48 protein-coding genes and 1 pseudogene (1 of these 49 cut by a window edge) are annotated in these 57,671 nt (G+C 72.0%); 24 read left to right on the top strand and 25 right to left on the bottom strand.

Annotated elements, in window-relative coordinates; all coding sequences use genetic code 11:
- A protein-coding gene (locus AC07DO_RS09955) for a hypothetical protein (RefSeq protein WP_479058254.1) crosses the window boundary here: on the top strand, positions 1–1,399 show its 3' portion. It extends 974 nt beyond the left edge of the window; only the last 1,399 of its 2,373 coding nucleotides appear in the window; its start codon lies off the left edge, out of view; the stop codon is at positions 1,397–1,399.
- On the opposite strand, the gene AC07DO_RS09950 is transcribed toward AC07DO_RS09955, so the two are convergent.
- The 3 genes from AC07DO_RS09950 to AC07DO_RS09940 form a co-directional block, all read right to left on the bottom strand.
- Positions 1,359–3,773: a right-handed parallel beta-helix repeat-containing protein gene (locus AC07DO_RS09950; RefSeq protein WP_479058253.1), complete on the bottom strand. Its 2,415-nt coding sequence runs from the start codon at positions 3,771–3,773 to the stop codon at positions 1,359–1,361. The two genes, AC07DO_RS09955 and AC07DO_RS09950, sit on opposite strands and share 41 nt — an antisense overlap.
- A 193-nt stretch (positions 3,774–3,966) precedes the next feature.
- Complete coding sequence (locus AC07DO_RS09945) at positions 3,967–4,572, bottom strand: Rv1733c family protein (RefSeq protein WP_479058251.1); 606 nt, start codon at positions 4,570–4,572, stop codon at positions 3,967–3,969.
- Positions 4,573–4,853: 281 nt separating this feature from the next.
- The gene (locus AC07DO_RS09940; protein WP_150220104.1) at positions 4,854–5,279 is read right to left on the bottom strand and encodes a DUF6643 family protein; all 426 of its coding nucleotides are present in this window, start codon (positions 5,277–5,279) and stop codon (positions 4,854–4,856) included.
- 269 nt (positions 5,280–5,548) lie between these two features.
- Between AC07DO_RS09940 and AC07DO_RS09935 the strand changes: the two genes are divergently transcribed.
- Positions 5,549–6,874 carry a TerD family protein gene (locus AC07DO_RS09935; RefSeq protein WP_479058586.1) on the top strand — a complete coding sequence of 442 codons (1,326 nt, stop codon included), beginning with the start codon at positions 5,549–5,551 and terminating at the stop codon, positions 6,872–6,874.
- Positions 6,875–6,878: 4 nt separating this feature from the next.
- Here the strand turns inward: AC07DO_RS09935 and AC07DO_RS09930 are convergent, their stop codons facing one another.
- The gene (locus tag AC07DO_RS09930) at positions 6,879–8,069 is read right to left on the bottom strand and encodes a glycosyltransferase (protein ID WP_479058249.1); all 1,191 of its coding nucleotides are present in this window, start codon (positions 8,067–8,069) and stop codon (positions 6,879–6,881) included.
- Between the two features lie 58 nt (positions 8,070–8,127).
- Here AC07DO_RS09930 and AC07DO_RS09925 point away from each other — a divergent pair, with 58 nt between their 5' ends.
- Both AC07DO_RS09925 and AC07DO_RS09920 read left to right on the top strand, forming a co-directional pair.
- On the top strand, positions 8,128–8,916 hold the full coding sequence (locus tag AC07DO_RS09925) for a glutamate racemase (RefSeq protein ID WP_479058247.1): 789 nt from the start codon (positions 8,128–8,130) through the stop codon (positions 8,914–8,916).
- Between the two features lie 61 nt (positions 8,917–8,977).
- A complete protein-coding gene (locus tag AC07DO_RS09920; RefSeq protein ID WP_479058245.1) occupies positions 8,978–9,526 on the top strand; it encodes a hypothetical protein in 549 nt (182 codons plus the stop codon).
- Positions 9,527–9,550: 24 nt separating this feature from the next.
- Here the strand turns inward: AC07DO_RS09920 and AC07DO_RS09915 are convergent, their stop codons facing one another.
- Positions 9,551–10,606 (bottom strand): O-antigen ligase family protein, encoded by a 1,056-nt coding sequence (locus AC07DO_RS09915; protein ID WP_479058243.1) that lies wholly within the window; start codon positions 10,604–10,606, stop codon positions 9,551–9,553.
- 210 nt (positions 10,607–10,816) lie between these two features.
- On the opposite strand from AC07DO_RS09915, the gene lnt reads away from it, so the two are divergent.
- The 5 genes from lnt (at position 10,817) to AC07DO_RS09890 (ending at position 17,557) form a co-directional block, all read left to right on the top strand.
- Entirely contained in the window at positions 10,817–12,430 is a 1,614-nt protein-coding gene (lnt, locus tag AC07DO_RS09910) for an apolipoprotein N-acyltransferase (protein WP_479058242.1), read from the top strand.
- A 103-nt stretch (positions 12,431–12,533) separates the two neighbouring features.
- Complete coding sequence (locus AC07DO_RS09905) at positions 12,534–13,007, top strand: NUDIX hydrolase (RefSeq protein WP_479058240.1); 474 nt, start codon at positions 12,534–12,536, stop codon at positions 13,005–13,007.
- 88 nt (positions 13,008–13,095) lie between these two features.
- Positions 13,096–14,283: a methyltransferase gene (locus AC07DO_RS09900; RefSeq protein WP_479058239.1), complete on the top strand. Its 1,188-nt coding sequence runs from the start codon at positions 13,096–13,098 to the stop codon at positions 14,281–14,283.
- A 263-nt stretch (positions 14,284–14,546) separates the two neighbouring features.
- On the top strand, positions 14,547–16,910 hold the full coding sequence (locus tag AC07DO_RS09895; RefSeq protein ID WP_479058238.1) for a phosphoketolase family protein: 2,364 nt from the start codon (positions 14,547–14,549) through the stop codon (positions 16,908–16,910).
- Positions 16,898–17,557: an alpha-ketoglutarate-dependent dioxygenase AlkB family protein gene (locus tag AC07DO_RS09890; protein WP_479058237.1), complete on the top strand. Its 660-nt coding sequence runs from the start codon at positions 16,898–16,900 to the stop codon at positions 17,555–17,557. The genes AC07DO_RS09895 and AC07DO_RS09890 overlap by 13 nt, the downstream gene beginning before the upstream one ends.
- A 3-nt stretch (positions 17,558–17,560) precedes the next feature.
- Here AC07DO_RS09890 and AC07DO_RS09885 read toward each other — a convergent pair whose 3' ends face one another.
- Positions 17,561–18,058 (bottom strand): methylated-DNA--[protein]-cysteine S-methyltransferase, encoded by a 498-nt coding sequence (locus AC07DO_RS09885; protein ID WP_479058235.1) that lies wholly within the window; start codon positions 18,056–18,058, stop codon positions 17,561–17,563.
- A gap of 205 nt (positions 18,059–18,263) precedes the next feature.
- On the opposite strand from AC07DO_RS09885, the gene AC07DO_RS09880 reads away from it, so the two are divergent.
- Positions 18,264–20,285, top strand: a complete 2,022-nt coding sequence (locus AC07DO_RS09880) for an oxidoreductase (protein WP_479058234.1) — start codon at positions 18,264–18,266, stop codon at positions 20,283–20,285.
- A 41-nt stretch (positions 20,286–20,326) separates the two neighbouring features.
- The gene (locus tag AC07DO_RS09875) at positions 20,327–20,860 is read left to right on the top strand and encodes a PadR family transcriptional regulator (protein WP_479058232.1); all 534 of its coding nucleotides are present in this window, start codon (positions 20,327–20,329) and stop codon (positions 20,858–20,860) included.
- A 5-nt stretch (positions 20,861–20,865) separates the two neighbouring features.
- Here AC07DO_RS09875 and AC07DO_RS09870 read toward each other — a convergent pair whose 3' ends face one another.
- From AC07DO_RS09870 to AC07DO_RS09855, 4 genes are all read right to left on the bottom strand, one after another.
- Positions 20,866–21,996 carry a Gfo/Idh/MocA family protein gene (locus AC07DO_RS09870; RefSeq protein WP_479058230.1) on the bottom strand — a complete coding sequence of 377 codons (1,131 nt, stop codon included), beginning with the start codon at positions 21,994–21,996 and terminating at the stop codon, positions 20,866–20,868.
- Positions 21,993–22,760, bottom strand: coding sequence for a sugar phosphate isomerase/epimerase family protein (locus AC07DO_RS09865; RefSeq protein WP_479058229.1), 768 nt, complete (start codon positions 22,758–22,760; stop codon positions 21,993–21,995). Before AC07DO_RS09865 ends, AC07DO_RS09870 begins: the two co-directional genes overlap by 4 nt.
- Positions 22,761–22,932: 172 nt before the next feature.
- Positions 22,933–23,436 (bottom strand): hypothetical protein, encoded by a 504-nt coding sequence (locus AC07DO_RS09860; protein ID WP_479058227.1) that lies wholly within the window; start codon positions 23,434–23,436, stop codon positions 22,933–22,935.
- A gap of 160 nt (positions 23,437–23,596) precedes the next feature.
- Positions 23,597–24,055 carry a nuclear transport factor 2 family protein gene (locus AC07DO_RS09855; protein WP_479058226.1) on the bottom strand — a complete coding sequence of 153 codons (459 nt, stop codon included), beginning with the start codon at positions 24,053–24,055 and terminating at the stop codon, positions 23,597–23,599.
- Positions 24,056–24,142: 87 nt separating this feature from the next.
- On the opposite strand from AC07DO_RS09855, the gene AC07DO_RS09850 reads away from it, so the two are divergent.
- A complete protein-coding gene (locus AC07DO_RS09850; RefSeq protein WP_479058225.1) occupies positions 24,143–24,721 on the top strand; it encodes a PadR family transcriptional regulator in 579 nt (192 codons plus the stop codon).
- A 45-nt stretch (positions 24,722–24,766) separates the two neighbouring features.
- Here AC07DO_RS09850 and AC07DO_RS09845 read toward each other — a convergent pair whose 3' ends face one another.
- Entirely contained in the window at positions 24,767–25,765 is a 999-nt protein-coding gene (locus AC07DO_RS09845; RefSeq protein ID WP_479058223.1) for a fibronectin type III domain-containing protein, read from the bottom strand.
- A 301-nt stretch (positions 25,766–26,066) separates the two neighbouring features.
- Here AC07DO_RS09845 and AC07DO_RS09840 point away from each other — a divergent pair, with 301 nt between their 5' ends.
- Positions 26,067–26,834 carry a glycoside hydrolase family 75 protein gene (locus AC07DO_RS09840; protein ID WP_479058222.1) on the top strand — a complete coding sequence of 256 codons (768 nt, stop codon included), beginning with the start codon at positions 26,067–26,069 and terminating at the stop codon, positions 26,832–26,834.
- A 100-nt stretch (positions 26,835–26,934) separates the two neighbouring features.
- Here the strand turns inward: AC07DO_RS09840 and AC07DO_RS09835 are convergent, their stop codons facing one another.
- The 3 genes from AC07DO_RS09835 to dhaK are packed head-to-tail and all read right to left on the bottom strand — an operon-like array spanning position 26,935 to position 29,025.
- Entirely contained in the window at positions 26,935–27,345 is a 411-nt protein-coding gene (locus tag AC07DO_RS09835; protein ID WP_479058221.1) for a PTS sugar transporter subunit IIA domain-containing protein, read from the bottom strand.
- Positions 27,338–27,976, bottom strand: coding sequence for a dihydroxyacetone kinase subunit DhaL (dhaL, locus tag AC07DO_RS09830; RefSeq protein WP_479058220.1), 639 nt, complete (start codon positions 27,974–27,976; stop codon positions 27,338–27,340). Before dhaL ends, AC07DO_RS09835 begins: the two co-directional genes overlap by 8 nt.
- A 56-nt stretch (positions 27,977–28,032) precedes the next feature.
- Complete coding sequence (dhaK, locus tag AC07DO_RS09825; RefSeq protein WP_479058218.1) at positions 28,033–29,025, bottom strand: dihydroxyacetone kinase subunit DhaK; 993 nt, start codon at positions 29,023–29,025, stop codon at positions 28,033–28,035.
- Between the two features lie 267 nt (positions 29,026–29,292).
- On the opposite strand from dhaK, the gene AC07DO_RS09820 reads away from it, so the two are divergent.
- The 3 genes from AC07DO_RS09820 (at position 29,293) to AC07DO_RS09810 (ending at position 31,844) form a co-directional block, all read left to right on the top strand.
- Positions 29,293–29,742: an SRPBCC family protein gene (locus AC07DO_RS09820; protein ID WP_479058216.1), complete on the top strand. Its 450-nt coding sequence runs from the start codon at positions 29,293–29,295 to the stop codon at positions 29,740–29,742.
- Between the two features lie 433 nt (positions 29,743–30,175).
- Positions 30,176–31,216, top strand: a complete 1,041-nt coding sequence (locus AC07DO_RS09815; protein ID WP_479058215.1) for a helix-turn-helix transcriptional regulator — start codon at positions 30,176–30,178, stop codon at positions 31,214–31,216.
- Between the two features lie 217 nt (positions 31,217–31,433).
- Positions 31,434–31,844: a peptidase inhibitor family I36 protein gene (locus tag AC07DO_RS09810; protein ID WP_479058214.1), complete on the top strand. Its 411-nt coding sequence runs from the start codon at positions 31,434–31,436 to the stop codon at positions 31,842–31,844.
- Positions 31,845–32,272: 428 nt separating this feature from the next.
- Here the strand turns inward: AC07DO_RS09810 and AC07DO_RS09805 are convergent.
- From AC07DO_RS09805 to AC07DO_RS09795, 3 genes and pseudogenes are all read right to left on the bottom strand, one after another.
- Positions 32,273–32,512: pseudogene (locus AC07DO_RS09805) on the bottom strand (hypothetical protein); the annotation flags it as partial.
- 409 nt (positions 32,513–32,921) lie between these two features.
- A complete protein-coding gene (locus AC07DO_RS09800; protein ID WP_479058213.1) occupies positions 32,922–34,937 on the bottom strand; it encodes a HEAT repeat domain-containing protein in 2,016 nt (671 codons plus the stop codon).
- Positions 34,938–35,615 (bottom strand): DUF7019 family protein, encoded by a 678-nt coding sequence (locus AC07DO_RS09795; protein ID WP_479058211.1) that lies wholly within the window; start codon positions 35,613–35,615, stop codon positions 34,938–34,940.
- Positions 35,616–36,289: 674 nt separating this feature from the next.
- Between AC07DO_RS09795 and htpG the strand changes: the two genes are divergently transcribed.
- Positions 36,290–38,119, top strand: coding sequence for a molecular chaperone HtpG (htpG, locus tag AC07DO_RS09790; RefSeq protein WP_479058209.1), 1,830 nt, complete (start codon positions 36,290–36,292; stop codon positions 38,117–38,119).
- A 117-nt stretch (positions 38,120–38,236) separates the two neighbouring features.
- Here htpG and gdhA read toward each other — a convergent pair whose 3' ends face one another.
- Together gdhA and AC07DO_RS09780 are read right to left on the bottom strand one after the other, a co-directional pair.
- Positions 38,237–39,604: an NADP-specific glutamate dehydrogenase gene (gene gdhA, locus AC07DO_RS09785; RefSeq protein WP_479058208.1), complete on the bottom strand. Its 1,368-nt coding sequence runs from the start codon at positions 39,602–39,604 to the stop codon at positions 38,237–38,239.
- An 81-nt stretch (positions 39,605–39,685) separates the two neighbouring features.
- Positions 39,686–40,651 (bottom strand): dihydrodipicolinate synthase family protein, encoded by a 966-nt coding sequence (locus AC07DO_RS09780; protein WP_479058206.1) that lies wholly within the window; start codon positions 40,649–40,651, stop codon positions 39,686–39,688.
- A gap of 71 nt (positions 40,652–40,722) precedes the next feature.
- Between AC07DO_RS09780 and AC07DO_RS09775 the strand changes: the two genes are divergently transcribed.
- Together AC07DO_RS09775 and AC07DO_RS09770 are read left to right on the top strand one after the other, a co-directional pair.
- A complete protein-coding gene (locus tag AC07DO_RS09775) occupies positions 40,723–41,676 on the top strand; it encodes a LysR family transcriptional regulator (RefSeq protein WP_479058204.1) in 954 nt (317 codons plus the stop codon).
- Positions 41,677–41,857: 181 nt separating this feature from the next.
- Complete coding sequence (locus AC07DO_RS09770; RefSeq protein ID WP_479058203.1) at positions 41,858–42,280, top strand: DUF6003 family protein; 423 nt, start codon at positions 41,858–41,860, stop codon at positions 42,278–42,280.
- 26 nt (positions 42,281–42,306) lie between these two features.
- Here the strand turns inward: AC07DO_RS09770 and AC07DO_RS09765 are convergent, their stop codons facing one another.
- From AC07DO_RS09765 to AC07DO_RS09745, 5 genes are all read right to left on the bottom strand, one after another.
- On the bottom strand, positions 42,307–45,501 hold the full coding sequence (locus AC07DO_RS09765) for an FG-GAP repeat domain-containing protein (protein WP_479058584.1): 3,195 nt from the start codon (positions 45,499–45,501) through the stop codon (positions 42,307–42,309).
- A 199-nt stretch (positions 45,502–45,700) separates the two neighbouring features.
- Positions 45,701–46,309: an RNA 2',3'-cyclic phosphodiesterase gene (gene thpR, locus AC07DO_RS09760; RefSeq protein ID WP_479058201.1), complete on the bottom strand. Its 609-nt coding sequence runs from the start codon at positions 46,307–46,309 to the stop codon at positions 45,701–45,703.
- A 64-nt stretch (positions 46,310–46,373) separates the two neighbouring features.
- Entirely contained in the window at positions 46,374–46,679 is a 306-nt protein-coding gene (locus AC07DO_RS09755) for a hypothetical protein (RefSeq protein ID WP_479058200.1), read from the bottom strand.
- 71 nt (positions 46,680–46,750) lie between these two features.
- Positions 46,751–47,167 (bottom strand): DUF742 domain-containing protein, encoded by a 417-nt coding sequence (locus tag AC07DO_RS09750; protein ID WP_479058198.1) that lies wholly within the window; start codon positions 47,165–47,167, stop codon positions 46,751–46,753.
- A gap of 39 nt (positions 47,168–47,206) precedes the next feature.
- Positions 47,207–48,313, bottom strand: coding sequence for a helix-turn-helix domain-containing protein (locus tag AC07DO_RS09745; protein WP_479058197.1), 1,107 nt, complete (start codon positions 48,311–48,313; stop codon positions 47,207–47,209).
- A 942-nt stretch (positions 48,314–49,255) separates the two neighbouring features.
- Here AC07DO_RS09745 and AC07DO_RS09740 point away from each other — a divergent pair.
- A complete protein-coding gene (locus tag AC07DO_RS09740) occupies positions 49,256–50,119 on the top strand; it encodes a methyltransferase domain-containing protein (RefSeq protein ID WP_479058196.1) in 864 nt (287 codons plus the stop codon).
- A gap of 60 nt (positions 50,120–50,179) precedes the next feature.
- The gene (locus AC07DO_RS09735) at positions 50,180–53,059 is read left to right on the top strand and encodes an ATP-binding protein (RefSeq protein ID WP_479058194.1); all 2,880 of its coding nucleotides are present in this window, start codon (positions 50,180–50,182) and stop codon (positions 53,057–53,059) included.
- A gap of 90 nt (positions 53,060–53,149) precedes the next feature.
- On the opposite strand, the gene AC07DO_RS09730 is transcribed toward AC07DO_RS09735, so the two are convergent.
- On the bottom strand, positions 53,150–53,599 hold the full coding sequence (locus AC07DO_RS09730; protein WP_479058193.1) for an iron chaperone: 450 nt from the start codon (positions 53,597–53,599) through the stop codon (positions 53,150–53,152).
- Positions 53,600–53,929: 330 nt separating this feature from the next.
- On the opposite strand from AC07DO_RS09730, the gene AC07DO_RS09725 reads away from it, so the two are divergent.
- The 3 genes from AC07DO_RS09725 (at position 53,930) to AC07DO_RS09715 (ending at position 57,554) form a co-directional block, all read left to right on the top strand.
- The gene (locus AC07DO_RS09725) at positions 53,930–54,331 is read left to right on the top strand and encodes a hypothetical protein (protein ID WP_479058192.1); all 402 of its coding nucleotides are present in this window, start codon (positions 53,930–53,932) and stop codon (positions 54,329–54,331) included.
- Positions 54,332–54,915: 584 nt separating this feature from the next.
- Positions 54,916–56,244: a PLP-dependent cysteine synthase family protein gene (locus tag AC07DO_RS09720; RefSeq protein ID WP_479058191.1), complete on the top strand. Its 1,329-nt coding sequence runs from the start codon at positions 54,916–54,918 to the stop codon at positions 56,242–56,244.
- Complete coding sequence (locus AC07DO_RS09715; protein WP_479058190.1) at positions 56,241–57,554, top strand: MDR family MFS transporter; 1,314 nt, start codon at positions 56,241–56,243, stop codon at positions 57,552–57,554. Before AC07DO_RS09720 ends, AC07DO_RS09715 begins: the two co-directional genes overlap by 4 nt.
- Positions 57,555–57,671: the final 117 nt, after the last annotated feature.

Genomic DNA, 57,671 nt, shown 5'->3' with positions numbered 1-57,671 from the left:
CGTCCTTCTGTACGCGGGCTGGTCGCGCCCGGCCTGGCGCTCCGAAGGCAGGCTGCCGGGCGACGCCACGTTCGGCGGCATCGCGCTTGTCCAGGGCGTCCTGATCCTCGGCCTCGCGGTCGTCGCCCACCTCCTGTACCGCACGTCACCCGACTCCAGGACCGCCATCCGCGGCTTCGGCGGGCCCGCCGTCGCCATGCTGTCCTGCGCGCTCGGCGGCGTCATGACCGGCGGCGGGGCGCAGCGCGTCTCCGACTGGCTCGACGGCAGCCAGGGCTCCATCGACGGGCCCGCGCTGGTGCTCACCTGGCAGGCCTCCGTCATCCCGCCGCTCCTCGTCGTCGTCGCGGTGCTGTGCGGCTGGTTCGGGTTCCGCACCGTCCAGCACAAGCGCCGGGAGATGGCGCGGCTGGCGGCCGACTACCCCGACGAGCGCAAGGACTCCACCCGCACCCGCCGCATCGCGGGCACACGCGCGCGTGCCGCCCTCACCGACCGCGCGCCCCTGCTCGTCGGCATCATCTCCGCCGTGACGCTGCTCCTTGGGGCGGCCGCGCTCACCGGCGCCTGGGTGACGGACGAAGTGCCTGCCAAGGCCGCGGACGGCACGCCCGACATAGTGGAAGGGGCGGCGCAGACCTCCCAGGCCCTCGGCTCCTGGCTGATCGGCTTCGGCTTCATACTGTTCGTCACCTGGGGCAGGCGCGCCTACAAGGACCCCTCGGCCCGCCGCACCATCGGCATCCTCTGGGACGTCGGCACCTTCTGGCCGCGCGCCGCCCACCCCTTCGCGCCGCCCTGCTACGCGGAGCGCGCGGTGCCCGACCTGACCTGGCGGATGGCGAGTTGGACGCGCGCCACCAGAGCCACGGGTGGCCGGCTCGTCCTCTCCGGCCACTCGCAGGGCAGTGTCCTCGCGGCGGCCGCCGCCTGGCAGCTGCGCCCCTCGGTCCGCAGGCGCGTCGCCCTGCTCACCTACGGCTCGCCCCTGGAGCGTCTCTACGGAAGGTGGTTCCCCGCCCACTTCGGCCCGGCGGCCCTGACCTCCCTGCACCGCGAGGTCGACTGCTGGCGCAATCTGCACCGCGCCACGGACCCGATCGGCGGCCCCATCCAGCTGCACGGCGACTGCGGCCCGCAGGTCGACCGCGCCGCCCTCAAGGACCCCCTCGCCTACGGCCGCACCGAGGAACACCCACTGCCCGCACCGATCCTCGGCCACGGCGACTACCAGGCGGACCCCGCCTTCGCCGAGGAACGCGCACGGCTCCTGGTCCGCCTCAAGGCGAACGTGCCGCCACCGAGGCCGGAGGCGACGCCCTCGGCGGCCGCGCAGGGCGCCCCGGAGGCGCAGAGCTTCACACGAGCTCCGGCAGATCCTCCGGATACAGCAGGGTGAGGTCGTCCGTGCTCGGCTCGCCGAACTGCGCGACCCGGCCCGCGTGCCGCTCCACCATCGCCTCGAAGGTCTGGCGCGCGGTACGGCCGTTGCCGAACGCGGGACCCTTGGGGAGCGCCGTGAAGTACTTCAGGAGCGCCTCGGACGTGCCCGCGCCGAGGCGGTACTCGTGCTCCTCGGACTGCTGCTCCACGATCCGCAGCAGCTCCTCGGGGGCGTAGTCGCTGAAGGTGATGGTCCGTGAGAACCGGGACGCCACACCGGGGTTGACGGAGAGGAACCGCTCCATCTCCGCGGTGTACCCGGCGACGATCACCACGACGGCCTCGCGGTGGTCCTCCATCAGCTTCACGAGCGTGTCGATGGCCTCGCGACCGAAGTCGCGCCCCGAGTCCTTGGGCGAGAGGGCGTACGCCTCGTCGATGAACAGCACGCCGCCGCGCGCCCGGTCGAAGGCCTCCTGGGTGCGGATCGCCGTCGAGCCGATGTGCTCGCCGACCAGGTCGACGCGGGACACCTCGACCAGGTGGCCGCTCTCCAGGACGCCGAGCGAGGCGAGGATCTCGCCGTAGAGCCGGGCGACGGTCGTCTTGCCGGTGCCGGGGGAGCCGGTGAAGACCAGGTGGCGGCGGACGGAGGCGGCCTTGAGCCCGGCCTGCTGCCTGCGCCGGCCCACCTCGATCATGTCGGTGAGGGCGCGCACCTCGCGCTTGACGCTGTCCAGGCCGACCAGGGCGTCGAGTTCGCCGAGGACCTCCTTGGAGGCCCGGGAGCTCTTCTCCTCGGCCGGGGGTGCCGACGGCTGCGCGGCCTGCTGGGCGGGCAGGGTGCCGAGGAGCCCGACGGCCTGGGTGGCCGTCTGCACGGCGGGTGCCGACGGGGCCGGTGCCGCGGGCGTGCGCAGGCCGCCGCTCTCGTCGCTCGCGCAGTCCTCGACGAGCGGGCCCTCCTCCGAGAACTCGAAGCCGCCGCGGGCGCACCGCTCCGTGCGGCACTTCTTCAGCGTCGTACGGCACCCGTCTATGACGTGGAAGCCGTAGCCGCCGCTGTTGCTGACCCGGCAGCCGTGGAAGCTGCCCCGGCCGCCCGCCGACACGTAGAAACCGGCCTCGGCGGGCGAGGTGACCGTGCAGCGCTCGATCGTCGGGTCCGCGCCCTTGGTGACGATCACGCCCGTCTGGACGTCGTCCACCGTGCAGTTGGCGAGTGTGCCGCCGCTGCCGTGGTCGCGGAACCAGGCGCCCGTCGCCGCCTCGCGGATGCGGCAGTCGTCGAGCTGCGCGGTCGCCCCGTCGCTCACCGACACCGCGGTGTTGCGCACCTGCGAGAGGTCGCTGTCGACGACGTCGGTGCGCGACCCGCGGTCCAGGACGAACAGCGCGTCCGGCACGTCGTGCACCCGGCACGACTCCAGGACGGCCGTCGCGCCGTCACTGACCCACACGGCCGGATAGTCGCCCGTACTGTCGTGGATCTCGCACTGATTGGCGTCCACGCGCGTGCCCGGGTCCCAGACCGAGAGGCCGTTGCGCCCGAACCGGCTCACCGTGGACCGGGTGAGCGTGAGCACGGAGCGCGAGCGCAGGTCGATCGCGTTCTCCGGAATGTCGTGGATGCGGCAGTCGGCCAGCGTCAGCACGGCGTCCGTGTCGAGCGTGACGCCGTCCGAGGTGGTGCGGTGCACGTCGCAGTCGGTCAGGTGCGCCGCTGCCCGCCCGGTGACCTGCACACCCGAGCCCTTGACCTCGTACACCTCGCAGCCGATCGCCTCGAGACCCGTGTGCTCACCGGTCACCGAGAAGCCCGCGCCCGACGCGTGGTGCACCCGGCACCGCTCCAGACGGGGGTGGGCGCCACCGCGCACGGCGACACCGGACTGGCCCGCCGCGACGATCTCGCACTCCTCGAAGACACCGCCGCCCCCGTCGAGCACCGCGATGCCGATGCCGCCGGGGTTGTCGACGGTGCAGCGGCGCACCGTCGGCCGCGCCCCGCCGCGCACTTCGAGGCCGGCCGCCGACCGCGTCACCACGCGGATGCCGATGAGCTCGGGGGCACCGTCCTCGACGAGCAGGGCGGGCGCGGACGAGTCCTGGCCCTCTATGTGCAGGTCCTGGACGACCGCGGAGGCGCGGATGGTCAGGGGCACCCCGTCGGAGGGTGCGATGCGCACCGAGCCGGGGGAGCTCTCCGGGCCGCGCAGCGTCACCGCGCGCTGGACAACGAGGTTCTCGCGGTAGGTGCCCGCGGCAACGGTCAGTACGTCCCCGTCGCCGGCGGCCTCCAAGGCAGCGGCGAGCGATGCGTACTCGCCGGTGCGGCGCCGCCACCGCGACGTGCCGGTGTGCGTCACCTGGACCGTGCCCTGTGCCATGGAGTTGCTCTGCCCCCACCTTGTCGTACGCGGGACCTCGCGGCGCTGGATGTGTCACTGCGTGTCGTGGCACCGCGCGAGGGGCCGAGGAGTTCGGCCGGTCCACCGTAGCGCGCGCGAGCAGGCCGAGTTGACCTGAGAGCCCATCTTCGAACCCTCGCCTGCGCCCCGGCGCCGCTCGCCGCACGGCGGGTCAGGAGCCGGTGCCGGTCCGCCCCCAGTCGGGTCCCGCCTTCTCCCAGGCCCGGTCGAGGCGTGTGTGCCGCGCTCGCACCATGCGCCAGAGGATCAGCCTGCGGGTGCCCTCGATGAGCCCGGCGCTCGCCGTGGCGGCGCCGAATCCGGCCAGAACCGCGTGCGTCGTCGCGGTCGCGCCGTCCATCGGGCGGCCGACGACCCTGCCGTGCTCGTCGGTCCAGAGCCGGAAGCGCTCGCCGGGGTCGGGGGACTTGAGGTCGGAGAGCACCACGCCGTAGTGATCCGTGCGGTCCGGGGCCTTCCAGCGGGCCAGGACGCGACTGTGCGCGTCGCGTGCCGAGGAGGTCTCGGGGTCGGGGTCGATCGGGGAGTGGCCGACCTCGCGCAGGACGGTGCCGGTGATCGCGTGCCGGTCCTCGTGCTGCTGTCGCGCGGAGGCGAGCAGGGCGTCCCGCGACAGGTTCGTGGTGAACGCACCCACGACCGGGACGGCGACGAGGATCAACACCAGGGCGGCCAGGGCCAGCCAGGCCTCGGCCAGATCGGTGCCGCGGCGCAGTGGGTTGTACCGCCACCGCCAGAGGCCGACGATTGCTCGCACTGCCTGCACCCCCTTCCGCGTCCGTCCTCACCAGGAACGGCACTGCCTACGCCCGGGCAGCGGCAACAGAGAGCGAGATCACTCTCCGGAGCCGCATCCCTCCGCTGTGCTGCATGCCCAGGATCCCAACGTCCATGGCTCGGCGTCGAGTTCCCATCCGGGCATCGACCATTCGAGGAGCATGAGGACGTCACGGATGCGGATTTGTCCGGTGCATTCGGACACGCCAATGCCGCCACCGGCGTGTGGCCCGGTGGCGGCATTCGCGTGCCCGCCGGAGATCAGTACCCGCGGTAGGGGCGGTTGTACGGATCCTCGTACGACGCCGGGGCCGGGCGGGGCTGCGCCGGGCGCATCGCCTCGTACCCCGTGCCCGGGGCCGGCCGCTGGGGCTGGGCGCCCGGGTAGCCGCGCGGGCCCCCGGTCTGCTGCGGGATGTACGGCGCCGGGGCCTGCTGCAGCGGTGCGGGCTGCTGGGCCTGGGGGTAGCCGTACCCCTGCTGGGGATGGGACGGGGCGGCCGGCAGCGCGGGCAGTGCGGCCGGCAGGGCGGGCAGGTGGCTGCCCGTGTCGTACGCGGAGGGAACCCGGATCGGGGCAATCTGGGGAGTGCCCCGCTCTGCGACGAGGGAGTCATAGATCGGAGTGTCCGGGAAGGACGGCGCGGAGTAGTAACCGCCGCCATAGGTGGAGCGGGGGGAGGTCATGCTCCATAAGTTAAGCCCTAGATGTGCTGGTTGGGGAGACCGATAAGAGGGTTGTTTTACGTGTCGGCTGTGGCTACGGATCCCCAATGCGAGCGAACTTGGGAAAATCGGTCGCGGAACGGTGTTCGGATCGTGTAAAGGCCGAGCTCCTGAGGGGTTACCCGCGGTTGGTCCCGAGGGTCGCGGGGCACGGTCGTGGGCCTCGGGGGGCTCCGGGTAATAAGTTGGTCATGAACGGAAACGGCGGCCCTGCCGGACGGCGACTTGCGATGGGGGCGGACATGACAATGTCTAAAGGATCGAATGTTCCCGTACCGGCACCCGCGGTACGGATCGAATTGGGGTGGGGTTCCGGAGCCGGAGTGCCCGACGCCGATGCGTCCGCACTGTTGTTGTCGCCTTCCGGAAAGGTGCGCTCGGACGCGGACTTCGTCTTTTACAACCAGCCCGAGCACTCCTCCGGAGCGGTGCGCCACGAAGGCAAGACGACCGCCGGCACCGGCGTCAGCGATGTACTGAGCGTCGACCTCGCGCGCGTGGAGCCCGAGATCGAGACCGTCGTACTCGCCGCGTCGGCCGACGGCGGCACTTTCGGCCAGGTCCCCGGCCTGTACATCCGTGTCCTCGACGCCGCGAACGGCGCCGAACTCGCGCGCTACGACAGCGCGGACGCCACCGTGGAGACCGCGTTCGTCCTCGGCGAGCTCTACCGGCGGCAGGGCGCCTGGAAGTTCCGCGCCGTCGGCCAGGGATACGGGAGCGGCCTCGAAGGGCTCGCCACGGACTACGGCATCTCCGTGGACGAGCCGCAGCAGACCGCCCCGGCCCCCGTGGCCCCGCCCGCACCCGCCGCCGTCGCCGCGCCCACCCCGATGGCCCCGACCGCCCCTCCTGCCCCGGTCACCCAGCAGCCCGCCGCCCCAGCGCCTCCGCCCCCGCCGGCCGCCGCCGCGCCCGTACGCCTGACCAAGGTGACGCTGACGAAGGACGCGCCGTCCGTCTCCCTGACCAAGCAGGGCGGCACGTCGGGCGGTATGCGCGTGAACCTCAACTGGGAGGTGCGCAAGCAGTTCAAGGGCTGGGGCGCCAAGCTCGGCAGGGCCGTCGCCATGCACGCCGACCTCGACCTGGACCTCTGCGCCCTCTACGAACTCGCCGACGGCCGCAAGGGAGTCGTCCAGGCCCTCGGCAACGCCTTCGGAGCGATCGACCGGCCCCCGTACATCCTGCTCGACGGCGACGACCGCACCGGCGCCGTCGCCACCGGCGAGAACCTCACCATCAACCTCGACCACATCAAGGACTTCCGGCGCATCGTCATCTTCGTGACCATCTACGAAGGGGCGCGCAGCTTCGCCGACCTCAACGCCACGGTCACCCTCCAGCCGCAGCACGGCGCCCCCGTCGACTTCTCCCTCGACGAGTGCACGGTCCCCTCGACCGTGTGCGCGCTGGCCCTGCTCACCAACAACGGCGGCGACCTCGTCGTCCAGCGCGAGGCCCGCTACCTGGTGCCCGACCGGGGCGTGAGCCCGCAGCGCACCATGGACCACGCCTACGGCTGGGGCATGAACTGGACGCCCGGCAGGAAGTAGCCGGTCAGGGCCGCTCGGTCGAGGGCTCCGGAGCAGTGGGGTCGGGGCGTGTGTACGTACGCCCCTTCCACGCGGCACCACGTCCCCTGTAGTGCTGCACCGCCGAGTCCACCGTCATCAGGAGATAGAGGAAAGCGGTGCAGGGCAGCAGGAGCGCGAGGACGAGCGGCTGGCGGTAGTAGCGGAGCATCGGCAGATACGTCGCCGTCATCACCAGCCAGGCGAGCCCACCGGCCACCGCCGCCGCAGGACTGCCCGTGACGAGCCCCGCGACCAGCGCCGCCGGCGGGACGAGATACACCACGGCGAGTCCCGCGACCGTGCCGAAGAGCAGCAGGACGTTGTGCCGCAGCTGTGCGTACGCGCTGCGCGAGACCATCCGCCACAGGTCGGCCAGGCGCGGATACGGACGCACGCTGTCCACGCCGTCGGCGAGCCCCAGCCAGATGTGGCCGCCCGAGCCCTTCACCGCCCGCGCGAGCGCCACGTCGTCGATCACCGCCTGCCGGATGGCGTCGGGGATCCGGGCGCGCTCGGCGGCATCCGCACGCAGCAGGACACAGCCGCCCGCCGCGGCGGCCGTCCGCGACCCCTTCCGTCCGATCCGGCGGAACGGATAGAGCTGCGCGAAGAAGTACACGAAGGCCGGGACCACCAGGCGCTCCCACGCGCTCTCCACCCGCAGCCGGGCCATCAGCGACACGAGGTCGTACCCCCCGCTGCCCGCGGCGGCCACCAACTGACGCAGGCTGTCCGGCTCATGGGCGATGTCCGCGTCGGTGAGCAAGAGGTATTCGGGGTCCCGCGCGCGGGCGAGACCGATGCCGTGGCGTACCGCCCAGAGCTTTCCGGTCCAGCCCGCGGGCGGCTCACCGGGGGAGCCGACGGTCAGCGGCAGTCCGCCGTGCCGCTCGGCCAGCGCGCGGGCCAGTTCGCCCGTGCCGTCCGAACTCCCGTCGTCGACGAGGAAGACCTCGGCCCGCCCCGGATAGTCCTGCGCGAGCAGCGAGGGCAGGCTGTGCGCCAGCACGGCCGCCTCGTCCCGCGCGGGGACGACGACACCGACCGAGGGCCAGACGTCCGGCTCCCCGCGCGCCGGCAGACGCACGTCGGTACGCCAGAAGAAGCCCTGCCCCAACAGAAGCCACAGCCACGCGGCAAGCGATGCGGCGGCGGTCCACGCAACGGCGCTCATCCGCCGAAGTCTGCCCCACGGGACGGTGCCTGTGGGACCCATCGACTATGGTGACCGGGTGAAGATCGCGCTCATGGACTCCGGCATCGGACTGCTCGCCGCGGCGGCCGCGGTGCGTCGCCTTCGACCCGACGCCGATCTCGTTCTCTCCTCCGACCCGGACGGCATGCCCTGGGGGCCGCGCACTCCGGAGGACCTCACCGCACGCGCCGTCGCCGTCGCCGAGGCCGCCGCCGCGCACCGCCCCGACGCGCTGATCGTGGCCTGCAACACGGCCACCGTGCACGCGCTGCCCACCCTGCGGGCCCGCTTCGAGTCGGATTTCCCGGTCATCGGGACCGTACCCGCGATCAAGCCCGCCGCCGCTGCGGCGGGCGGCGGCCCCGTGGCCATCTGGGCCACCCCCGCCACCACGGGCAGCCCCTACCAGCGCGGGCTCATCGAGGACTTCGCGAACGGTGTCGCCGTCACCGAGGTGCCGTGTCCGGGGCTGGCCGACGCCGTGCAGTACGCGGACGAGGCGGCCATCGACGAGACGATCGCCGCCGCGGCGGCCCTCACGCCCCCGGATGTAAGGGCCGTCGTCCTGGGATGCACCCATTACGAGCTGGTTGCCGAGCGTATTCGTGCCGCCGTCCAGCAGCCCGGACAGCCGCCCCTGGTCCTGCACGGTTCGGCCGGAGCGGTGGCGGCCCAGGCGCTGCGCAGGGCCGGCGCCAACATCGGCGCCACGGACGCGGTACCCGGCCTGACCGTCCTGCTCAGCGGGCGTGAGGAGCAGTTGCCCCGGGCGGCGCTCGCGTACGCCGAGGGGCGCATGCTCGCGGAGACCAGCCCGGCGCTCTGACACGGCGGTCGCTCTCCGTGACGCGGTGGCTTCGCGGCGGAATCTGAGTAGTCTCGGATGCATGAAGGACCAAGCCCCCGAAGAGCGGGCCGCATCCGACAGCCCGCACGAAGTCTGGACCGGGCGCGCCACCAACCGCGCCCAGTGGCTCCTGGCGTGCGCCGGTGCCGCCTGCCTGGCGCTCGGCATCGAGCTCGCGGTCGACTCCATGTGGACCTCGGGCATCCTGCCGCTGGTCATGTCCGTCGTCGGGTGCATCGCCGTCGGGCTCCTGATGCTCTTCGGGACGCTCGCCTTCGTCCACGTGGCCGTGAAGGTCGAGAAGGACTACCTGGAGGTGCGCTGCGGCCACCTGGGGCTGCCGCGCCGCCACATCCCGCTCTCGCACGTCGTCGGCGCGGACTTCGCGCCCGCCGTGACGCCCCGGCAGTGGGGCGGCTGGGGCTACCGCTGGCGCCCCGAGAAGGGCACCGCCGTGGTGGTCCGGCGCGGTGAGGGCCTGGTGCTCAGCCTCGGCGACGGCCACAAGTTCACGGTGACGGTCGACAACGCGGAGTCGGCGGTGCGGGCGATCAGGGCGCGGCTCGGCCTCAAGGGCACCACCGGCTGACCGTCCGACGCCGTGGTGCCGGGCTCAGCCGGTACGTGAGGGGTCTTCCTCGTGGAGTCCCGCGGTCAGCGGCCGCGCCGTCGCGATTCCCGCCAGCAGGCCCGCCCCCGTCGTCACCGTCGTCATGCTCAGCGCGTTGCCCACCGCCGCCACGGCCGTCAGCGCCGTGAGGGCCGCCCCCGCCGACAGGACGACCTGCGTCGAGCCGGGGGAGCGCCACAGGGCGTACAGCAGCCAGCAGAACACCGCCGCCAGCAGCGCCACCCCGACGATTCCCTGTTCCGACGCCTGCTGCAGCGTGGCCGAGTGCGGCTTGCCGTCCGCCACGAAGTCGTCGGCGGCGGCCGGACTGACATCGCCGAACCGGCCGGGCCCCACCCCCAGGGCGGGTTCCCGCTCCGCGAGGGTCAGCGCGTCCTGCCACAGCACCACGCGATGGTGGCCGACGCTGCCCTCCAGCGGTGCCGTCAGGCCCTCCGGGAGCGAGTCGTCGGCCAGAGCCAGGGACGCGCCGGTGACCAGGACCGACGCGGCAGCGAGCCCGATGATGCCAAGGGCCCGGTTCCGCAGCCGCGCCGCCGCGAGCGAGCAGAGCAGCACCATGACGGAGCCGGCACAGCCGACCGGCGAGCCGAGGGCCGCGGCGGCGCCCGCGACCCCCGCGGCGAGGAGCCGCAGCGCCAGGCGCGGCGAAGGGGTCCGCGCGGCCCAGGCCGCACAGCAGGCCGCACCGGCGGAAAGGATGAGCAGGGCGGCGGTGGCGCCGGTGTGGCCCAGGGGAGAGGAAGGGCCGATCGCGAGGCGGGGCGCGGCCACGGCGAGACCGAGTCCGGTGAGCGCACCCGCGCACGGCGCGGCGACGGGGAGCAGCGCTCCGCAGATCCGTCCGCCCGCGTATCCCGCGGCCACGGCGAGAACCGCGAGGAGCATCCCTTCGGGACTGCCGCCGTGCACACCCGCGGTGATCAGCGCCCAGGCGGCGCAGGCACCGAGCAGCGCACCGCCCGTCGCGTCGGACGCGCTCCGCCGCTCGTGCGCCGCTTCCGGACAGGCCGAAGCGGCCGTACCCGTTGACCCCACCCCGTCGCCCCCCGGTATGTGACGGGCCCCCGCCGGCACGGACGGCTCCACGTTGACGTGGACCGGACGGGCCTCGGGGACTCGGCCACACGCTAACGGCTGACGCCCCGCTTTGGGACCAGTTGTGCAGGAACGATTCGCTGAACGGCCGCCGCACCACCCCGCGGACCGAGCTGTCGGCGCCCTCGTGACGCGCCGTACACTCCCCGAGTGACCGCCACCACCACTCCCGTAGACGAGCCGGATCAGCTCGATCCGCGGCCCCCGCAGGCCTCCCGCGCCACACGTCTCCTGCGCCGGCTCGTGCCCGCCGCCGTGGCGGCCCTCTCCGGAGTGCTGCTCTACGTCAGCTTCCCGCCCCGCACCCTGTGGTGGCTGGCGCTCCCCGCCTTCGGCGCCCTCGCCTGGTGTCTGCGCGGCCGCACCTGGAAGGCGGGCCTCGGCCTCGGCTACCTCTTCGGTCTCGGCTTCCTCCTGCCGCTCCTCGTCTGGACCGGCGTCGAGGTCGGCCCCGGCCCGTGGCTGGCGCTCGCCGCCGTCGAAGCGGTCTTCGTCGCCCTCGTGGGCGCGGGCATCGCGGCCGTCTCACGGCTGCCCGGATACCCGCTGTGGGCGGCCGCCCTGTGGATCGCCGGGGAAGCGGCACGCGCGCGTGTGCCGTTCAGCGGATTCCCCTGGGGGAAGATCGCCTTCGGGCAGGCGGACGGCGTGTTCCTGCCGCTCGCCGCGCTCGGCGGCACCCCCGTGCTCGGGTTCGCGGTCGTCCTGTGCGGCTTCGGGCTGTACGAGGTCGTGCGCCAGGTCGTCGACGTACGCGCCACCCGTGTCCTGCACCGCCGCGCGGCCGCCGTCGCCGCCGTCAGCGTGCTCGTCCCCGCCCTCGGCGCCTTCGCGGCGCGCCCGCTCGTCAGCGACGACGCGGAGGACGGCACGGCGACCGTCGCCGCGATCCAGGGCAACGTCCCGCGCGCGGGCCTCGGCTTCAACGCACAGCGCCGCGCCGTCCTCGACCACCACGTGCGCGAGACCGAACGCCTCGCCGCCGAGGTGAAGGCCGGCAAGGTGGCGCGCCCCGACCTCGTCCTGTGGCCGGAGAACTCCTCCGACATCGACCCCTTCGCCAACCCGGACGCGCGCCTCGCGATCGAGGGCGCGGTCAAGGCCATCGGCGCGCCGGTCTCCGTCGGCGGGGTCGTCGAGAACAAGGACGGCAAGCTCTACAACGAGCAGATCCTCTGGGACCCCAAGAAGGGCCCCACGGACACGTACGACAAGCGCCAGATCCAGCCGTTCGGCGAGTACATCCCGCTGCGCTCCCTGGTCAGCGCGTTCAGCAGCGACGTCGACAAGGTGCGCAGGGACTTCAGCCGCGGCACGGCCCCCGGTGTCTTCACCATGGCCGGGACGAAGGTGGGCATCGCGACCTGCTACGAGGCGGCCTTCGACTGGGCGGTGCGCGACACCGTCACCCACGGCGCGCAGATCATCTCCGTGCCGAGCAACAACGCCACCTTCGACCGCAGCGAGATGACCTACCAGCAGCTCGCCATGTCCCGGATCCGCGCGGTCGAGCACAGCCGCGCCGTCACGGTCCCGGTCACCAGCGGCGTCAGCGCCGTCATCATGCCGGACGGGAAGATCAGGTCGAAGACGACGTGGTACACCGCCGACTCGCTCGTCGAGGAGGTCCCGCTGCGCTCGTCGCGGACCCCCGCGACGCGTCTCGGCGTGCTCCCCGAGGGCATCCTGGTCCTGATCGCCGCGGGCGGTCTCGGCTGGGCCGTGACGTCGGCGGCGCGGGCCAGGCGGAGCGCCGGGGCGTAGGAGCCCGTGTCGGACGCCGGGTCCAACTGCCGATCACGGGGCCCGGATCGACGCCCCCCCGGCCCCCGACTGGTCGGCGGCGTATCGCCGTTAGGGTCGGAGCATGGCTACTCCTGATTTCATCCGCACCATCCGCGCCGACGCCGGCCAGCAGCTGCTCTGGCTCCCCGGGGTCACCGCCATCGTGTTCGACGACGAAGGAAGGGTGCTGCTCGGGCGGCGCTCCGACAACGGCAGGTGGTCGGCGATCGGCGGCATTCCGGAACCGGGCGAGCAGCCCGCCCGGTGCGCGGTGCGCGAGGTGTACGAGGAGACGGCCGTGCACTGCGTGCCCGAACGCGTCGTCCTGGTCCAGGCCCTCGAACCGGTGACCTACGACAATGGCGACATGTGCCAGTACATGGACATCACCCTGCGCTGCCGTGCCGTCGGCGGCGAGGCGCGGGTCAACGACGACGAGTCGCTGGAAGTCGCGTGGTTCGACGTGGACGCGCTGCCCGAACTGCACGAGTTCTCGCTGTCCCGGATCAAGCGGGCGCTGGCGGACGAGCCGACCTGGTTCGAGCCCGCCCCCTGACGCCTTCGCGCCCCGACACCCGGACGCCCCGACGCGGCCGCGGGCTGCGGCCCGTGGCCCGGCGGCTCTCCGTTAGCCTGAGGGCACGATGAACCGTTTGAGCACGTCATGGGGCGCGTACGACCTCACCCGCTTCCCGGAGGACCCCCGCGACCAGCTGCGCGCCTGGTCGGCCGCCGACGCTTATCTGCTGCGCCAGCTGGCGGGTGACGAGGACGCGGCGCCCGACGGGTTCCCCGCGACCGTCGACCTCTCCGGGACGGTGGCCGTCCTCGGTGACCGGTGGGGCGCGCTGACCACCGCGCTCGTCGGGCACGCGCGCGTACCGGTCCAGATCACCGACTCGTTCCTCGCACAGGAGGCGACCCGCGCCAACCTCGCCCGCGCGGGCCACGCGCCGGACGCGGCACGGCTGTTGACGACCAGGGACGCGCCGCCCGCCCGCGTCGACGTGCTCCTCGTCCGCGTACCGAAGAGCCTCGCGCTCCTGGAGGACCAGCTCCACCGGCTCGCACCCGCCCTGCACGAAGGCACGGCCGTCATCGGCACCGGCATGGTCACCGAGATCCACACGTCGACGCTGGAGCTCTTCGAGCGGATCATCGGCCCCACCAGGACCTCCCTGGCCCGCCAGAAGGCACGGCTCGTCTTCAGCGCCCCCGACCCGGCGCGCGCGGCCGGCCCCAGCCCCTGGCCGGGCCGTTACGTGCTGCCCGCGGACTCCGGGGCGGGCGCCGGCCTCACCGTCGTCAACCACGCGGGCATCTTCTGCGCGGACCGGCTCGACATCGGCACCCGCTTCTTCCTCAAGCACCTGCCGCGCGCCCGCGCCGCAGCCCACGTCGTGGACCTGGGCTGCGGCAACGGCGTGCTCGGCACCGCCGCCTCCGTCGCCGACCCCGACGCCACGGTCACCTTCATCGACGAGTCGTTCCAGGCCGTCGCCTCCGCCGAGGCCACGTTCCGCGCCAACGCCGCCGACGGCGCCCAGGCCCACTTCGTGGCGGGCGACGCCCTCTCTGCCGTACCGCCGGGGACGGTCGACGTCGTCCTGAACAACCCGCCGTTCCACAGCCACCAGGCCACGACCGGCGCGACCGCCCACCGCATGTTCACCGGCGCCCGCGCCGCACTGCGCCCCGGCGGCGAGCTGTGGGTCATCGGCAACCGCCACCTCGGCTACCACGTGAAGCTCCGCAAGCTCTTCGGCAACGCGGACGTCGTGGCGAGCGACCCGAAGTTCGTTCTGCTCCGGGCGGTGAAGGGCGGGCACTGACCCCCTATGGGGCCTGTTCGGCCCTCCCGCGGACGCACGAACGGTGGCAGCGTCGTGGTCCGGGGCCGGGGCAGTGCGACCGGGGCCGGTCGGGCACGCGGTGCTCCGCCATGCGCGCTGCCCGGTGGCGGCCGTCGGACACGGCTGATGTGCTGGACGCGGCGAAGCCATGAGCGCCCCGCACGACTGACCCGCCGTTCCCGTGGAACCCGCGGGACACCCTTGACTGCAGCCGTACGCACCGAACCTGCGAGGAGGACCTTGTGGCACCCGTGGCGAAGGACCGCCTGGCGGCACTGGACGCCCACTGGCGCGCCGCCAACTATCTGGCCGTCGGCCAGATCTACCTGATGAGCAACGCCCTGCTGACCGAGCCCCTGCGGCCCGAGCACATCAAGCCGCGCCTGCTCGGGCACTGGGGCACCTCACCCGGTCTCAACTTCGTCCACACCCACCTCAACCGCGTCATCCAGGAACGGGATCTGGACGCGCTGTGCGTGTGGGGACCGGGCCACGGCGGGCCCGCCGTGCTCGCCAACTCCTGGCTCGAGGGCAGTTACACGCAGACGTACCCGGACATCACACGGGACGCGGAGGGCATGGCGAAGCTGTTCCGCCAGTTCTCCTTCCCCGGCGGTGTGCCCAGCCACGTGGCGCCCGAGACGCCGGGATCGATCCACGAGGGCGGCGAGCTCGGCTACTCGCTCGCGCACGCCTACGGAGCCGCCCTGGACAACCCGGACCTCCTGGTCGCCTGCGTGATCGGCGACGGCGAGGCCGAGACGGGACCGCTCGCCGCCTCCTGGCACTGCAACAAGTTCCACGACCCCGCGCACGACGGCGCGGTCCTGCCGATCCTCCACCTCAACGGCTACAAGATCGCCAACCCGACCGTGCTGGCCCGGCTCCCCGAAGCCGAGCTCGACGCGCTCCTCAAGGGCTACGGACACCAGCCGATCTATGTCGCCGGTGACGAGCCGCACGAGATGCACCAGGCGATGGCCGCCGCGATGGACCGGGCGCTCGACCGCATCGGGGCCATCCAGGAGGCAGCCCGGAGCGGCGACGGGGCCCAGGGCCGCGAACCCTGGCCGGTCATCGTGCTGCGTACCCCCAAGGGCTGGACCGGCCCCGCGGCCGTGGACGGCGTGCCCGTCGAGAACACCTGGCGTGCGCACCAGGTGCCGCTGTCCGGGGTCCGCGAGAACCCGGACCACCTGCGGCAGTTGGAGGAGTGGCTGCGCTCGTACCGGCCCGGTGAGCTCTTCGACGCCGAGGGCCGCCCGACCGAGCAGGTCGTGTCCTGCGTCCCCGAGGGCGAGCGCAGGCTCGGCGCCACCCCGCACGCCAACGGCGGCAGGCTCACCCGCGAGCTGCCCGTCCCGCCGCTCGAACGGTTCGCCGTCACCGTCGACAAGCCGGGCACGACGCTGCACGAGCCGACCCGGATCGCGGGCGCCCTCCTCGCGCAGGTCATGGCGGACACCGCGGAGCGCAGGGACTTCCGGGTCGTGGGCCCGGACGAGACCGAGTCCAACCGGCTCGGCGCGCTGTACGACGTCACCGGCAAGATCTGGCAGGACCGGACCCTCGACACGGACGAGCACCTCGCACGCGACGGCCGCGTCATGGAGGTCCTCTCCGAGCACCTCTGCCAGGGCTGGCTGGAGGGATACACGCTCACCGGCCGCCACGGCCTGTTCTCCTGCTACGAAGCGTTCGTCCACATCGTCGACTCGATGGTCAACCAGCACATCAAGTGGCTGAAGACCTCGCGCGCGCTGCCGTGGCGTGCACCCGTGCCGTCGCTGAACTACCTGCTCACCTCACATGTGTGGCGGCAGGACCACAACGGCTTCTCGCACCAGGACCCGGGCTTCGTCGACCATGTGCTGAACAAGAGCCCCCATGTCGTACGCGTCTATCTCCCGCCGGACGCCAACACCCTGCTCTCCGTCACCGAGCACGTGCTGCACAGCCGTGACTACGTCAACGTCGTCGTCGCCGGCAAGCAGCCCTGCTTCGACTGGCTCTCCCTCGACGAGGCCCGCGCCCACTGCGCGCGCGGGGCGGGCGTCTGGGAGTGGGCGGGGACGGAGCAGGGCACGCGCGAGCCGGATGTGGTCCTCGCCTGCGCCGGTGACGTGCCCACGCAGGAAGTGCTCGCCGCCGCCGCCCTGTTGCGCGAGCATCTGCCCGAGCTCACCGTGCGCGTCGTCAACGTCGTCGACATCGCCCGACTGATGCCGCGCGAGGAGCACCCGCACGGCATGGCCGACTCCGAGTTCGACGCGCTCTTCACCCGCGACAAGCCGGTGATCTTCGCGTACCACGGCTACCCGTGGCTGATCCACCGCCTCGCCTACCGCCGTACCGGCCACGCCAACCTGCACGTACGCGGCTACACGGAGGCGGGCACGACCACGACCCCCTTCGACATGGTCGTGCGCAACAACCTCGACCGGTTCCGCCTCGTCATGGACGTCGTCGACCGCGTCCCGGGCCTGGCCGTGCGCGCGACGGCGGTGCGCCAGGCGATGGCCGACGCCCGCACGCGCCACCACGCCTGGATCCGCGAGTACGGCACGGACCTTCCCGAGGTCGCCGACTGGACGTGGCCGTACTGAACGAGCTGTTTCCGCGGGCCCGCACCGTCCTCGCCCCGGGGGCGGTGCACCTGCCCGACTGGCTGGGGCCGGAGGCGCAGCTGCGCCTCCTCCAGGCGTGCCGGGAGTGGGCCCGGCCGCCCGCCGGGCTGCGCCTGGTCCAGACGCCCGGCGGCGGCGCGATGACGGCGCGGCAGGTCTGCCTGGGGTGGCACTGGTACCCGTACGGGTACGCGCGCACCGTCGTCGACGGGGACGGCGCCCCGGTGAAGCCGATGCCGCCGTGGCTCGCCGAGCTGGGCCTGCGGGCCGCCGAGGCCGCGGGCCATGACGTCGAGGAGCCGTACGACATCGCTCTCGTCAACTTCTACGACGCCGACGCGCGGATGGGCATGCACCGCGACAGCGACGAGAAGTCGGGAGCCGCGGTGGTGTCCCTGAGCCTCGGGGACACGGGTGTCTTCCGCTTCGGCAACACGGAGACGCGCACGAAGCCCTACACGGACGTCGAGCTGCGCAGCGGCGACCTGGTGGTGTTCGGCGGCGCCTCGCGTCTCGCGTACCACGGGGTGCCGCGAGTGCTCCCCGGCACCTCGCCGCCCGACCTCGGGCTGACCGGGCGGCTGAACATCACGCTGCGGGTGAGCGGTCTCGGCGGGGACCGGTGAGGGTCACGCCGCCTCCAGGTCGAGGAGCAGCCGCTTGCGCTCCAGGCCGCCCGCGTATCCGGTCAGGGAGCCGTCGGCGCCGATGACGCGGTGGCAGGGGCGGACGACGAGGAGCGGGTTGCGTCCGACGGCGGTGCCGAGGGCGCGGACCGCGGCGCGCGAGAGGCCGAGGCGTTCGGCGAGCCGTCCGTAGGTGGTCGTGGTGCCGTAGGGGACCGTGTCGAGGGCGTCCCAGACCTTGCGCTGGAACTCGGTGCCCGCCCCGGCGGCGTACTCGATGTCGAAGTGGGTGAGGCTCCCGGCGAAGTACGCGCGCAGCTGCGCGGTGACCGCGTCGAACGCCGCGTCGTCGCGGACCCAGCCGTCCCGGACGACGGCGCCGCCCTTCTGGCCCGGCACGGACAGCGAGACCAGTGCGGTGCCGCCCTTCGCGGTGGCCGACTCCTCGCCCACCAGCAGCAGCTCGCCCAGCGGGCTGTCGATCGTCGCGTAGACCGTCATCGGACTCTCCTCAAGCGTTCGGTTCCTGTCTCCAGTCTGCGTCGCGCGCGAGGGCGGGGCTGGCGGGATTCGGACATCGCACTGCGGGCTTCCCTGTCCACGGGGGGCCACGAGGAGACGCTGCTCACCAGTTATGCAACTAGTTGCATAACTGCCTCGGGCTGGTCTACAACTGTCCTGTAGACACCGCGTACGGAGGGGCCGCATGAGCCGTTACCCGAACCTGCTGAACCCGCTCGACCTGGGCTTCACCACCCTGCCCAACCGGGTCCTCATGGGCTCCATGCACGTGGGCCTCGAAGAGGCCCCGAACGGCTTCGAGCGGATGGCGGAGTTCTACGCGACCCGCGCGCGCGGCGGCGTCGGCCTCATCGTCACCGGCGGCATCGCCCCGAACGAGCTCGGCCGCCCCTGGGACGGCGGCGCCAAGCTGACGACCGACGCCGAGGCGAAGGAGCACGAGGCGATCACCGCCGCCGTGCACGCCGAGGGCGGGAAGATCGCGATGCAGATCCTCCACTTCGGGCGGTACGCCTACCACGACAAGCTGGTCGCCCCGAGCCCGCTCCAGGCGCCGATCAGCCCCTTCGTGCCCCGCGAGCTCACCGACGACGAGGTCGAGCAGACCGTCGAGGACTTCGTGCGCGCCGCCGAGCTCGCCAAGTCCGCCGGCTACGACGGCGTCGAGGTCATGGGCTCCGAGGGCTACCTGATCAACGAGTTCATCGCGGCCCCCACCAACCGGCGCACCGACCGCTGGGGCGGCAGCTACGAGAACCGCATCCGCTTCCCCGTCGAGATCGTCCGCCGCACCCGCGAGCGCGTCGGCGCCGACTTCATCATCATCTACCGCCTGTCCATGCTGGACCTCGTCCCCGGCGGTTCGACCCTCGAAGAGGTCGTCCACCTCGCCAAGGAGATAGAGGCGGCGGGCGCCACCATCATCAACACCGGCATCGGCTGGCACGAGGCGCGCATCCCCACCATCGCCACGTCCGTGCCGCGCGGCGCGTACAGCTTCGTGACGAAGAAGCTCATGGGCGAGGTCTCCGTACCGCTCGTGACCGTCAACCGCATCAACACCCCCGAGATCGCCGAGCAGTTGCTGGCCGACGGCGCCGCCGACATGGTGTCCCTCGCGCGCCCGCTGCTCGCCGACCCCGACTTCGTCAACAAGGCGAAGGACGAGCGGCCCGAGGCCATCAACACCTGCATCGGCTGCAACCAGGCCTGCCTGGACCACACCTTCAACCTGCAGATCACCTCCTGCCTGGTGAACCCGCGCGCCTGCCACGAGACCGAGCTCGTGCTCTCGCCCACCCGCACCAAGAAGCGCCTCGCCGTGGTCGGCGCGGGACCCGCCGGTCTCGCCTTCGCCGTCTCCGCCGCCGAACGCGGCCACGACGTCACCCTCTTCGACGCCGCCGACGAGATCGGCGGCCAGCTCAACGTCGCCAGGAAGATCCCCGGCAAGGAGGAGTTCGACGAGACCCTGCGCTACTTCCGCACCCAGCTCGACCTGCGCGGCGTCACCGTCAGGCTGAACACCGTCGTCACCGCGGACGACCTCGCGGGGGACGCCTTCGACGAGGTGGTCGTCGCCGCAGGCGTCACCCCGCGCACCCCCGAGATTCCCGGCATCGACCACCCCAGCGTCGTCGGCTACCTCGACGTGCTGCGCGACGAGGCGCCCGTGGGGGAGCGGGTCGCGATCGTCGGCGCGGGCGGCATCGGCTTCGACGTCGCCGAGTTCCTCACCGACGGCGGCGAGAAGGCGAGCCTGGACCCGGCGACGTACTTCCGGCAGTGGGGCGTCGACATGGACTACCGCGAACGCGGCGGCCTGACGAAGCCCGAGCGGCCCACCCCGCCGCGCACCGTCCACCTGTTGCAGCGCAAGACGTCCAAGGTCGGCAAGGGCCTCGGCAAGACCACGGGCTGGATCCACCGCACCGAACTGCGCCACCGCGGCGTCGCGATGGTGGCGGGCGTCAGCTACGACCTGATCGACGACGCGGGCCTGCACATCACCGTCGACGGCGAGTCGTCCGTCATTCCGGTCGACACCGTCGTGCTCTGCTCCGGCCAGGAGCCGCGCCGCGACCTGTACGAGGAACTCGTCGCGGCCGGGGTCGCCGCGCACCTCATCGGCGGCGCGGACGTGGCCGCCGAACTGGACGCCAAGCGCGCCATCAAGCAGGGGACGGAGCTGGCCGCCGCGCTGTGAGGCGGCCCTGCGGCGCGTACCGCCGTCCCTAGGATTGCCCCATGTCACTCCCGCACGCGATCCTCACCGCCCTCCTGGAGAAGCCCTCGTCCGGCCTCGAACTGACGCGCAGGTTCGACAAGTCGATCGGCTACTTCTGGTCGGCCACGCACCAGCAGATCTACCGCGAGCTGGGCAGGCTGGAGCGGGACGGCGCCATCCGCGCCCTGCCGCGGCAGGGCGTGACACGCGGGCAGAAGAAGGAGTACGAGGTGCTGCCGGCGGGCCGCGAGGAGCTGGCCCGCTGGACGGCGGCGAGCCAGGACCCCAAGCCGCTGCGCGACACCCTCCTGCTGCGCCTGCGCGCCGCCGCGGTCGTCGGCACGCAGGGCATCCAGGAGGACCTGCACCGCCATCTCGACCTCCACCGGCGGCAGTTGGCCGAGTACGAGGAGATCGAGAAGCGGGACTTCCCGCCCGGCAAGGACGCCGTCGAGGACCGGCTGCGCCATGTGGTGCTGCGCGCGGGCATCGACCTGGAGACGTTCTGGACGCAGTGGCTCACGCGCACGATCGACGAGCTGGAGGCGCCGTAGCGTCATCAGGTGGTGCGGCTTCCGCTTCCCAGGGTCGGCTCCTCGGGGTCCCAGTCCTCCGGCAGCGGCTCGGGCGGCACGATCTGCGCGGCGAGCGGCACGAACTCCGCCCGGTGCGCGGAGTGCGTGATCGCCGTCATCGTCTGCAGCACGTGCAGCGCGAGCGCGCCGGACGCCCGGTGGGGCCCGCCGCCGCGCACGGCCCGTGCCATGTCGACCACACCGAGGCCGCGCCCGTCCGTCCGCCCCCGCACGGGCAGCTCGCGCCACGTGCCGGAGCCGTTCGGGAGCAGCTTCAGCGGCCCGCCGAACGTGTTCGGATCGGGCACGGAGAGCGTGCCGTCGGTCCCGGTGATCTCGAAACGGATGCGGGGGAGAGCCGAGTCGAAACTGAACGTCGAGTCGGCCCGCACGCCCGAGGCGAACCGCAGGAGCGACGACACGTGCGTCGGTACGTCGACGGGAAAGGTCCGGCCCGCCTTCGGCCCCGACCCGACGACCCGCTCCTCGCGGGCGCGCGCCGCCGTCGCGGCCACCTGCTCCACGCTGCCGAACAAGGCGACGAGCGAGGTCAGGTAGTACGGGCCGAGGTCGAAGAGCGGTCCCGCGCCCGGCTGGTAGAAGAACGCGGGATCGGGGTGCCACGCCTCGGGCCCGAGGCCCTGGGTGACCGTCGTCGCCGCCACGGGAGCGCCGATGTGCCCGGCCGCGACGGCCCGCAGTGCCGACTGCAGTCCCGCGCCGAGGAACGTGTCCGGCGCGTTGCCGACGAGGAGTCCGCGCTCGGACGCCTCGGCGAGCAGCTTCTCCGCCTCCGTGGGGACGAGCGTGATGGGCTTCTCGCCGTAGACGTGCTTCCCGGCGCGCAGGGCGGCGGTGGCCACCTGCGCGTGGGCGGCCGGCACGGTCAGGTTGACGACGAGTTCGACGTCGGGCAGGGCGAATACGTCCGCGGGGCCGCCCGACACGGGTATGCCGTGGGTGCGGGCCACGGCGGCGGCGCGCTCCTCGTCGAGGTCGGCGACGGCCAGGATCCGGACGTCCGGGAACCGGCTCAACGTACGCAGGTACTGGGCGCTGATGACACCGGCGCCGATGACGGCGACGCCGACGGGGCCGACGGGTGCCGAGGTCATGCCGCCGCCAGGGAGGCGAGGTAGGTGCGGCTGGCGGAGAGCTCGTCGAAGAGGGTGTCGGCGTCGCCGGCGCAGGAGTCGAACTCGACGACGCGCCAGGCGTCCGGCGCGGCGGCGAGGATCTCCGGCACCGGCATGGTGCCGCCGCCGACCGCCACGTTCGGGTCCTCCTTCGTGCCGGGCCCGTCCTTGAGGTGCAGGGCCCGTACGCGGTCGCCGAGCCGCTTCAGGAGTGCCGGGACGTCGGCGCCGCCGACCGCGGCCCAGTAGGTGTCGACCTCCAGGAACACGGTGGGGTCCAGCAGTTCGGCGAGCAGGTCGACGGCGTGCAGGAGCCCCGCTTCTCCGTCGTCGAAGCGGGGCTCGATCTCCCACCAGTGGTTGTGGTATCCGATGCGTATGCCGTACCGACCGGCCACGTCCGCAAGGGAGTTGAGGCGGTCGGCGGCCCGCGCGAGGCCGTCGCGCGAGGTGAACTCCTCGGGCGGGATGCCCGCGGGAACGATCGCCAGGTCGGTGCCGAGCGTCGCCACCGCGTCGAGGACGGGGCCCGGGTCCGGGCCGAGCAGTTGCACGGCGTGCGTGCCGGAGACGGTGAGTCCGAGGTCGTCGACGATCCGCCGCAGCCCCTTCGGATCGCCGAGCACGTCGTACGCCTCCACGGCGTCGAACCCGAGACCGGCGAGGCGGCGCAGCGTCCCCTCCCGGTCGGCGACGAGCTGATCGCGCACGGTGTAGAGCTGAACGCTGAGCGGTCGTGGCATGAACGCGCCCTCCCTGTCGGCTGGGAGGACGGTAAGTCGGTTCGGTGGGGCGGGCAAGGGTGCCTCGGGGCGCGCGGACGACGGTGTCCCGGCATGCGGCTGCCGCCCACCCGCGGTGGTGGCGGACGGGCGGCAGTCGGTGGCGTCCTGGCGGTCGTGGTCCCGACGCCCGTCAGGTGCGGCCGGCCGCGGCGCGACGGCGCAGGTACCAGACGCCGCCGGCCGCCGCCGCGGCCACCAGGGTCCCGCCGCCGACCAGCGTCAGCGTGCCCCGGTCCTCGGTGCCGCCGCCGAGCCCGCCACGGACGCCGCGCGCGGGCGCGGTCGTCGAGGAGGTCGTCGGCGCGGCGCCGACGGTGACGGTCTGCGGCCCGACCGACGTGCCGTCCTTGCAGGAGACGAGCACGGTGTAGGAGCCGGCGCCGACGTTCTGCCACGTCGCGGTGCCGTTGACCAGCTCCGCCTGTTGACCTCCGGCGAAGCTGGCATGGGCGGGGTTCATCAGCGAGGCCGTGCCGCCGTCGGTGCACACGCCGGTGGTGGCCCGCACGGTGGAACCGGTGGCGGTGACGGTGAGGTCGCCGGCAGCGGACGCCGACGGCGCGGCCAGGAGCAGCGGCAGCGACGCGGCGGTGGCGATCAGGCCGGTACGGACGCATATCTGAGTGGTACGCATGAGTCTGCCCTCCGGTGCACGGGAGGCGGTACAACCCATGCGCCGCCGGAGTCGGGGAACGGCCCGTGCTACCTGACGAAGAGCCAACGCGGCGCGGGCGGGGACCGCATGCGGACGGCCGCCGGGCAGGTGACGGAATCCTTCGTCCGGCGCAGACGCGTCACCGGGGGGCCGGGGCCAGACCGGCCGCGACGAGTCCCTCGTGGACCGCCTGCCCGAGCGTCTGCACCGCCGACTGCGGACGCACCATCACGGTGAACTCCTTGATCCTCCCTTCCTCGTCGAAGTGCAGCAGGTCGATGCCGTGGATCTCCTTGCCGTTCACGGTGGTGCGGAACAGCAGCACGTTCGACTCGGCCTCCGTGCCGTCGACACTGGTCTGCGCCTCACCCGCGTACGCACCCACGTACCGGAAGTCCTCGAACGTGCGCAGCAGCACGCCGAAGAGCGCGAGGACCATGGGCCGCCCCTCGAAGGGCGTGAACTTGACCGGGCTGTAGAGCCGGACCTCCGGAGTGAACAACTCCTCCAGGGCATCGAGATCGCCCTGCTCGACGAGAGCGCGGAAGCGCGCGGCGGTGGGATGGACGGGGGTCGTACGGTCCGGGGTGCGGGTCATGCGGTCCTCCATAGTCATCAATCTGACTAGTCACATTGATGACTATGATGAGGGCGCTGGGCGGCGAAAGGGAAGGGGTCCCGACAGATGGCTCTGCGGCACGCGGTGCTCGCGGCACTGCTGGACGGCGAGTACAGCGGATACCAGTTGGCCAAGGGTTTCGACATGGGCGTGGCCAACTTCTGGCACGCGCTGCCCCAGCAGCTCTACGCCGAGCTGGCCAAGCTGGAGAGGGAGGGCCTGGTCGCCGGGCACGAGGTCGTCCAGGAAGGGAGGCCCAACAAGCGGCTGTTCAGGGTCACCGAAGAGGGCCTCGCCGAGATGGAGCGGTTCGCCGCACGGGCCGCGAAGCCGTCCTTCATCCGCGACGACCTGCTCGTCAAGGTGCAGGCCGTCGACGGCGTGGCCGCCGGGCCGGTGATCGAGCAGCTCACGGAGAGGGCGGCGGTCGCCGACGCGAAGATCGAGGTCCTGGAGAAGCTGCTCGTGCGGCTGCGCGGCGCCGCCGACGAGGACGAGTTCCTGCGCACCGGCGAGCGCGTCGGCCCCTATCTGACATGCCTGCGCGGTCTCGCCTTCGAGCGCGAGTCCCGCGACTGGTGCCGGCGCGCGGCGGCTCTGCTGGGCGAACGGGAGGCCGCGGCGCACGGGCCCCGGCCTTCCTGAGGCGTACGCCGACCGCGGTCCGCCCCGGTCGGCGGTCCGTCCCTGTCAGCCCGTGGTGACGGTCCGTTCGGGGGAGTAGCCGCCCCAGGTCCCGTCCGGCAGCTTCGGGCGGATGCGCACCCGGTGCCGTTCCCCGGCCTTCTTGCCGATGTAGAAGCTGTGCTCGGCCTTGTCGCTCGGTGCCGTCCCGCCGAAGACGAGGGAGGTGGTGGTGCGCCCGTCCAGCTGGATCTGGTACTCCGCCACCGCCCCGCCGGTGCGCGGCGGCGTCCACGCCAGGTCGATGTAGTACGCCCCGTCGGCGCGGTGCGTGTCCGCGCGGAACCCGATCGGCGCGGTGCCGCGCCCCGAGTCCTTGCCCGCCGCGGTCCTGAGGCGGACCTCACGGCTCGCGGGCGAGAAGTTGTCGGCGGCGTCCCGCGCCTTGACGGTGAACGTGTAGTCGGTGCCGGGCCGGAGTCCGGTCACGAGCGTCGCGGTCTGGTTCCCGCCCACGCTGTGGATCTTCGAGCCGCCCTGGAAGACCTCGTACGACGCGACCTTCTTGTCGTCCGACGACTTCCCCCAGGAGAGCATCGCCGCCCGGCTCCCCGCGGCCTCGCCCTTCAGCCGCCCGGGCCGGGACGGAGGCTTGCGGTCGGCGGCGGCCGCGGCGGGCATCGTGACCGTCAGCTGCTTGCTGTCCTCGCTGAGGTTCCCCTCGGCGTCGCGGGCGCGGACGGTGAAGCGGTACGAGGCGGACGGCTCGAGGCCGACGACGTCCACCATGGACTCCCGTCCCGTCACCTCCTTCACCTTCTTGGCGTCGCGGTACACCTCGTACGCGGTGACTTCGGTGTCGTCGGTGGCCTGGTTCCACATGACGTGGGCGGTGGTGGAGCTGCCGGCCTGCACGGTGAGGCCGCGGGGTGCCGCCGGGGGATTGTTGTCCTCGGCACCGTCGCCGCCCCACGCGCAGCCGCCCAGAGCGGCGGCGGTCGCGGCCATGACGGTGAGCAGGGCCATCGGGGCCGGATGGGCGGACGGGCGGGGGATCCGTCGCACGGTGCTGCTGCCTTCCACTCGACGGCACGGGTACGGCATGGGTACGGCATTGGTACGGACCTATTTGACACAGGTGACGGGGGCACATCAAGGGGTGGGGCGTCCGCCGTACGGACCGTGATCGGTGGAAGGGGCATACGGCGGTGCACAAATTGGCATATGTGGCTTTCGAGCCGTCAGCTGTCCCCGACGTCCTCGGTGTCCGTGAACCTCGGTGTCCGTGCCCTCGGTGTCCGCGCCCTTGGTGACCGTGCCCTTGGTGACCGTGCCCTTGGTGTCCCCCTACGAAAGGCCCTTTCCCATGCGCAAGAAACAGACGGCCTTGGCCGTCGCCGCCGGAGCCGCTCTCCTCGTCCCCGCCTGTTACGCCGCCGCGGCCCAGCAGTCGTCGGCCGAACCGGACGTCAAGCCGTTCCCCGTGGCGCCGGGTTCAGCGGCCGAACCGATCCGTGAGGGAACGACGCGTCAGGGCGCGGTCCACGAGGGAACGGTCCGCGCCGCCGACCTCCTTGCCGCGACCCGGTCCTGCGAACAGGTCTCACGCGGCAAGTACCGCACGGACGACGGCGCACGCGCGGACGTCCCCGTCTGCGCCACGCGCGGCGCGGTCTTCTGGAAGGCCGACATGGACATCGACTGCGACGGCCGCGCGGGCAAGGCCTGCAATCGCCGCACCGACCCGCTGTTCCAGCCCGCCACCGCCTTCCAGCAGTCCGACGGCCGCCACCTGGACGCGGAAAACCTGCCCTACGTGGTCGTGCCCGGCGCGAGCCGCCGCTGGAACCACACCGAGCACGGCGTCACGGGCGGCACGATCGCCGCCGTCGTCCACCGCGACCGGGTCCAGTACGCCGTCGTGGGCGACACCGGCCCCACGGACCTCATCGGCGAGGCGTCGTACGCCACGGCCCGGGCGCTCGGCATCAACCCCGACCCGCGAACGGGCGGCGCGGGCCCCGAGGTCACGTACATCCTCTTCAAGGGCCCCAAGGCGCAGCCGATCGAGAGCCACCGGGCCGCGGTCGCGCGGGGCGACCAGCTGGCCAGGCAGCTCGTACGACGGAACTGACGCCCACGGGCCTGGCGCCCACGGACTGACGCCCACGGAACTGAAGCCGACGGAACTGACCCACCGTGCAGGGGCGTTGGGCGCCCCTGGTCACCGCTCGTCACACCTTCCGATAGGTGTACGCCTCCGCTGCCGCCGCCTCGACCGCGGCGAGGTCGGCCCCTGCCGACGCGGACACCACCGCGGCCACCGCGCCCTCGACGAACGGGGCGTCCACCAGGCGTGTGCCGTCCGGAAGTTCGTCGCCCTCGGCGATCATGGCCTTCACGGTCAGGACCGCGCTGCCGAGATCGGTGAGGACGGCGACCCCGGCTCCGCCGTCGACGCGTGCGGCCGCCGCCGAGATCAGTTCCGCGCTGGTGCCGAGACCGCCGTCCGCTGTCCCCCCGGCGGCGGCCACCGGCGCCGTGCTGCCGCCGCCCGCGAGCCCGGTGGCGAGCGCGGCGACCGCCTCGGCGACGGCCCCGCTGTGCGACACGAGGACGATGCCCACCAGCGGGCCGTCAGTCACGGTTGTCCTTCCGCGAGCCGTCGTTACCGTCCACGGTCTCCGCGAGGGTCTCGAAGAGCAGCGCCGAAGACGTGGCGCCCGGGTCCTGATGTCCGATGCTCCGCTCGCCCAGGTAGCTGGCGCGGCCCTTCCGCGCCTGGAGCGGAGTCGTCGCCAAGGCGCCCTGGAGCGCGGCCTCGCGCGCCGTGCCGAAAGAGCCGAAGGAGCCGTCGAGCGCGTCGATGCCCGGGACGAGCGCGTCCAGCATCGTCTTGTCGCCGGGCGCGGCACCGCCGAGCGCGGCCACGGCGTCGACGCCGGTGCGCAGCGCCTCGGCGAACCGTGCCGGGTCGACCTCGGGGGCGTCGCCGAGGTCCTTGCCGGTGCGGCGCAGCAGCGTTCCGTAGAGGGGCCCGGAAGCACCGCCGACCGTGGAGATCAACTGCCGTCCGGCCAGCGTCAGGACGGCGCCGGGTGTGTCCGGTACCTCCTTCTCCAGGGCGGCCGCGACGGCGAGGAAGCCGCGCCGCAGATTGCTGCCGTGGTCGGCGTCGCCGATGGGCGAGTCCAGTTCCGTGAGCCGTTGCGCCTCACGGTCGACGGCCGCGGCGGTGGCCGTCAGCCAGCGGCGGAAGAAGAGGGCGTCGAGCACGGAGCCTCCTTGCGTTGCGGGATGCGGATCGATGCCGGGGTGGAGCGGGGCCGGCGTCAGTACCCCCAACGCAGCGCAGGAGTGCGTACCGGCGCGTCCCACAACCGGAGTGTCTCCTCATCGACCTGACAGAGCGTCACCGAGGCGCCCGCCATGTCGAGCGAGGTGACGTAGTTGCCGACGAGGGTGCGCGCCACGGCGACTCCCCGCTCGACCAGGACGCGCTGGACCTCGGCGTTGAAGCCGTACAGCTCGAGCAGGGGAGTGCCGCCCATTCCGTTGACGAGGAGGAGGACCGGGTTGCGCGGCGCGAGATCCTCCAGCACGGCGTTCACGGCGAAGTCGGCGATCTCGCGGGACGTCATCATCGCGCGCCGCTCGCGCCCCGGCTCGCCGTGGATCCCCACGCCCAACTCCAGCTCGCCCGGCGGCAGTTCGAAGGTGGGGCCGCCCTTGGCGGGCGTACTGCACGCGCTGAGCGCGACGCCGAAGCTGCGCGTGTTCTCGTTGACGCGCCGGGCGACGGCCTCGACCCGCTCCAACGGCAGGCCCGCGTCGGCGGCGGCTCCGGCGAGCTTCTCCACGAAGAGCGTGCCGCCGGTACCGCGCCGCCCCGCGGTGTAGAGGCTGTCGGTGACGGCGACGTCGTCGTCGACGAGCACCTTCGCCACCTGGATGCCCTCGTCCTCGGCGAGCTCCGCGGCCATGTCGAAGTTGAGGACGTCACCCGTGTAGTTCTTCACGACGAAGAGCACGCCCGCACCGCTGTCCACGGCGGCCGCGGCCCGCACCATCTGGTCGGGCACGGGCGAGGTGAACACCTCGCCCGGCAGGGCAGCCGACAGCATCCCCGGCCCCACGAACCCGCTGTGCAACGGCTCGTGCCCGGACCCGCCGCCCGAGACCAGGGCGACCTTCCCCGCCACCGGAGCGTCCCTGCGTACGATCACACGGTTCTCGACGTCGATGGTCAGCTCGGGATGAGCGGTGGCCATCCCGCGCAGCGCATCAGCGACGACGGTCTCCGCGACGTTGATCAGCATCTTCATGGGCGTCTCCTAGGAAGGCTGACAGGCAGGTCCTTCACCTGAGTTTTTGCTGGTCAAGGCAGGTGTGGCCAGTGTGCGGTCTCGGCGGTGCGTAGCGATCCGAAGCGGCTTCCGACGGTACTGAGGAGTGCCGCTGTCGGCAGTATCGACCTTGCGGCAGCGAAGGTCACGCGCGAGGACTTCAGAGCCGCGTCCGGGCCCCGAATCGACAACCATCTCGGAGTGCCCGGATCTTGCTAGTCGGTACCGGCGGGGAAGGGTGAGCTTGTGCAGCATTTCGAGGTCGTGACAGCCGTCACCGCACCCCCGGACCAGGTGTTCGCGATATGCCTGACCGTGGAGTCACATGTCCGCTCGATGGCCGATTCTTCAGAGCGCGCAGTCGGCGGCAAGGCCCAGGGCGAGCTGGCGCTCGGTGACACGGTGACCTTCCGAGCTCGCCATCTCGGCCTGACCTGGCGGCTCAAGGCCCGCATCACCTCTTACGACCGGCCCCGGTGTTTCGTGGACGAGCAGGAGTCCGGACCCTTCAAACGATGGCGCCACGCCCACCATTTCGAGCCGGACGGCACCGGCGGCACCATCATGCGAGACGTCATCGACTTCGCCTCACCGTTGGGACCGGTCGGGCGCATCGTCGACAGACTCCTCCTGCGCCGGTATATGTCCCACCTCATCAGAATGCGCAACGCCTACCTGGCGAGCACTTTCGACTGACTGGCCGGGCAGGCACCCGCGCCGCACCACCCTGCACCGCCGTGACCTACGGGGCCGACCGCCCGTGCCATGGGCTGAATGAGGTGCTGCCCCGCCCACCTGCCCCGCCTCACCGACCAGACCACGATGAGCAGACTGCGCTCGCCGCGCCCGAGCCATTGCGTGCCGTTCCATCGGGAGCGGCTCCGGAGGTGCGGCCTGCCGCGCTCCACCCACACGAAGGTCCCTTGCCGTAGAGGCCCTTCGCTGTTGTCCGGTACCGGTCAAGCGGTGGGCTCGCAGGGGACGGGGGGGGAGGGGGACCGGGCAGCCCAGGACCAGGCCGAGCAGCGCCTGGCGTTCGGCGTCGTCCGCTCCCACCGCGAGACTGACCGGCGCTCCCGACCGGGACAACTCCGTGCGGCCACTGACCCCCGGCCGTCATACTTGCGGCGTGACTGCCCAGACGGAAAAGTCCCGGCTCGCCGTCCCCTCGGTGGGGGCGGAGGCAGTGACGGTCGAAGAACTGGGCGAGGCGCTCTCCGGCGAGATCGGCCGGTGTGTGCCGCACGACGGTTACTGGCTCGTGGGGGCCGACCCGCTCACGCTGGCCGCGTCGTTCCAGACCATGCGCAACGGCTTCGGCGTCGAGGGACAGCGCACGCTGGAGCGGGAGTTCGGGCTGCCCGACGAGGCCTTCCCGTTCCCCGAGCTGATCTTCGGGCCCACGCCGGTGGGCGTGTTGAGCCGGAGTGTCCACGAGCACCGCCGAAGCGCCCGGCTGCACGAGGTCATGCGCGACGCCGGCCACGGTAGCGAGATGCGCCTCGCACTGGTCCGCGGCGGCCGTGTCCGCGGTGGCCTGGTCCTGTTCCGGCGCCGCGGCACCAGGCCGTTCTCCGAGCCGGAGACCGAGGCCGCCGTGCGTCTCGCGGGCCCCCTCGCCGCGGCGCTTCAAGGGTTCGTGGCGAGCAAGCCCCTGCGCGTCGCACCCCTGACCGGGCCGCCAGGGGTGGCGGTCGTCGGCGGGGACGACAGGATCAGGGCAGCCACCCCCGCGATCCGCTCGTGGCTGCGGGAGCACGTCCTGGCCGGAGGCCCGGTCATCGACGACGAGGCACTGTTCAGCGCCCTGTGCAACATCACCCACACTGCTCGCAGGACCGCCGAGGGCACCGCTGCCAGCAGGCTGTACACCTCACGCGGCTGGGTCGTCCTGCACGCACAGCCCCTGGACGACCTGGCCACGGGAGACACGGTGGTCACCCTGCAGCCCGCCTCGGGCGACAAGCTCATCCCCGTGGCCGTGGACTGGTACGGGCTCACCCCCCGTGAACACGACGTCCTGCTTCACCTGGCGCAGGGACGGTCGGCGAAGAACATCGCGCGCACGCTCGGTCTGTCCACGCCTACGGTCAACAGCCATATGCAGGCGGTCTACCGAAAGGTGGGCGTGGCGGGACGCGAGGTCCTGATGGCGGCCCTGGTCGGCTGAACGGGCCCCCCGGGGGCTGCGCGGGCGGCGCATCGACAGCGTCGGCCATGCCCAACCCAGGGCGGCCGCCGGGGTCGACAACCCCTTACAAGTAAGGGGTACTTCCCGGAGCCGGCAGGCATCAGGCTCGTACCACGGCACTCCCGGAGGCCGCGTCCCGCACTTCCCGGCGAGCAGCCGCACACGTCAGAGCCATGATCCCGAAAGGCACGATTCCATGATCTCTGCCATTCAGCGCAGAACCGCCGTGACGCTCGCGGCCATGACACTCGCCGCCGGTCTCGCCGCCACCGGTGCTCCGTCCGCCTCCGCCGCGGCCTCGGGCTTCGACCGGTGTCCGGCCAACTACTCCTGCTACTTCACCGACCCCAACGGCGACGGGGACATGTGGAGGGCACCGTACGGGCCCGCCTGCTTCGACCTGGGCCACTTGAACCCGGCCTTTCACGACCGGATCAGCTCGGTCTACAACCGGGGTGGCCACGAGGCCCACATGTACAACTGGACCGGCAGCCAGTGGCTGTGGGTGGCCGACGTCCAGATCGGCGAGCAGCTGAACCTCTCCGCCGGGGACCCGCGCAACGACATCGTCGACGCGGTGTGCGTGGGCACGACCCCTTGGGGGTGAGGTGCTTCATCGGGGGGGCGTACCGGTCCTGCTGCGGCAGCAGCAGGACCGGTGTGCGTCAGCAGAAGCTCCGAAAGGCTGGTGAGCCATCCGCTGCGAGGCGGGGGCCCCACACTGTTCGTTCGCAGCCACTGACCGGATACGCGGCGCCGTTCCCACGTCGCGTCTCGCCACTTGCCGATGAGTCCCCCCAACGGCGAGCGCCACACCTGGTAGGGACAACACCGTGACGTCGTGAGTCTCAGCGGAGGCGCTCGAAGGTACCCGCGGCGGTTCCACCACAAGCTTCGCCGCCGCGCCACCGCGTTCGGTTTCCTGGTGCGGTGATCAGCCGGCGAGCTGCTGACCGAACTTGGCGCCGTTCTCGGGGACGTCGAGCTTCCTTCACCGGTGTGAGCGTCCTTGCCGGGGGCCGTGGCGGTGAGGTCGGCGTGGCCGTCCTTGTTCAGGTCGGTGAGGCGTACCTGGCGGCCGAAGTCGTCGCCGCTCTCGGCGAGGCCGGGTATTCCGGCGGTGGTCTGGTTGTAGGTGACGGCGCCCTTGCCGGTCGTGCCGCCGTCGGCCTTGGACGCGCCCTTGAGCAGGACGACCGCACCGGTGCCGGTACTCGTGTCCAGGCTCTCGCCGGGGACACCGGCGGCGACCTCGGCCCTGCCGTCGCCGTCCACGTCGCCCGCGCTGAGGGAGGCGCCGAACGCGTCGTCGTCCTCGCTGGCTCCGGGGTGTGCCTCATGAACCCCGTTGCGTGATGAGGACGTTTGACGTGCGGCGCCCGCCGTTCACTCCGTGAGCTCCGGGGTGGACCAGGCCATGAAAGCGTTGCCGAACTCGTCGTTGGCCTTGCCCTTGTCGACGAGGAGTACTCCCGTGCTCTGCCGAACCTGCCGACGGCGTACAGCTCGTTGCGTGGCGGCCTAGGGCGTGTCTTTTGGATCGGTCCGGACAGCCCGCGGCGTCTGGTGCGGTGGATCGCAAGGCGGAGCGTCGCCTGCGGACTGGGTGTCCGTGGGTGATGCGACAACGCCGCGAGGCGCCGTGCCAGGCGTCGCGGGCCCGGGCTGATCCGAAAGACACGCCCTAGGGCCCGAGTCGGACCCCGCGTGCTTCGGCGATAACGTCCAGGGCGTGGATGTGCCAGCCGCGGAAGTGGGTCGTCCTGCGGCAGAACGCCAGCACGTGCTCGTACGCCTCGTCGGTGCCGATCTTCAGGAGAGCGGCTGCGGCGGGCTCGTGCGCGCCGAACCATGAGCCGGGGGCGAGGAGCGCCGTCAGAGGCGTGAGGCACTCGGTCGTGGCCCGCTCGACGAGCGCGAGGGACGCGGCCTCCTGAGCGGGACGGTCGGTGGCCAGTGGTCCCCCGAGGGGCGCGGCATACCTGACCCGTGGTGGCGGGAGTGGTGCCGCGGCGAGTCGGCTCAGGGCGGCGGTCGCCTCGGCCTCGGGGCGCGCGGCGAGTGCTCCGACGAGCTGGGCTCCCAGGTCGTCGCCCAAGTCGTCCACGGGGCCGTCGGCGAGCGCGACGAGGACCGGCAGTGCCGGAGCGCCGATCCGGGACAGCGCCTGCACGGCGGCACGCGCGAGGAAGGGCTCGGCATGGGGCGTGACGAACTCACCGAGCGCCCGGGCCGAATCCGTTGTCGGCAACTCGCCGAGGGCTGCCACCGCCCGCGCCCGCACCGCCTCGTGCGGCGAACGCGCGCAGGCCAACACCACCGCGAGGGTGTCGGGGACGCCGATCGCGCCGAGGGCCCGTACAGCGTGCGCGCGCAGGGTGCCGGGCTGCTCCTCGTCGGATGCCAGGGCTGCGAGTACTTCGGCGGCCGCTGTGTGTCGCAGGGCGCCGAGTGCGTCGGCGGCGGCCGCGCGCACTGTGACTGGTGCCGAGTCCTGCGCCAGGACGGACAGGAGAGCAGGGGCGGCCTCCGGGCGCCCCATGCGCCCCAATGCGTGTGCGGCGCCGCCACGTTGGGCCGCGGAACCGTCCGGCCGTATCAACAGCCCCACCAATTCGGGCAGCGCGACGGGCATAGCGGCGAGGAGGTCCGCGACTGCGTCGCAGAGGTGCGCGTCGCCCAGTACGGCAAGGAGCGGCCCGGCCGCCTCGGTGCCCGCGTAGGCGGCGAGAGCGCCGGCCGCGGCGCGGCGCACCGGCGGTGCCGTGGACTCGCGCAGATGGTGCCGGAGCGCGGCGATGTGCCCGTCCCGGTCGGGCCCCGCGAAGAGTTCGGGCTCCGCCGCGAGGTGGGCGCAGACGGCGGCCACGGCGTGGGGCGGGCACTCGGGGTCGGCGGAGTGCGCCGCCCGATGAAGTAATGACCACAGGACGTCCCGGCCTTCCCGGGTCCTGGCGAGCAGGGCAGTGGCGAGACGTGCTGTTCTGGGGTCCGGGTCACGCTGCGGTGCCTGCAGGAGCTGCTCGACGGACGGCCACACATGCGTGGGCGGCCATGTGGCCGTGGGCAACGCGTGCAGCGCCGCGAGCGCCGCCCGGCGCAGGTGTGTGTCCGAGGCGGACGAGTGCGCCAGAACCAGGAGCGCGGAGGCCGCCCGCGGGTCACCGATCGCGCCGAGCGCGCGCACCACGCGTTCCGCACGGTCTGGCAGGTACTCCCACAGCGCGGCAAGGAGCGGCGTCACGGCCTGGGGCGCCCGCAGGTCAGCCAGCGCGTCCAGCACCCGCACCGTCCCGTACCCCCGGCTGGTCGCCAACCGACCGCACAGAGCGACCAGTCCACGCACGACATCCGGTCCGCCGATGGCGACCAGAGCCTCCAACGCGGGCTCCTCCAACTGCTCGCGAGGCTCACGCGGCTCGGTGAGAAGACGCAGCAGGACGGGGACGGCGTGGGGAACGCGCAGCCTCCCCAACGAACTGATGGCATGCCAACGCAATCCGTTGTGCGGCCGACTCTGACCGCTGATGCAGAAGTCGAGCGCCGCCAGTACTTCCGGCGTCGGCGTGCTGCTCCCCAGCATCGCGGTGGCATACACGGCGACGTCCGGGTTCTGGGACCGGGTGGCCGCGCACAGTCCCGCCACGTCGCCGGCCATCCGCATGTCCATCAGCTCCGCGATCGAAGAGGGCCGCTCCACTCAGGCCCCCTCACTCTCGGCCACGCGGTCCGACATCGCCACGAACAGCGGAGTCCCGACGACGATCGTCACCTCCCGCCCGTCCGCACGCGTCACGGTGTCCCGCAGCAACTGCCTAGCCAAGAACTCGCAGTTCATCGGTGGCACGGTCAACGACTCGGCGCAGCGCAGCACGTTCTCGGTGATGCTTGCCCGGCCCGGCATGCGGCCCCGGAACCTCACTTCGAACTGCCGCTCCCACTCGGGAGGGGCGTCCTGCAGCAGCCGGAAGAGCCCCGGCAGGCCCGAGAAACCGATCTGCTTCATCTCGGGGGACGCCTGATGGCCGATCAGGTGACGCGCCGACCCGATGAGGGCGACGACCGTGTCGCCGTCGAACCCCGTCATCAGCGTGGGACCATCCGCGTCCCCGTACCCCGCGACCCGCAGAGCCGCTTCCCCCCGGAACCAGGCCGTCGGCTCCGTCATCCAGCTGACGTCGTATTCCCTGTCGAGATACGCCTCCACGAGGTCGAGCTGGTCGTACGCGGTCGTATCCGAGCGCGGCGACTGGAGGGCCAGGCTGACGACCTTCAGGTCGAGCTTGGCCTCCACAGCGAGCCGCCGCAGGAGCTTCTGCGGGATCTGCCCGTAGAGCATGTCCACCTTGGCGGTGGAGACGTAGAGGTAGTAGCGCATGGGCGTGCTCAGGCGCCGGGCCGGTGGGGGAGAGGGGCAGGGCGGGCACCCCGAGCGGCGCGGGCGAGGTGCGCTCCGCGGGCACCGCCCGCACTGCCGCCGCAGCTCGACCCGAACCACGCAAACGCCGCGCCGCTGCTCATCGTTCTCCCCGAAGGTCGTCCAACAGATCTTGGTGCAGGCGGTGTTGAGTTACCCCCGAGCGGAAGCATCCCATAAGCGTGGGCCGGGAGTGACGCATCATCCTGCACGGGCGAGGCCACACGGCTTCCGCCGCTGGTGCGACGCGTTGCAACGGCGCGATCTCTGCTTGTCGATGCGCGAGGAGCCCGTACCGCGCTGGGTGTCCGCTGCTTTCGCGATCCCTTGTGTCGCGTCCCGGGGGTGTAGGACCGCGCGTCTGCTCCTGCACAGAGATGTCGTTGCCGCCGGCCATGCCGGAGCCTACGACGTAGGCACGGATCCGCCCGTCGATGCGGCGCGTGATGACCTTCGACGGCGGGCGAGGAGTCATCCGCTGAGGCTAACGCCCAGGTGGGGTGCGCGACTCACCCCGCGCCACGTGCCCGCACACCGCCCCCCTACCTCCCGAATGCACGCCCCCCGTACCACCCCGCGGAACCCTTGTCGGAAAATGTTGGCGTCGCACAGACCAATCGCCCAGAAGGGAAGTCATGACTACCGAGACGCTGGAGTTCCAGGCCGAGGCCCGGCAGTTGCTGGATCTGATGGTCCATTCGATCTACTCGAACAAGGACATCTTCCTTCGCGAACTCATCTCCAACGCCTCTGACGCCCTGGACAAGCGGCGCCTGGCCGGCCTGAAGGACGACGGCCTCAAGACGGACGACCTGCACATCGAGATCGAGGCCGACAACGAGGCCCGCACGCTGACCGTGCGGGACAACGGCATCGGCATGACGCGCGACGAGGTCGTGGGGCTGATCGGCACCATCGCCAGGTCCGGCACCGCCGAGACGCTGCGTCGGCTCAAGGAGAACAAGGAGTCGGCGGAGCTGATCGGCCAGTTCGGCGTCGGCTTCTACTCCGTGTTCATGGTCGCCGAGAAGGTCACCCTGCTCACCCGCAAGGCGGGCGAGCCGACGGGGGTGCGCTGGGAGTCGGGCGGCGACGGCACGTACACGATCGAGACCGTCGAGGACGCCCCCGAGGGCACCTCGGTCCGCGTGCACCTGCGGCCCGCCGACGAGGAGGACGCCCTCTACGACTACACCGACGAAGGGAAGATCCGGGAGATCGTCAAGCGGTACTCGGACTTCATCTCCTTCCCCGTCCGGATGGGGGAGACCACCCTCAACTCGATGAAGGCGCTCTGGGCCCGCCCGCGCTCCGAGGTGAGCGAGGAGGAGTACCGGGAGTTCTACCGGCACATCAGCCACGACTGGACGGACCCGCTCGACATCATCCAGATGCGGGCCGAGGGCACCTTCGAGTACGAGGCGCTGCTCTTCCTGCCGTCACGGGCCCCGCACGACCTCTACCAGCGGGACGCGCGCCACGGCCTCCAGCTGTACGTCAAGCGTGTGTTCATCCTGGACGACAGCCGGGAGCTCCTGCCCGACCACCTGCGCTTCGTCAAGGGTGTCGTGGACGCCGCCGACCTGTCGCTGAACATCTCCCGGGAGATCCTCCAGCAGGACCGGCACATCCAGCTCATCCGCCGCCGCCTGGCGAAGAAGATCCTGGCGTCCATCAAGGAACTGATGACCAAGGACGCCGAGAAGTACCGCACGTTCTGGCGCGAGTTCGGGCCCGCCGTCAAGGAGGGGCTCCTCGACGGATCGGAGGACCACAAGGCGATCCTCGACATCGCCTCCTTCGCCTCCACCGCCGGTGAGGAGCCCACCACCCTGGCCGACTACCTCGCCCGGAAGCCGGAGGATCAGGACAAGATCTACTTCATGACCGGCGACACCCGCGCCCAGATCGAGAACTCCCCGCACATGGAGGCGTTCCGGGCCAAGGGGTACGAGGTCCTGCTCCTCACCGACCGGGTGGACGAGATCTGGGTCGAGGCGGTCCGCGACTACGCGGGTACGGAGTTCCAGTCCATCGCCCGCGGCGCGGTGGACCTGCCCTCCGAGGAGGAGTCGTCGCCGGAGGAGGCCGACGCGTACGCGGCAGTCCTGACCTGGCTCAACGAAACGCTCGACGACGTCAAGGAGGTGCGCCTGACGACCCGGCTCACCAGCTCCCCGGCGTGCCTGGTCAGTGACACCGACGGCCTCACGCCGGCCCTGGAGAAGATGTACAAGGCGATGGGCCAGGAGCTCCCGTCGGTCAAGCGCATCCTTGAGCTGAACCCGAAGCACCCCCTGGTCAGCGCGGTCAAGTCGGCACATGACCAGCGGCCCGGCGACCCGGGCCTGAGCGAGACGGCCGAGCTGCTGTACGGCACCGCCCTGCTCGCCGAGGGCGGCGACCTCGCCGACCCGGCACGCTTCGCCTCCCTGCTGGCCGACCGCCTCAGCAAGACGGTCTGAGCACTGAGGCCGCTGCCCGGCGCTTGATGACGACGACTGCCGCGCGTGCCGATGTACGCGCGGCAGTCGTGCGCGTGACGGCCGCCGTGGCGCGACACGGGCTGCTCGCCGGTGGGGTCAGATGACGCCCTGGGCGGACATCGCGTCCGCCACCCGCTCGAAGCCGGCGATGTTCGCACCCGTCACGTAGTTCCCGGGGGCGCCATAGCGCTCGGCGGTCTCGTGGCACGTGCGGTGGATGTCGTTCATGATGCGCGTCAGCTCCTCCTCGACGCGCTCCGCCGGCCACGACGTACGGGCGTGGTTCTGGGCCATCTCCAGAGCGCTGACCGCGACACCGCCCGCGTTGGCCGCCTTGCCGGGTCCGAAGGCGACTCCCGCCTGCTGGAAGAGGCGCACGGCCTCGGGGGTCGTGGGCATGTTGGCGCCCTCCGAGACAGCCTTCACACCGCCGCGGACCAGAGCGGCGGCGTCATCGGCGTCCAGCTCGTTCTGCGTGGCCGACGGCAGCGCGATGTCGGCCGGTACCTCCCAGACGCGTCGGCCCGGCACGAAGCGGGCCGAGGCACCGCGGCGCCTGGCGTAGGTGTCGACCCGGGCGCGCTCGACCTCTTTGACCTGCTTGAGGAGGTCGAGGTCGATGCCCTTCTCGTCGACCACGTAGCCGGAGGAGTCCGAACACGTCACGGCGTTGGCGCCCAGGGCGGCCAGCTTCTGGATGGTGTAGATGGCGACGTTCCCGGAGCCGGACACGACCGCCGTCCGGCCTTCGAGGGTCTCCCCGCGCTCACGCAGCATCGCCGCCGTGAAGAGGACGTTGCCGTATCCGGTCGCCTCCGGACGGATCAGGGAGCCGCCCCAGTTCCGGCCCTTGCCGGTGAGGACGCCCGCCTCCCAGCGGTTGGTGATGCGCCGGTACTGACCGAACAGGTAGCCGATCTCCCGGCCGCCGACACCGATGTCTCCCGCGGGTACGTCCGTGTGCTCGCCGATGTGCCGGTACAGCTCCGTCATGAACGACTGGCAGAAACGCATGACTTCCGCGTCGCTGCGGCCGCGCGGGTCGAAGTCGCTGCCGCCCTTGCCGCCGCCGATGCCGAGGCCCGTCAGCGCGTTCTTGAAGATCTGCTCGAAGCCCAGGAACTTGATGACGCCGAGGTTCACCGACGGGTGGAAGCGCAGGCCGCCCTTGTACGGGCCGAGTGCGCTGTTGAACTCCACCCGGTAGCCGCGGTTGACCCGCACGTGGCCGCGGTCGTCCTGCCACGGCACCCGGAAGACGATCTGCCGCTCCGGCTCGCACAGGCGCTCGATCAGCCCGGCCTCGGCGTACTCGGGGCGAGCCGCGATGACCGGCGCGAGCGTCTCCAGCACCTCGCGGGCGGCCTGGTTGAACTCCGGCTGGGCCGGGTTGCGGTGTTCGATCTCGGTGAGCAGCTGCGAGAGCACCGGCTGCGCTGTCTTCGTATCGGGTCGCGTGGTCAAAGGAGCCCTTTCTGGCACGGCCGGCACGGTATTACGCGCATGTAAACACAGTGACCGGGCACCGGGTCCAGAGAGTGACCACTATGCGAGACCTGAGACCGGTACCCGAGACCCGGCCACCGGGCCGGCATGCGCCCGCGCGTCATGCGCGGATACGCGGCCCGCGGCCAGAAGTGCCGCCCGGCGGACCGAATCGGCGGAGGCGGCCAGCAGCGGCATGCGCACGGCCGGGCTGGGGATGCGGTGCTGGGCGTAAAGGACTCCCTTGATGACCGTCGGGTTCGGTTCGGTGAAGAGGGCGGCGGACAGCCGGGCCAGCTCGGTTCCGAGGCTGCGGGCGGGCGCGACGGAGCCGCTTCGCCACAGCGCGATCATCTCGGCGAAGTCGGCTGTCCGTAGATTGGCCGACGCGATGATTCCGCCGTGGGCGCCGGCCGCGACGAGCGGCGAGACGACAATGTCGTCACCGCCGAGCAGCGCGAAACCGGGAAGGGGCGATCCGAGCAGCTCCATCGTGGTCGCGTCGATCACACCGGTCGCGTGCTTGATGCCGACGATCCCCGGCAGGCGGCCGAGCGCGGCGATCGTGTCGGCGCTGAGCGTCTGCGCGGTGCGATACGGAATGTCGTACACGATCAGCGGGAGGCCGCCGTGCTCGGCCAGCGCGGTGAAGTGCGCCAGGGTCCCCGCTTCGCCGGGGCGGATGTAGGGCGGTGCGGGCACCAGCGCCGCGGCGACGTCCCCCTCGGCCGCCAGCTCTCGCAGGGACGTGATGGCGGCGGCCGTGTCGTTGGTGCCGACCCCGACGATGAGCTGTGCCCCGTACGCCCGGCAGGCGGCCGAGCAGATACGGACCACCGTCTCCCTCTCCTCGGCGGTCAACGTGGCGGTCTCGGCGGTCGTACCGAGAGCGACGAGACCGGAGGCGCCGGCTGACAGCGCCTCGTCGGCGAGTCGGGCCAGCGCGTCGGGTGCCAGGCGCAGATCGGCGGTGAACGGAGTGATCAGGGGGACGTACAGGCCCGTGAAGGTCGGTTCGGGATTCATGTCTCCCACCCTGGCCCACCCCACTCGGTAGATCCATTTCAGATTTCCGCCGTCACACCTAAGCTGAACTTATGCTCGATGTCCGTCGTCTTCATCTGCTCCGCGAACTGGACCGGCGGGGCACCATCGCCGCCGTGGCCGAAGCGCTGACCTTCACCGCGTCCGCCGTCTCCCAGCAGCTCGGGGTGCTGGAGCGGGAGGCGGGCGTGCCCCTGTTGGAACGCAGCGGCAGACGCGTGATCCTCACGCCCGCGGGCCGCTCCCTCGTCGCGCACGCCGACGCGGTGCTGAACCGCCTCGAACAGGCGGTCGCCGAGCTGGCGGGCGCGCGGGACGGCATCGGCGGGCCACTGCGTATCGGTACGTACCCTTCCGGCGGCCACACCATCGTGCCCCTCGCGCTCGCCGAACTGACGAGCAGGCACCCCCTGTTGGAGCCGATGGTGCGGGAGATCGACTCCGCGCGTGTGTCCGACGGCCTGCGGGCCGGTGAGCTGGACGTGGCCCTGGTCCACGACTACGACTTCGTACCCGCGACGCCGGACACGACCGTGGACGAGGTGCCTCTGCTCGAGGAACCGATGTACTTGGTCACCCATGCCGGCAGCGAGGCCACGCGGTCCGGGAGCGAGGCCGCGAACCCCGGCCGCAGGAAGACACTGGCGGCATTGCTCGGGCCCTGCGCCGAGGTTCCGTGGATCACCGCGCGGGACGGTACGACCGGTCACGCGATGGCCGTACGCGCCTGCCAGGCCGCCGGATTCCAGCCCAGGATCCGCCACCAGGTCAACGACTTCCGCACCGTGCTGGCCCTGGTCGCCGCCGGGCAGGGAGCCGGGTTCGTGCCGGAGATGGCCGCCGTGCCGAGCCCCGCGGGCGTGGTGCTCACGGAACTGCCGTTGTTCCGCCGCTCGAAGGTCGCGTTCCGCGCGGGCGGCGGCGCCCACCCGGCGATCGCCGCCTTCGTGGCCGCGGCGACGACGGCGGTCGATCGCAGGGCGGGCTCATGTCGTACGGCGGGTTGATGTCGTACGGGGTCGATGTCGTACGGGGGGTTCCTGAGGTCGGGCCCGTAGCTTTGGGCCAGAGGCTCCGTGGCCGGAAGCCCCGAGTGAACCGGCCGACCGCGGGAACGTGTGTGCCTGGGCCTCACCATCCGTGACCGGCCGACGTCCAGACGTCCGAACGAGAAGGCGATTTACCACGATGGCCGATGACGCGTACCTGTTCCTCCTTCCTGACCGGCACCCCCGACTGGGAGCGGCCCTCCCCGCCGTCGGAGCCCTGGAATGCACGGAAACCCCTGCGGTGCACGGCTGGTTGCAGGCGCACGAGGCCTCCGCGTCATCGGAGCAGGTCAGGATCCTGCCCGCCGAGGCCGAGACGCTCATCCCGGAGGATGCCGAGCGGCTGCCGGTGCCGTTGAGCGAGGAGGAGGCGCTGAAGGTCCAGCAGGAGTGCGCGCCTCAGGCCGTCACGGACATGGAGGGCGAACTGCTCGCGTTCCGGGCGACCACCCAGGACTGGCAGGCCCTCGTGCACCGCGCCCTGAAAGCGGGGATTCCCGCACAGCGCATCGCCCAACTGACCGGCCTCGACCCCCAGGAAATCGCCCGCCTGTCGGTCTGACGCCCCCCCCCCCCGCAACAGCAGCCCTAGAAGAGGCCCTTGTAGCCGCCCCACCCAGTGCCTATCTTCTTGCGCCCGCTGTACGAACCGTTGCCCTTGCCGTCGAGACGGTAGAGGCTGCCGGAGGTGTCGCGCGCGATCAGGTCCGCCTTGCCGTCCCCGGTGATGTCACCGGCCCCGACCAGGGTGTTGTACGAGGAACCCCAGTCGGCGAACACCTTGACCCGGTCCTTCAGCGTGCCGTCGCCCCGGCCCTCGTACCGGTACAGCGTCCCGTCCTTGTGCCGGGCCACGACGTCTCCGACCCCGTCGCCGTTGAGGTCACCGGCCCCGAGGATCCGCGTGAAGGACTTCCAGGCGGACCGGATCTTCCTGCCCGCAGCGAGCGTGCCGTCGCTCTTGCCCGCGAAGAGGTGGATGTCGCCGGTCGACGCCTTGCGGGCGAGGAGGTCGGCACGGCCGTCGCCCGTCAGGTCGCCGGGCGAGGTGAGGACGTCGTACGCGTTCCAGCCGTCGCCCAGCTTCTTGTACGGCGAGGACGGGGCCGGTGGCTGCCCGCACCGCGGAAGGTAACCGCGCAAGGCGCCGTCGGGCATGCGGACCAGGACGTCGTTGCAGCGGTCCTTGTCCAGGTCGCCGAAAGGCACGGCGAGGGCCTTGGTGGACCAGCCGCCGGCGGACGACTTGCCCGCGAAGGCCCCCTTCCCGTCGCCGTGCTGGAAGGTCATGGTGCCCGAGGAGTTCATGGTGAGCAGGTCTCCGGCCCCGTCGGGCTCCGCCTCGGCACCCGCGTGGTCGTGACGTTCGGCCGCACCGCCACGCAGCAGCACCGTGCCGTGCGTCTCCAGCGGTGCGCCCACCCCGTCGTGCGGCCGCACCGACAGGGACCAGTCGTAGGCGCCGTTGGGGAGGAACGTGTCGCCCGCGGCCTGCGGGACGGCTCCGTGCCACCCCACGGTCAGCGCGCCGCGCGTGACGCCGCCCTCGACCGTGTCCACGACCTTCCCGGTGGTGCGGGCACGCACCGTCAGCTTCCAGTCCGCCGCGGGCTTCGAAAGGAGCAGCCGGGTGAGGGTGCCGGGCGTCTCGTCCCGTCCGGTCGCCCGGACCGTGGCGGCGTTCTCGTCGGGTGCCAGCCGCTCGATCGGCTGGGCCGGCTCGCCGGAGGACACCAGGTGCACGCGTTCCTGGTCGTCGACGTAGGCGGCGGTGGTGCCGGACTTGTCGACGGTCCACCGCACGTGGCGCTGGGAGACGCCCGTGTCGGGCAGGTCACCGATGCGGCGGGTGGCGGCGGTGCCGCCCGACACCGTGGTCAGTTCGAGCTCGCCGGCCGTCCTGTCGTGGGTGACCACGTAGCCGTCGCCGAGCAACGCCTCGCCCGAAGGCACGGTGACCGTCCTGTTCTCCGTGCGGTCGTACACCCCCGCGGGCCCGTCGGCGCCGCAGCTCCAGTACAACCAGCGGCCCAGGGCCTGGAGTTCGGTGGGGTCGCAGTCGGCGCCCGTCGTCACCTCGTGCACGGTCTTCTTCGCCGTGAGGTCGTAGCCGGTCACCGTGCCCGGGGTGGTTCCCGGCGTCCACAGCACATCACCCCAGAGGGCGGCCGGGCCCGCGCCCCGGGTCAGCGTGGGCGAGGCGTAGTTGTTGAGCCGGTACACGTACTGCTGGTCGGCCGCCGTGTACAGCACGTACCGGCCGGAGATGTCGGTGATCGTTCCGCCTGCCGGGACGCTCTTCTCGAAGAGGTCGGTGCGGCCGGGCCCGTGCACCCGGAGCCGATCGTCGCCCTGGTCGTGCTCCAGCCATGCGATCCGGCCGTCGGCGGTGCCGTGGATCTGCGAGCAGGCGAGATCCGCCGCCGGGCAGTCGCCGCCGATCAGCACGTTCGTGTCCGGCGTGAAGGGAGAACGCTCGCCGAATGCCGGGGCACCGTTCGCCGGAGTGCCGTCGACCGTACGGGCGTAGTCGTCGCGTCGCCCGCTGGAGGTGTCGGTGACCAGCAAGCGGCCCTGGGCGAGGGCCAGTCCGCGGACCGCGGACTTCGGCCGGGGCAGCGGCTTGACCACGGTGACGACCGGTCGTCCCGTGCTGTCGGCGGTGATGCGCTGGATGGCCTGCTGTCCGCCCGCCGGGCCGACCACCACGGCCGTACCGGCGGGGCCCGCGGAGATGGCGGGGCGGTTCATCTTCCCGACGAGCGTCACCGGGCTGCCCCCGCCGATCGGCGCGGCCTTCACCGAACCGGCCGCGGCACCGGTGCGAGGGCGGTACACCAGCCAGTCGCCGACCACCGCGAGGGCATCCCGGGGCTGAAGCGTGCCGTTCTCGAGGCTGACGGTGCGGGGAGCGGCCGACAGGTCGGAGCGGTCAAAGACGAGGACGTCGGGTGAGTTTCTGCTGTAGACCGCGATGTGATCGGGTGACAGGGAGGCGAGGGTGTGGCCGGCCGGCAGTGCGGCACTTTGGCCCGTGACCTCTCCGGTCCGCGGGTCGGCCTCGAAGACCCGGTTGGTGTCACCTGTTGCGCCCAGGAAGAAGAAGGACGTCTCGTCGATGCCGAGCGGCGGACCGACCACGCTTCCCGCGGGCAGGCCGCCGACCGTCACGTCACGCGTCTCACCGTCGGTGCCCGGCGTGAGCAGGTGCAGGGTGTCGGGCTCGGGCCCCGGGTCGTCGGCCGACTTGGTGTGCGTGACGACCGTGGACCCGTACGTCCCCACGAAGATCTGGCCCTCGGGTTGCCGCAGCGTACGCGTCGTCCGGTCCACCGCGTCCCACAGCTCGACGACCTTGCCGCCGTCGGGCCGCCTGGCGAGGGAATCGCTCCCCGTGGGCTGCACGCCGAGCGCCTGCACGGCCTCGGGCACGGGGAAGGTCTTGCCGTCCGCGTAACGCGTCCAGACCAGCCCGTCGTAGCCCTCCAAACGGTGGAAGACACCTCTGGCGCCCGCCCCGTCGGCGCCCTTCAGCTGCTCCGGCGCGAACAAGGAGACGGAGAGGTCTTTGCTGCGCTCGGTCGCAGGTACCACGGTCTCGGAGGTGTCCGAGGTGTCCGAGGTGTCCGAGGTGTCCGAGGTGTTGGAGGCGTCGGACGCCGTCGGTGCGGCGGTGGCCGACACCCGCAGCGGCCCGATTCCGGCCACGATGGCGGCGGAGACGGTCACGGCGATGCCGAGACGTCTGGCGCGACGGTGACGTATCAGGGCATGACGAACCATGGAACTCACGGAAAAATCCCTCCCCAGGGTGCGGGGAGGATGAGTCACGGACGGCGACCCGACCCCCTGGCCGCCATGCCCTCCCCGGAGTCGCATGATCCTACCGCCAGGCGCAGAGGCCCTACCGCATCCCATGCAGCACCTCGGCCGGTGGGGTGGCTGTCCGACTGCTTCCAGGGGGCGTGGGACCGAGTCGGCATCACCGCGGTTTCGAAGCGGGACGTCTTCGGTCGGTGACGAGGCTCCATGCGTCGATGTCCTGATAGCGCCGCGGGCCCGAGTGGCCTCGTACCGTGCTGCCGACCAGGTGGAGGCGTTCGGCCCGCCAAGGGCTTCCCGTGAAGCCGTCGAGGGAGGCGGCCGCCGCCGTAACGGACGCGGTGTCGTAGCGGTGAGCGCGGGCCAGCGTGAGATGGGGACGCAGCAGACGTTCGGCGAAGGCCACGCCGCAGTCCCTGATCCGCGCCCGTACCGCTTCGGCCAGCTCGTGCAGCCCTTCGAGATCGCCCTCGACACCGCTCCACAGCACTCGGTCGTCGAAGTGCCCGCCACCGAGCAGCGACAGTTCGAGAGAGGGGCGGGCAGCCGCCAGCTCGGCGAGGGGCGAACGAAGCCGCTGGACGGTCTGCACCGGCAGCTCGCCCAGGAAGGCCAGAGTGATGTGCCAGTCCTCGATGCGGTTCCAGCGCAGGTCGGGGTGGGCGGCACAGGCCGGGCCCAGCGCGTGCGCCAGCTCGTTCTTCGCGTGGTCGGGCGGCGCGAGCGCGATGAACGCGTGCTGGGTGGCGGTCCGGGGCGGTTCGTTCACGGGTGTCTTCTTACCTCATGCGTCCCGCGGGGCCGTCGGCAGCAGGGCGGCACAGGACGGGCTCTCAGCCGGTGCCGGCGATCTCGTTGAGATGAGCGTCGAGCGCTGCGAGGTCGGGATGGGCGAGGAGTTCGGAGATGGTCCTCCGCCGCATCTCACCGATGTAGGCGCGGGTCAGCTCCCGGGATGTGACACCGAGCGCGTCGGCGATGTGCCCGGTGGCTTCGGGAGTCAACCCCTCGTTGAGCGCCACAGAGGTGATCATGATGATTTCGGTGTGCGTTTCCAGAGCGCCGGTGTCGTACCCGGCGCTCCGGCACCGAGCGAGCAGCCAGCGGTAGAACGCGGTGTTGGTGGTTTCGTTGGCCATGGGGAATCTCCGCGGGTCGTTGCGGCTCGACATGTGGGTGTGGGGGAGTGTGCCCGGGCCGGGCGAAGGGCTCAGAGCGCGAGAAGTCCGGCGAGTACGCGCTCGAGCAGGGGTGTGTCCGGAGTGCCGTCCGTGCTCTGGGCGGCGAGCGGCTGGATGTCGACGACGCCGGTCTCGGTGAGGTCGGCGAGGAGGACGCGGGTGGTGCCCAGCGGGAGGCGTAGGAGGGCGGACACCTCGGCCACCGACGTCACCTCGCGGCACAGGCGGGCGATCCGCCGGTGGCCGGCCGGCTGCTCTGCCAGGGACGTCTCGTCGGCTGTGGTGAGTACGAGTGCCTCGACGGCCAACTGGTAACGGGGTCGGGTGCGGTGGCCGGTCTGCCGCCAGGCGTGGCACAGGCCGGTCGGCCTTCGGGCGGTCTCGTTCGTGCCACGGCCGTTGGGGGAGGCGAGTCGGGACGGATGTGGTGTGCGCAGGGTGGTCAACGGTTCCCCCTGGGGAGTGGAGCGGTCGGTGCGAGGCCGTCAGCCGAAGGACGCGGCCTGCAGAGAGCAGCGGTTGCCGAGAGGCTTGGGCGGCAGGGTGCGGGCGGCGTGCCACAGCGGGCGGACGTCGGTGGGACGGCCCTGCAACGCACTGACGAGGCGCACGGTGGTGGGCCAGTCCGGCACGTATACGGCGGCCAGGACCTGGTCCACGTCGGCACGGCAGAGCGTGTGGTCGTCGGCGTGCACCAGCAGGCCGGGGTCGGGCCGGTTGGCGGCGAGGTGCAGACTGCGGATGAAGCGGTGGAACTCTAGGGCGGCGTGCTCCGCGGTGACCACCCGAACGTCCACGGGCTGACCGTGGGCGAGGCGCCACAGCGGATACAGCACGGCGGGCTCCTCGTCGCAGAATTCCACGACGGCGCGTGTGACAGGCCAGGAGGGGCGGCGTTCGCCACTGAGCACACGCGAGACGTATGAGGGAGTGATCCCCGCGTGGTCTGCGAGCTCACGCAGGGATCCGCCCTGGCAGCGCTGCAGGTGGGACAAGGCCGCGGAGAGGAGCTGGCGGGCCGTGCGAGGGGCGGCGTCACTGGTGAGGGGCGCGGGGGTCGTGGTGCTGACCTCATGAGATCTGGCCGGCTGCCCGACGACGGTGCCGCGCTGACGGGGCAGGAAGACCGGGCCGTCGGGTGGTCGGGCCGAGGGTTCGGCCGAGCTGGACACGCGCCGCTCCAGGCGCCGCTCCAGGACTTGCGCCGACCATTTCTTGCGCAGCGTCTCGTTGCTGACGCCGAGCGGGGCGGCGAGGGCTTGCCAGGACTCGTCGGCGCCGCGGCCGCGACGGACCACGGCGGCTTCCAGGTCGTCCAACTGCCGAGCCAGCGCCACGCGGTGCGCCAGCAGTTCGCTGCTGCCCTGCTGCTCGTGGACCGAGGCGATCAGGGAGTCCGCCTGCCTCCGCAGGGTCTCGGCTATCTCGACTATCAGCTCGTGGTGCGAGGCGTTGGCCGAAGCGTCGTCGGGAGGGGCTTTGCGTCGGGCCGCCGCGCGACAGGCGGGGGTGCAGTACAACTTGGGACGGCCGGGGCCGCCTTTGGAAGTGAAGCCGCGCTGACAGTTCGCGCAGCTTCGGGTTGCAGTCATGGCGAGAGTGCCTCTTTCGGGGGACACGGCGCTTCGATTTCGTGCAGCGAGCGGGGCATTGACTGCCTGTCTCACAACGAATCGTGCTGGGGAGGGGGGAGGGAACGGGCGGGCCGGCCCGGTCCGGCAAGACTGGCCCGCTCGACGCGGCTCCAGGCGTCACGAGTCGTCAGTGACGGTGAACTCGCCGGTAGATGAGATGCGAGGACTGTGCCGCGGTCACACAGACTGCCGCCAGCGTGACCATTCCGGTGTGTTCGGCGCCGTAGATGGCGATGAGAGGCAGCACGACGAGCGAGATGAAGAAGGCACCGCGTGCCGTGACAGTGAAGGTACCGGCCGTTTCAAATCCTCTGCGAGGCGGCATGATAGCTTCGCAGCCCGAGGTTATCGGCACAGTAGGCCCCTGACCTTGGGGTTGTTGGCGGTCTGAAGACATGAGGGATCTCCCGAATTTCGTCGGACTGGCATTGCTGAAGATCGGCAGGCCCTGGTTCGCTTTGGACGGCCGCCAGGGTCACTGTCGTTTCCGGCGATCGCCGGTGTCCGGACCTTACTGGTCCGACCGATCGTTGCGCGACCGCCACGGACCGTTATGGGCATATGCGCCCATGCGCTTACTCAAACCCTTGAAGCCCTGTCAGAATTGGCCATGTGGGCTCAAATTGCGCCTCAGTGAGCGTTGGCGGAACCTCATCGGACGCAAATGGGCATTTGCTTTCGAATTTGATCGCCTGCTGACGCTTGAGCTCTGGCCCCGGCGCTCACGGGCAGGAATCGCGGGAGAAAACGTGGGTGGGCTCGCACGATGGGCGGCCCTGCAGAACTAAGCGAACTGTCAACGCTCGTGTCTCCCTGGGGGCGAGCCCCTCATGCCGGGGGCGGGACTCCGGCGGCACTTCGTGGTGAGTCGGCGGACGGAATGTGGGGTATGCACGTGCCGTGACCGAGACCACCGGCGATGACGGCAGCGCACCGGACCTTGAGGCGTCGACCCGCCGCTACTACGAGACGGGCGATGTCGACGCCTTCTACGACGCCGTATGGGGCGGTGAGGACATCCACATCGGCCTCTACGCCCACGAGCGGGAGGCCATCGCGGACGCCTCGCGCCGCACGGTGCGGCACGCCGCGGACCAGGTCGTGGACCTGCTCGGGCCGGACGCCGCCGTGCTCGACCTCGGCTCGGGGTACGGCGGTTCGGCCCGCGCCCTCGCCGAGCGCTTCGGCTGCCGCGTGAGGGCGCTCGACCTCAGCGAGGAGCACAACAGGCGCCACCGCGCGACGAATGCCCAACGGGGTCTCGACGGGCTGATCGAGGTCGTGTCGGGCTCGCTCAACCGCCTCCCCTACGAGGCGCACCGCTTCGACGTGGTCTGGTCCCTGGAGGTCCTGTGCCATGTGGCGGATCGGGAGGGCGCGCTGCGCGAAGCCGTACGCGTGCTGAAACCGGGTGGCGCGCTGGTCTTCTCGGACATCATGGCGGCCGAGGACGCGTCGCCGCAGGACCTGCGGCCCGCGCTGTCCCGTCTCGGCGTCCAGAGCCTGGCGACGCCGTCGTTCTACCGGGACCGCCTGTCCGTCCTCGGCCTGCAAGCCGACTTCGAGGACCGCACCGAGGACCTCGCCACCCACTACGCACGCCTCTGCGAAGAGGTACGCCACCGCAGCGAGGAGCTGCGCGGTGTCATCAGCCCGGCCTACGTGGACGACCTGCTCGTCAATTTGCCGCTGTGGGCGGACATCACGCGCCGAGGCCTGCTCCGTTGGGGGATCTTCCATGCGCGCCGCGCCGCTGAGGTCTGACGACAGGGTCACCTCGGTGCCCGCCGGACGGTGTCGTACACCCTCACGGATAATGGCCGGATGTCCAGTTCTGTGGTCTCGGCTCGGGAAGCCGACGTGCTCGCTCTGCTCGGGGAGCATCTCAGCAACGCGGAGATCGCCGCGCGGCTCTTCATCTCCGTGCGTACGGTCGAGTCCCATGTCTCCTCGCTGTTGCGCAAGTTGGAGGTGCCCGACCGGCGGGCGCTCTCCCGGCGCGTGGCCGCGGCCGGCCGGGGTGCGGCGCCGCATGCGGCGGGCAGGCTGCCCGCGCCGCTGACGACGTTCGTCGGCCGCGGGCGGGAACGCGAGGAACTGGCAACGGCGTTGCGGACGCACCGGCAGGTGACCGCGGTCGGGCCGGGCGGCGTGGGCAAGACACGGCTCGCGCTCGCGGTGGCGGCGGAGGCGGCGGACGACTTCGCCGACGGGGTGTGGTTCGTCGACCTGGCCCCGCTCACCGACCCCGGCCGGGTGGACGCGGCGGTCGCGGCGGCGGTGGACGTGGGCGAGCAGCCCGGGCGCGGCCTCGCCGAGGTGCTGACGACGGCTCTGGCGGGCCGTGAGGCCTTGTTGGTCCTGGACAACTGCGAGCATGTCAGGGAGGGCGTCGCGCCGTTCCTGGAACGGCTGTTGCCGGCCTGTCCACGGCTGCGCGTGCTCGCCACCAGCCGGGCCAGGCTCCTGGTGCCCTTCGAACGGGTCTTCTCCGTACCGCCGCTGTCACGGGCCGGCGGCGACGAGTCGGAGGCGGTGACCTTGTTCATGGAGCGGGCGGCGGCCGTGGGGTGGCCGCCGGGGCCGGGGGTGAGCGAGGGGGTCGTGGCCCTGTGCGAACGGCTCGACGGCATGGCGCTCGCGATCGAGCTCGCGGCGGCACGGTGGCCGACGCTCGGCCTCGACGGCCTGACGGCCGGTCTCTCCGACCAGCTGCGGATGCTGGCGGGCGGGGCCCGCGCCGACGACCGGCACCGGTCGCTGCGGGCAGTGCTCGATTGGAGTCACGACCTGCTCGAACCGCAGGATCAGGCGCTGTTGCGCCGGGTGTCGGTCTTCGTGGCACCGTTCACGGTGGAGGCGGCCGTCGAGGTGGCTGTTGATGTGGCCGTGGAGGGCGCGGGTCTGGGCGTAGGGGCCGCGGATGTGGGCGTGGAAACGGCCGGGTACGACTCTGTGGCCGCGGTCGCCGACGGACTCGGGCGGCTCGCCGAGCACAGTCTGCTCACCGCGGTTCCCTCCGCGACCGGCACCCGTTACCACGCGCTGGAGACCATCCGTCAGTACGGCACGGAGCAGCTCGTCCGCGCCGGTGAACCGGTCGATGTCCGCTCCCGTCACCTGGCGTGGTGTCTCGCCGGTGCGGCGGCCCTGCGGGGCGGCGCGGACGTCGGCGGCGGCGTGGACGTCGGCGGCGACGCGTGGCGGGCCCGCTTCGACGCGGTGGCGCAGGACATCAGGGCCGCCCTGTCCTGGGCCGCCGGCCGGCCGGAGCGGCGCGCCGACGCCTGTCGTCTCGCCGGGCACCTGGCCGAGCTGGCCTTCGCCCGCAATCTCCTCGCCGAGGCACAGGAGCGGTTCGAGCAGGCCGCGGAGCTGGCCGATGACGCCGGGGCGGCCGTCGCCCTGCGTCAGGCCGCCGGGGTGGCCGGCTGCCGTCGGCTCGGAGACGACATGTTCCGCCTGCACCGGGGTGCCGCCGAAGCCGCTCGCCGGGCCGGCGACACCGCCGGGGCCTGCCGCGACCTGGCGGCGGCCGCCACCGTCGCCTACCGCTTCTCCACGTCGTTCCCGGTGATCCCGGCCGAGGCGGAGGTCAAGGACGTACTGGCGCGGGCGCACGAGGTGTCCGGCGTGGGTGACACGGCCGCCGATGCGGCCCTCGCGCTGGCCGAGGCCGCGGTGACCGCGGACGCCTTCGGCGCGCTGCAGGGAAACGTGGAGAACACCGCGCAGGAGACGGTCGCGTACGCCGAACGCGCCGTCGCGCTGGCCCGGCTGACCGGCGATCCGGTGGCCGAGTCGGCCGCTCTCGACGCGCTCTCGGGCGCCCGGAGCTGGGCCGGTGAGTCCTTCGGCGCCGCGGCGGCCGCCCGCCGCCGAATCGACGTCCTGGCGAAGTCGCCGCGCACCCCGGCAGGGACGCACGAAGTGATGGACGCGCTGGCCATGGCGGCCGGCACTGCGCTGGGCGTGGGCGAACTGCGGCAGGCCCGACGGTGGAGCGGACAGTTGGCCGGACATCCCCTCCTCTCCGAGGCGGGCCATCAGGCCACGTCCTGGCTCCTGGTCACGGAGGCGTTCGCGGGCCACGCCGACGACGTGCTGACCCGAGCCGTCGGCTTCCGTGAATCATGGGAGCGCAGCGGCCGTCAACGCTCCCTCTCGCTCGGCGCCGCGGCCGCGTCGGTCGCCATGGTCCACGGACTGCGGGGCGATCACGCGGCGCGGACGGACTGGCTGGCCCTCGTGGAGCAGGCCGACACCGCCGAACAGCACCGCCAGGGCTACGGTGCCGTCCTCGACGCGATGGTCCGGCTCCACCACGGCGACCCGGACGCGGCCCTGGCGAGCGTCGCACCGCCCCCGGACGCGGTGTGGAAGTGGGTGTGCTGGGTCTGGCTGCACTGGTACGTGGCACTCCGGGCGGAGGCGTCGGTACTCGCCGGCCACCCGGAGGCCCAGGCCCGCGTCGACTCCGCCCGCGCCGTCGTGGAGGGCAACGCGCTCGCCGCGGCCCAGGTGCAACGCGCACAGGCGCTGCTCGACGGCGACGTACCGCGGCTGCTCGCGACCGGGGCCGCGTTCGAGGCGGCCGACTGCCCCTACCAGGCGGCGCGGACGCTGCTGCTCGCGGGCGGCGCGCATGCGGCCGAGGGGAGAGCGGCACTGAGTGCCCTCGCCCTCGCCCCGACCCGGACGTGACCCGCCAGGTGCGGCAGGCCCGGTCGTCGGAGTGAGCCGACCGCAGCCCACCGCACCCCTGTCCTGGTCCTGCCCTGTCCTGCCGGGCCCTCAGCCCACGGCCCGCTTCACCAGCGCGCCGATCCGTGCCTCCACCTCCGCGGTCACCTCGCTCAGCGCGAAGCCGGCGGCCCACATCGGCCCGTCGTCCAGCCGCGCCAGGTCGCTGAACCCGAGTGTCGCGTAACGGGACTTGAACTTGGCGGCGCTCTGGAAGAAGCAGACGACCTTCCCGTCGAGCGCGTAGGCGGGCATGCCGTACCAGAGCTTCGGCGCGAGTGCCGGGGCGTTCGCCGTGACGACGGCGTGGACCCGCTCCGCCATGATCCGGTCGGAGTCCTCCATCTCGGCGATCTTCGCCAGAACGTCCCGCTCGGCCTCCGCCGCCTTGTCCGCACGTGACCCGCGACGGCCCGCCGCCTTCAGCTCCTTGGCGTGGTCCTTCATCGCGGCCCGCTCCTCGGCCGAGAACCCCTTGTGAACGTCTACGGTGCTCATCATCCACTCCTGCGATGTCGGATCATCACCGGCCGCCGGTAGGGACGGCGGGCCGGTCGCTGTGATCACAGCTTGCCCGGCCGCGGGTACGGACGGCTTCCGTGCTGACCACGGAGAGCACCACGGACCGTTCTCCATGGAGGAGTACGGCAGCGGTTCAGTGGTCGACGACGCGCCCGACGTGCCGGTGACCCGCTTCGTGGGACAACCGGTCCGCTCGGCCCGGGAGATCCGCGCCAACCCGCTCCGTCTGAGACTGCGAGAGAGGCCTCCCGCTAGGATCACCGTGTGATGACGGCCTGGTCTCCTTCCGGTGCTCGGCGGAGTCGCTCGGTGGCGGCTCTGTGGCGGGGTGTGGGGCTGGGGCTCGTTCTGTTCGGACTGGTGTTCACGCATGTCGCCAGTCCCGAGACGACCAGCCGTCACCTCGGGGCCGGCAGCGGTGTGGTGGCGGGTTCGGTCGCCGTTGCGGGGAGCTCGGCGGGGCCCGGTGCCTCCGTCGTCGCCGAGGTGCCGGGGGAGCGGCGGCACGACCATCCCCCGTCGCACACCGTCGAGGAGTGCGCCTTGGGGCAGCCTCCGCAAGGGCCCGGTGTCGACCTGCCCTGCCCCTCGCCCCTGGACTCCGCGTGGCGGGATGACGCGCCCGCGCCTCCGAGTGCTCAGCGTGTCGCGGGGCGCGACTTCGTGGTTCCGATAGCGCACGCCGCAGACTCGACGATCCTCCGCGTCTAGACCGGCCGGTTTCTCCCACCGGTCTGTCCTCGTCCCGGCCGTGGGTGCCGGCGATACGTGTACGCATGCACGTACGTGCGCCCCGGTCCGGGCAACTGCCGCGCGGAGGGTCTGTGCTGCCTCGGCCGTACGTCCGCAATCTGTTGTACGTCCTCCTGCTTGCCGCCGTGCTCGTGTGCTCCGGCGGGCATCACCAGGGTCCGGGTCCGGTTCCGGGAGCGCCGCACGCGCCGATGGGGCTCCACGTGGTCGCGGGGGCCGGTGGGAGCGCGGGGGCCCAGGATTCCGTCCCGCCGGTGCCGCCTTCCCCCGGTCACTGCCACGAGTTCGGTTCGGGCCCCGGGCCGGGCGGCCCGGGATCCGGCTCCGGGGTGCAGTCGTCCGCTCGGTTCCACGCGCTCGTGGGTGCCACGGGCCCGGTTCCGGGCGTACGGCATGCCTCGGCGGCACGTCCCCCGGGAACCGCGCGAGGTGGCGGTGGCGGTCGGGCCGCCCTCAACTCGCTGTGCCGGTGGCGCATATAGGGGCCCTCGCGATCCCCGTACGCGTCCACCCCCCAACGAGAGCGAAGAAGAAGCGAAGAGATGCACTCTCCGATCGCGCACGAATCCGCCCACTCCGCCCACTCCGCCCACTCCGCCGACTCCTCCCGGCCCGTCGACCTCGTCGACCCCGCCCGCCCCGGCCATCCCGACCACTCCGGCCATCCCGACCACTCCGGCCGTCCCGTCCACCCCGTCGTCCCCGCCGGATCCACCCTCCCCGGCCTCGTCGGAAACACCCCCGTCCTGCGCGTCTCGCACCCCCTCACCCCGCCCGGCCGCGGTTTCTGGGCCAAGCTGGAGGGGTTCAACCCCGGCGGCATCAAGGACCGTCCGGGACTGCACATGGTCGAACGTGCCCGTGCGCGGGGCGAGTTGAAGCCCGGCTGCCGCATCGTCGAGTCGACCAGCGGCACCCTCGGCCTCGGCCTCGCGCTGGCCGGTACGGTCCACGGGCACCCCGTCACGCTGGTCACCGACCCGGGCCTCGAGCCGTCCATGACGCGGCTGCTCGCCGCCCACGGCGCGACCGTCGACACGGTGCGCGAACCGGACCCGGCCGGAGGGTGGCAGCAGGCCCGCCGCGACCGTGTCGCCGAACTCCTCGCGGAGCACCCCGGCTCATGGTGCCCCGACCAGTACGGCAACCCCGACAACGTCGCCGCCTACACCCCGCTCGCCCTCGAACTCGCCGCGCAGCTCGGCCACATCGACGTTCTGGTGTGCAGCGTCGGCACCGGCGGCCACTCGGCCGGCATCTCCCGCGTCCTGCGGCAGCTCTACCCCGGGCTGCGCCTGGTCGGCGTGGACACCGTCGGCTCGACCATCTTCGGCCAGCCCGCCCGCCCCCGCCTCATGCGCGGCCTGGGATCGAGTATCTACCCCCGCAACGTCGCCTACGAGAACTTCGGCGAGGTCCACTGGGTGTCGCCCGCCGAATCCGTCTGGGCGTGCAGGCAGTTGGCGACCTCGCACTACGCGACCGGCGGATGGAGCGTCGGCGCGGTCGCGTTGGTGGCCGGCTGGCTCGCCCGGACGCTGCCGTGCGACACCCGTATCGTCGCGGTCTTCCCCGACGGGCCACAGCGCTACCTGGAGACCGTCTACGACGACACGTACTGCTCCCGGTACGGGCTCCTCGAAGGGGCTCCGGCCGCCGATCCCGACGTCGTCGAGAGCGCAGACGAGAAGGAGGTCGGCCGCTGGACCCGCTGCACCACCGTCCGCGATCCCCTGCACAACGATCCCCTGCACAGCGATCCCCTGCACAGCGATCCCTTGCGCAACGGCCCGCAGCGCAACGGCCCCCTGCACGACAACGCCGCCCCCGGCGGCCTCCGTTCACCGCTCACCGAGGGCGAGGCGCGATGAAGACGACGGTCCTCGCACAGGTCCGGTCCTACGACCGGAGCGTCCAGCTGCTCCTGGCCAACCAGTTCACCATCAACCTCGGCTTCTACATGCTGATGCCGTACCTCGCGCAGCACCTCTCCGGCACCCTCGGCCTCGCCGGGTGGCTCGTCGGACTCGTCCTCGGCGTACGCAACTTCAGCCAGCAGGGCATGTTCCTCGTCGGCGGCACGCTCGCCGACCGGTTCGGCTACAAGCCGCTGATCGTGGCGGGATGTGTCCTGCGTACCGTCGGATTCGCCACCCTCGGCCTCGTCGACTCGGTGCCCGCGCTGCTGGTCGCCTCCGCGGCCACCGGGTTCGCGGGCGCGCTGTTCAATCCCGCGGTACGGGCCTACCTCGCCGCCGACGCGGGGGAGCGCCGCGTCGAGGCCTTCGCGCTGTTCAACGTCTTCTACCAGGCGGGCATCCTGTTGGGCCCGCTCGTCGGGATGCTGCTCACGGGCGTCGACTTCAGGGTCACCTGCCTCGTCTCGGCGGTGATCTTCGCGCTGCTGAGCGTCGTGCAGATCCGCGCGTTGCCCGCACGCCGGGGCAGCGACGCGGGGACGAGGGGGAGTACCGGCGCTGATGTCGGTGAAGGCGTCCTCGCGCAGTGGCGGAGCGTCGTCCGCAATCGTGCCTTCCTGCTCTTCTCGACGGCGATGATCGGCTCGTACGTCTTGACCTTCCAGGTCTATCTGGCGCTGCCCCTGGAGGTGCGACGCCTCGGCGGTGACGGCGACTTCGGCACCGTCGCCGTCGCGCTGCTCTTCGCGGTGTCCGGCCTCGCGACCATTGTCGGGCAGACCCGGGTGACCGCCTGGTGCAAGCAGCGGATGGCGCCGGGACGGGCCCTGGCCCGGGGCCTGTTGTGCATGGGGGTCGCCTTCGTGCCGCTCCTCGCGGCGACGGCCCTGCCGGTGCCGGACGGGGGTGCCGGGCGGTGGCTGCTCGCCGCCGCCCCTCCGACCCTCGCCGCGCTGCTGCTCGCACTGGGCACGATGATCGCGTACCCCTTCGAGATGGACACCATCGTCCGGCTGGCGGGCGACCGGCTGGTCGCCACGCACTACGGCCTCTACAACACCATCTGCGGTGTCGGCATCACGATCGGCAATCTGCTGACGGGAGTCGCCCTGGACGCGGCCCGCGAGGCAGGAATGTCGGCGCTGCCGTGGCTCGCGCTGTTCCTCCTCGGCCTCGGCTGCTCGGGCGCCCTGTACGGGCTGCACCGCGCGGGACGGCTGACCCCCGCGCCGTCGCCGCGGGGCCGGCCGGTGGAGGTCTGACCTGACAGCACTCCCGGTCCGGGGGGGGGGGGGGGGGGGGGGAGGGTGGGGGTGGGGAGGGGGGGGGGGGGGGGGGGCCGCCAACCACTTCCTAGACGCGTTGGCCGATCACCGCCG

Source organism: Streptomyces sp. NPDC045678 (assembly GCF_056432085.1).
This window is presented reverse-complemented; position numbering and strand designations above follow the sequence as displayed.

Bases quoted from the DNA above. Each gene is read 5' to 3' on its own strand.
- AC07DO_RS09950 (WP_479058253.1), bottom strand. From the start codon at position 3,773: ATGGCACAGGGCACGGTCCAGGTGACGCACACCGGCACGTCGCGGTGG.
- AC07DO_RS09940 (WP_150220104.1), bottom strand. From the start codon at position 5,279: ATGACCTCCCCCCGCTCCACCTATGGCGGCGGTTACTACTCCGCGCCG.
- AC07DO_RS09935 (WP_479058586.1), top strand. From the start codon at position 5,549: ATGGGGGCGGACATGACAATGTCTAAAGGATCGAATGTTCCCGTACCG.
- AC07DO_RS09930 (WP_479058249.1), bottom strand. From the start codon at position 8,069: ATGAGCGCCGTTGCGTGGACCGCCGCCGCATCGCTTGCCGCGTGGCTG.
- AC07DO_RS09920 (WP_479058245.1), top strand. From the start codon at position 8,978: ATGAAGGACCAAGCCCCCGAAGAGCGGGCCGCATCCGACAGCCCGCAC.
- AC07DO_RS09905 (WP_479058240.1), top strand. From the start codon at position 12,534: ATGGCTACTCCTGATTTCATCCGCACCATCCGCGCCGACGCCGGCCAG.
- AC07DO_RS09900 (WP_479058239.1), top strand. From the start codon at position 13,096: ATGAACCGTTTGAGCACGTCATGGGGCGCGTACGACCTCACCCGCTTC.
- AC07DO_RS09885 (WP_479058235.1), bottom strand. From the start codon at position 18,058: ATGACGGTCTACGCGACGATCGACAGCCCGCTGGGCGAGCTGCTGCTG.
- AC07DO_RS09880 (WP_479058234.1), top strand. From the start codon at position 18,264: ATGAGCCGTTACCCGAACCTGCTGAACCCGCTCGACCTGGGCTTCACC.
- AC07DO_RS09875 (WP_479058232.1), top strand. From the start codon at position 20,327: ATGTCACTCCCGCACGCGATCCTCACCGCCCTCCTGGAGAAGCCCTCG.
- AC07DO_RS09870 (WP_479058230.1), bottom strand. From the start codon at position 21,996: ATGACCTCGGCACCCGTCGGCCCCGTCGGCGTCGCCGTCATCGGCGCC.
- AC07DO_RS09865 (WP_479058229.1), bottom strand. From the start codon at position 22,760: ATGCCACGACCGCTCAGCGTTCAGCTCTACACCGTGCGCGATCAGCTC.
- AC07DO_RS09860 (WP_479058227.1), bottom strand. From the start codon at position 23,436: ATGCGTACCACTCAGATATGCGTCCGTACCGGCCTGATCGCCACCGCC.
- AC07DO_RS09855 (WP_479058226.1), bottom strand. From the start codon at position 24,055: ATGACCCGCACCCCGGACCGTACGACCCCCGTCCATCCCACCGCCGCG.
- AC07DO_RS09850 (WP_479058225.1), top strand. From the start codon at position 24,143: ATGGCTCTGCGGCACGCGGTGCTCGCGGCACTGCTGGACGGCGAGTAC.
- AC07DO_RS09840 (WP_479058222.1), top strand. From the start codon at position 26,067: ATGCGCAAGAAACAGACGGCCTTGGCCGTCGCCGCCGGAGCCGCTCTC.
- dhaK (WP_479058218.1), bottom strand. From the start codon at position 29,025: ATGAAGATGCTGATCAACGTCGCGGAGACCGTCGTCGCTGATGCGCTG.
- AC07DO_RS09810 (WP_479058214.1), top strand. From the start codon at position 31,434: ATGATCTCTGCCATTCAGCGCAGAACCGCCGTGACGCTCGCGGCCATG.
- AC07DO_RS09795 (WP_479058211.1), bottom strand. From the start codon at position 35,615: ATGCGCTACTACCTCTACGTCTCCACCGCCAAGGTGGACATGCTCTAC.
- htpG (WP_479058209.1), top strand. From the start codon at position 36,290: ATGACTACCGAGACGCTGGAGTTCCAGGCCGAGGCCCGGCAGTTGCTG.
- AC07DO_RS09780 (WP_479058206.1), bottom strand. From the start codon at position 40,651: ATGAATCCCGAACCGACCTTCACGGGCCTGTACGTCCCCCTGATCACT.
- AC07DO_RS09775 (WP_479058204.1), top strand. From the start codon at position 40,723: ATGCTCGATGTCCGTCGTCTTCATCTGCTCCGCGAACTGGACCGGCGG.
- AC07DO_RS09770 (WP_479058203.1), top strand. From the start codon at position 41,858: ATGGCCGATGACGCGTACCTGTTCCTCCTTCCTGACCGGCACCCCCGA.
- AC07DO_RS09765 (WP_479058584.1), bottom strand. From the start codon at position 45,501: ATGGTTCGTCATGCCCTGATACGTCACCGTCGCGCCAGACGTCTCGGC.
- AC07DO_RS09755 (WP_479058200.1), bottom strand. From the start codon at position 46,679: ATGGCCAACGAAACCACCAACACCGCGTTCTACCGCTGGCTGCTCGCT.
- AC07DO_RS09745 (WP_479058197.1), bottom strand. From the start codon at position 48,313: ATGACTGCAACCCGAAGCTGCGCGAACTGTCAGCGCGGCTTCACTTCC.
- AC07DO_RS09735 (WP_479058194.1), top strand. From the start codon at position 50,180: ATGTCCAGTTCTGTGGTCTCGGCTCGGGAAGCCGACGTGCTCGCTCTG.
- AC07DO_RS09730 (WP_479058193.1), bottom strand. From the start codon at position 53,599: ATGATGAGCACCGTAGACGTTCACAAGGGGTTCTCGGCCGAGGAGCGG.
- AC07DO_RS09720 (WP_479058191.1), top strand. From the start codon at position 54,916: ATGCACTCTCCGATCGCGCACGAATCCGCCCACTCCGCCCACTCCGCC.
- AC07DO_RS09715 (WP_479058190.1), top strand. From the start codon at position 56,241: ATGAAGACGACGGTCCTCGCACAGGTCCGGTCCTACGACCGGAGCGTC.